The sequence below is a fragment of the Candidatus Poriferisodalis multihospitum genome (genome assembly GCF_028283155.1).
GTDB lineage: Bacteria > Actinomycetota > Acidimicrobiia > Acidimicrobiales > Poriferisodalaceae > Poriferisodalis > Poriferisodalis multihospitum.
On the sequence record NZ_JAPYOK010000087.1, the window covers coordinates 1 to 57,068 of the forward strand.

At 68.1% G+C, this 57,068-nt stretch carries 53 protein-coding genes, 1 tRNA gene and 1 pseudogene (1 of these 55 running past the window's edge); 29 read left to right on the plus strand and 26 right to left on the minus strand.

The window, feature by feature from the left end:
• Window positions 1-2,262 (minus strand): CoA transferase (locus VI480_RS08405; RefSeq protein ID WP_323672381.1); only part of this gene is annotated, 2,262 nt, incomplete at its 3' end.
• A gap of 66 nt (window positions 2,263-2,328) precedes the next feature.
• Here VI480_RS08405 and VI480_RS08410 point away from each other — a divergent pair.
• Together VI480_RS08410 and hisC are read left to right on the plus strand one after the other, a co-directional pair.
• On the plus strand, window positions 2,329-3,216 hold the full coding sequence (locus VI480_RS08410; protein ID WP_323672382.1) for a polysaccharide deacetylase: 888 nt from the start codon (window positions 2,329-2,331) through the stop codon (window positions 3,214-3,216).
• A 73-nt stretch (window positions 3,217-3,289) separates the two neighbouring features.
• On the plus strand, window positions 3,290-4,381 hold the full coding sequence (hisC, locus tag VI480_RS08415) for a histidinol-phosphate transaminase (protein ID WP_416246664.1): 1,092 nt from the start codon (window positions 3,290-3,292) through the stop codon (window positions 4,379-4,381).
• Between the two features lie 66 nt (window positions 4,382-4,447).
• Here the strand turns inward: hisC and VI480_RS08420 are convergent, their stop codons facing one another.
• The gene (locus tag VI480_RS08420) at window positions 4,448-5,908 is read right to left on the minus strand and encodes a pyridoxal-dependent decarboxylase (protein WP_323672384.1); all 1,461 of its coding nucleotides are present in this window, start codon (window positions 5,906-5,908) and stop codon (window positions 4,448-4,450) included.
• A gap of 86 nt (window positions 5,909-5,994) precedes the next feature.
• On the opposite strand from VI480_RS08420, the gene VI480_RS08425 reads away from it, so the two are divergent.
• Complete coding sequence (locus tag VI480_RS08425; protein WP_323672385.1) at window positions 5,995-7,053, plus strand: phosphotransferase family protein; 1,059 nt, start codon at window positions 5,995-5,997, stop codon at window positions 7,051-7,053.
• Between the two features lie 20 nt (window positions 7,054-7,073).
• Window positions 7,074-7,739: a uracil-DNA glycosylase gene (gene ung, locus VI480_RS08430; RefSeq protein ID WP_323672386.1), complete on the plus strand. Its 666-nt coding sequence runs from the start codon at window positions 7,074-7,076 to the stop codon at window positions 7,737-7,739.
• A 26-nt stretch (window positions 7,740-7,765) separates the two neighbouring features.
• On the opposite strand, the gene VI480_RS08435 is transcribed toward ung, so the two are convergent.
• The 3 genes and pseudogenes from VI480_RS08435 to VI480_RS08445 form a co-directional block, all read right to left on the minus strand.
• Window positions 7,766-8,389 (minus strand): VOC family protein, encoded by a 624-nt coding sequence (locus VI480_RS08435; protein ID WP_323672387.1) that lies wholly within the window; start codon window positions 8,387-8,389, stop codon window positions 7,766-7,768.
• 45 nt (window positions 8,390-8,434) lie between these two features.
• Window positions 8,435-9,187 carry a CoA transferase gene (locus VI480_RS08440; protein ID WP_323672388.1) on the minus strand — a complete coding sequence of 251 codons (753 nt, stop codon included), beginning with the start codon at window positions 9,185-9,187 and terminating at the stop codon, window positions 8,435-8,437.
• Window positions 9,109-10,854, minus strand: a pseudogene (locus VI480_RS08445) (CoA transferase); the annotation flags it as partial. The pseudogene VI480_RS08445 and the gene VI480_RS08440, both read right to left, overlap by 79 nt.
• On the opposite strand from VI480_RS08445, the gene VI480_RS08450 reads away from it, so the two are divergent.
• Together VI480_RS08450 and VI480_RS08455 are read left to right on the plus strand one after the other, a co-directional pair.
• Window positions 10,747-12,765: a molybdopterin-containing oxidoreductase family protein gene (locus VI480_RS08450; protein WP_323672389.1), complete on the plus strand. Its 2,019-nt coding sequence runs from the start codon at window positions 10,747-10,749 to the stop codon at window positions 12,763-12,765. The pseudogene VI480_RS08445 and the gene VI480_RS08450 overlap by 108 nt on opposite strands.
• Before the next feature lie 26 nt (window positions 12,766-12,791).
• The gene (locus VI480_RS08455; protein ID WP_323672390.1) at window positions 12,792-13,358 is read left to right on the plus strand and encodes a TMEM165/GDT1 family protein; all 567 of its coding nucleotides are present in this window, start codon (window positions 12,792-12,794) and stop codon (window positions 13,356-13,358) included.
• On the opposite strand, the gene VI480_RS08460 is transcribed toward VI480_RS08455, so the two are convergent.
• Window positions 13,272-15,089 carry a cation:proton antiporter gene (locus VI480_RS08460; RefSeq protein WP_323672391.1) on the minus strand — a complete coding sequence of 606 codons (1,818 nt, stop codon included), beginning with the start codon at window positions 15,087-15,089 and terminating at the stop codon, window positions 13,272-13,274. The two genes, VI480_RS08455 and VI480_RS08460, sit on opposite strands and share 87 nt — an antisense overlap.
• Before the next feature lie 306 nt (window positions 15,090-15,395).
• Between VI480_RS08460 and VI480_RS08465 the strand changes: the two genes are divergently transcribed.
• On the plus strand, window positions 15,396-15,983 hold the full coding sequence (locus VI480_RS08465; RefSeq protein WP_323672392.1) for a Uma2 family endonuclease: 588 nt from the start codon (window positions 15,396-15,398) through the stop codon (window positions 15,981-15,983).
• A 206-nt stretch (window positions 15,984-16,189) separates the two neighbouring features.
• Here the strand turns inward: VI480_RS08465 and VI480_RS08470 are convergent, their stop codons facing one another.
• Window positions 16,190-17,641, minus strand: a complete 1,452-nt coding sequence (locus tag VI480_RS08470) for an NAD(P)/FAD-dependent oxidoreductase (RefSeq protein ID WP_323672393.1) — start codon at window positions 17,639-17,641, stop codon at window positions 16,190-16,192.
• 111 nt (window positions 17,642-17,752) lie between these two features.
• Here VI480_RS08470 and VI480_RS08475 point away from each other — a divergent pair, with 111 nt between their 5' ends.
• On the plus strand, window positions 17,753-18,958 hold the full coding sequence (locus tag VI480_RS08475; RefSeq protein WP_323672394.1) for an acyl-CoA dehydrogenase family protein: 1,206 nt from the start codon (window positions 17,753-17,755) through the stop codon (window positions 18,956-18,958).
• A 9-nt stretch (window positions 18,959-18,967) separates the two neighbouring features.
• The gene (locus VI480_RS08480) at window positions 18,968-19,441 is read left to right on the plus strand and encodes a nuclear transport factor 2 family protein (RefSeq protein WP_323672395.1); all 474 of its coding nucleotides are present in this window, start codon (window positions 18,968-18,970) and stop codon (window positions 19,439-19,441) included.
• Between the two features lie 36 nt (window positions 19,442-19,477).
• On the opposite strand, the gene VI480_RS08485 is transcribed toward VI480_RS08480, so the two are convergent.
• The 3 genes from VI480_RS08485 to VI480_RS08495 form a co-directional block, all read right to left on the minus strand.
• A complete protein-coding gene (locus VI480_RS08485) occupies window positions 19,478-20,701 on the minus strand; it encodes a CaiB/BaiF CoA-transferase family protein (RefSeq protein ID WP_323672396.1) in 1,224 nt (407 codons plus the stop codon).
• Complete coding sequence (locus tag VI480_RS08490) at window positions 20,698-21,459, minus strand: enoyl-CoA hydratase/isomerase family protein (RefSeq protein WP_323672397.1); 762 nt, start codon at window positions 21,457-21,459, stop codon at window positions 20,698-20,700. The genes VI480_RS08485 and VI480_RS08490 overlap by 4 nt, the downstream gene beginning before the upstream one ends.
• A gap of 65 nt (window positions 21,460-21,524) precedes the next feature.
• Window positions 21,525-21,597, minus strand: a tRNA-Ala gene (locus VI480_RS08495).
• A gap of 100 nt (window positions 21,598-21,697) precedes the next feature.
• Between VI480_RS08495 and VI480_RS08500 the strand changes: the two genes are divergently transcribed.
• Window positions 21,698-22,084 carry a hypothetical protein gene (locus VI480_RS08500; protein WP_323672398.1) on the plus strand — a complete coding sequence of 129 codons (387 nt, stop codon included), beginning with the start codon at window positions 21,698-21,700 and terminating at the stop codon, window positions 22,082-22,084.
• Between the two features lie 11 nt (window positions 22,085-22,095).
• Here VI480_RS08500 and VI480_RS08505 read toward each other — a convergent pair whose 3' ends face one another.
• The gene (locus VI480_RS08505) at window positions 22,096-22,923 is read right to left on the minus strand and encodes a TIGR03617 family F420-dependent LLM class oxidoreductase (protein WP_323672399.1); all 828 of its coding nucleotides are present in this window, start codon (window positions 22,921-22,923) and stop codon (window positions 22,096-22,098) included.
• Between the two features lie 17 nt (window positions 22,924-22,940).
• Entirely contained in the window at window positions 22,941-23,987 is a 1,047-nt protein-coding gene (locus VI480_RS08510; RefSeq protein ID WP_323672400.1) for a phosphotransferase family protein, read from the minus strand.
• A gap of 91 nt (window positions 23,988-24,078) precedes the next feature.
• On the opposite strand from VI480_RS08510, the gene VI480_RS08515 reads away from it, so the two are divergent.
• Genes VI480_RS08515 through holA form a run of 4 tightly spaced genes read left to right on the plus strand, consistent with a single transcriptional unit; the run spans window position 24,079 to window position 28,708 of the window.
• On the plus strand, window positions 24,079-25,236 hold the full coding sequence (locus VI480_RS08515; protein ID WP_323672401.1) for an MFS transporter: 1,158 nt from the start codon (window positions 24,079-24,081) through the stop codon (window positions 25,234-25,236).
• 10 nt (window positions 25,237-25,246) lie between these two features.
• Complete coding sequence (locus VI480_RS08520) at window positions 25,247-25,906, plus strand: helix-hairpin-helix domain-containing protein (RefSeq protein WP_323672402.1); 660 nt, start codon at window positions 25,247-25,249, stop codon at window positions 25,904-25,906.
• A complete protein-coding gene (locus tag VI480_RS08525; protein ID WP_323672403.1) occupies window positions 25,893-27,761 on the plus strand; it encodes a ComEC/Rec2 family competence protein in 1,869 nt (622 codons plus the stop codon). Before VI480_RS08520 ends, VI480_RS08525 begins: the two co-directional genes overlap by 14 nt.
• A complete protein-coding gene (gene holA, locus VI480_RS08530) occupies window positions 27,737-28,708 on the plus strand; it encodes a DNA polymerase III subunit delta (protein ID WP_323672404.1) in 972 nt (323 codons plus the stop codon). Before VI480_RS08525 ends, holA begins: the two co-directional genes overlap by 25 nt.
• Window positions 28,709-28,786: 78 nt before the next feature.
• Here the strand turns inward: holA and rpsT are convergent, their stop codons facing one another.
• A complete protein-coding gene (gene rpsT / locus VI480_RS08535) occupies window positions 28,787-29,044 on the minus strand; it encodes a 30S ribosomal protein S20 (protein ID WP_323672405.1) in 258 nt (85 codons plus the stop codon).
• A 54-nt stretch (window positions 29,045-29,098) separates the two neighbouring features.
• Here rpsT and lepA point away from each other — a divergent pair, with 54 nt between their 5' ends.
• The 5 genes from lepA (at window position 29,099) to hemW (ending at window position 34,690) form a co-directional block, all read left to right on the plus strand.
• On the plus strand, window positions 29,099-30,925 hold the full coding sequence (gene lepA / locus VI480_RS08540) for a translation elongation factor 4 (RefSeq protein WP_323672406.1): 1,827 nt from the start codon (window positions 29,099-29,101) through the stop codon (window positions 30,923-30,925).
• 75 nt (window positions 30,926-31,000) lie between these two features.
• On the plus strand, window positions 31,001-32,083 hold the full coding sequence (gene hrcA / locus VI480_RS08545; protein ID WP_323672407.1) for a heat-inducible transcriptional repressor HrcA: 1,083 nt from the start codon (window positions 31,001-31,003) through the stop codon (window positions 32,081-32,083).
• An 11-nt stretch (window positions 32,084-32,094) separates the two neighbouring features.
• Window positions 32,095-33,300, plus strand: coding sequence for a molecular chaperone DnaJ (dnaJ, locus tag VI480_RS08550; protein ID WP_323672408.1), 1,206 nt, complete (start codon window positions 32,095-32,097; stop codon window positions 33,298-33,300).
• Between the two features lies 1 nt (window position 33,301).
• Entirely contained in the window at window positions 33,302-33,592 is a 291-nt protein-coding gene (locus tag VI480_RS08555) for a helix-turn-helix transcriptional regulator (RefSeq protein WP_323672409.1), read from the plus strand.
• Between the two features lie 6 nt (window positions 33,593-33,598).
• Complete coding sequence (hemW, locus tag VI480_RS08560) at window positions 33,599-34,690, plus strand: radical SAM family heme chaperone HemW (RefSeq protein ID WP_323672410.1); 1,092 nt, start codon at window positions 33,599-33,601, stop codon at window positions 34,688-34,690.
• A 5-nt stretch (window positions 34,691-34,695) separates the two neighbouring features.
• On the opposite strand, the gene VI480_RS08565 is transcribed toward hemW, so the two are convergent.
• Genes VI480_RS08565 through VI480_RS08600 form a run of 8 tightly spaced genes read right to left on the minus strand, consistent with a single transcriptional unit; the run spans window position 34,696 to window position 39,774 of the window.
• Window positions 34,696-35,163, minus strand: coding sequence for a hypothetical protein (locus VI480_RS08565; protein ID WP_323672411.1), 468 nt, complete (start codon window positions 35,161-35,163; stop codon window positions 34,696-34,698).
• Complete coding sequence (locus tag VI480_RS08570; protein WP_323672412.1) at window positions 35,129-35,593, minus strand: hypothetical protein; 465 nt, start codon at window positions 35,591-35,593, stop codon at window positions 35,129-35,131. The genes VI480_RS08565 and VI480_RS08570 overlap by 35 nt, the downstream gene beginning before the upstream one ends.
• Window positions 35,590-36,006 carry a hypothetical protein gene (locus tag VI480_RS08575; protein WP_323672413.1) on the minus strand — a complete coding sequence of 139 codons (417 nt, stop codon included), beginning with the start codon at window positions 36,004-36,006 and terminating at the stop codon, window positions 35,590-35,592. The genes VI480_RS08570 and VI480_RS08575 overlap by 4 nt, the downstream gene beginning before the upstream one ends.
• Window positions 36,003-36,293, minus strand: a complete 291-nt coding sequence (locus VI480_RS08580; protein ID WP_323672414.1) for a hypothetical protein — start codon at window positions 36,291-36,293, stop codon at window positions 36,003-36,005. Before VI480_RS08580 ends, VI480_RS08575 begins: the two co-directional genes overlap by 4 nt.
• Window positions 36,294-36,300: 7 nt before the next feature.
• Window positions 36,301-37,026: a type II secretion system F family protein gene (locus VI480_RS08585; RefSeq protein ID WP_323672415.1), complete on the minus strand. Its 726-nt coding sequence runs from the start codon at window positions 37,024-37,026 to the stop codon at window positions 36,301-36,303.
• On the minus strand, window positions 37,023-37,880 hold the full coding sequence (locus tag VI480_RS08590; RefSeq protein ID WP_323672416.1) for a hypothetical protein: 858 nt from the start codon (window positions 37,878-37,880) through the stop codon (window positions 37,023-37,025). Before VI480_RS08590 ends, VI480_RS08585 begins: the two co-directional genes overlap by 4 nt.
• Window positions 37,877-39,169, minus strand: a complete 1,293-nt coding sequence (locus VI480_RS08595) for a CpaF family protein (RefSeq protein WP_323672417.1) — start codon at window positions 39,167-39,169, stop codon at window positions 37,877-37,879. Before VI480_RS08595 ends, VI480_RS08590 begins: the two co-directional genes overlap by 4 nt.
• Entirely contained in the window at window positions 39,166-39,774 is a 609-nt protein-coding gene (locus tag VI480_RS08600) for an RcpC/CpaB family pilus assembly protein (RefSeq protein ID WP_323672418.1), read from the minus strand. Before VI480_RS08600 ends, VI480_RS08595 begins: the two co-directional genes overlap by 4 nt.
• A gap of 336 nt (window positions 39,775-40,110) precedes the next feature.
• Between VI480_RS08600 and VI480_RS08605 the strand changes: the two genes are divergently transcribed.
• From VI480_RS08605 to cysS, 3 genes are all read left to right on the plus strand, one after another.
• Window positions 40,111-40,416, plus strand: coding sequence for a helix-turn-helix domain-containing protein (locus tag VI480_RS08605; RefSeq protein ID WP_323672419.1), 306 nt, complete (start codon window positions 40,111-40,113; stop codon window positions 40,414-40,416).
• A gap of 11 nt (window positions 40,417-40,427) precedes the next feature.
• Complete coding sequence (locus tag VI480_RS08610; RefSeq protein ID WP_323672420.1) at window positions 40,428-41,219, plus strand: hypothetical protein; 792 nt, start codon at window positions 40,428-40,430, stop codon at window positions 41,217-41,219.
• 68 nt (window positions 41,220-41,287) lie between these two features.
• The gene (cysS, locus tag VI480_RS08615) at window positions 41,288-42,727 is read left to right on the plus strand and encodes a cysteine--tRNA ligase (RefSeq protein WP_323672421.1); all 1,440 of its coding nucleotides are present in this window, start codon (window positions 41,288-41,290) and stop codon (window positions 42,725-42,727) included.
• On the opposite strand, the gene nudC is transcribed toward cysS, so the two are convergent.
• The 3 genes from nudC to VI480_RS08630 all read right to left on the minus strand — a co-directional run bounded on the left by nudC (window position 42,728) and on the right by VI480_RS08630 (window position 45,160).
• Window positions 42,728-43,549, minus strand: coding sequence for an NAD(+) diphosphatase (gene nudC / locus VI480_RS08620; protein ID WP_323672422.1), 822 nt, complete (start codon window positions 43,547-43,549; stop codon window positions 42,728-42,730).
• Window positions 43,550-43,634: 85 nt separating this feature from the next.
• Window positions 43,635-44,291: a transcriptional repressor LexA gene (lexA, locus tag VI480_RS08625; protein ID WP_323672423.1), complete on the minus strand. Its 657-nt coding sequence runs from the start codon at window positions 44,289-44,291 to the stop codon at window positions 43,635-43,637.
• 140 nt (window positions 44,292-44,431) lie between these two features.
• Window positions 44,432-45,160, minus strand: coding sequence for a dihydrofolate reductase family protein (locus tag VI480_RS08630; protein ID WP_323672424.1), 729 nt, complete (start codon window positions 45,158-45,160; stop codon window positions 44,432-44,434).
• Between the two features lie 235 nt (window positions 45,161-45,395).
• On the opposite strand from VI480_RS08630, the gene VI480_RS08635 reads away from it, so the two are divergent.
• A complete protein-coding gene (locus tag VI480_RS08635; RefSeq protein WP_323672436.1) occupies window positions 45,396-48,230 on the plus strand; it encodes a vitamin B12-dependent ribonucleotide reductase in 2,835 nt (944 codons plus the stop codon).
• Between the two features lie 22 nt (window positions 48,231-48,252).
• Here VI480_RS08635 and hemH read toward each other — a convergent pair whose 3' ends face one another.
• Window positions 48,253-50,550 (minus strand): ferrochelatase, encoded by a 2,298-nt coding sequence (gene hemH, locus VI480_RS08640; RefSeq protein WP_323672425.1) that lies wholly within the window; start codon window positions 50,548-50,550, stop codon window positions 48,253-48,255.
• Window positions 50,551-50,696: 146 nt separating this feature from the next.
• On the opposite strand from hemH, the gene VI480_RS08645 reads away from it, so the two are divergent.
• The 5 genes from VI480_RS08645 (at window position 50,697) to era (ending at window position 54,851) form a co-directional block, all read left to right on the plus strand.
• Window positions 50,697-51,011: a DUF3039 domain-containing protein gene (locus VI480_RS08645; RefSeq protein ID WP_323672426.1), complete on the plus strand. Its 315-nt coding sequence runs from the start codon at window positions 50,697-50,699 to the stop codon at window positions 51,009-51,011.
• A gap of 145 nt (window positions 51,012-51,156) precedes the next feature.
• A complete protein-coding gene (locus VI480_RS08650) occupies window positions 51,157-52,119 on the plus strand; it encodes a PhoH family protein (protein ID WP_323672427.1) in 963 nt (320 codons plus the stop codon).
• 4 nt (window positions 52,120-52,123) lie between these two features.
• On the plus strand, window positions 52,124-52,624 hold the full coding sequence (gene ybeY, locus VI480_RS08655; RefSeq protein WP_323672428.1) for an rRNA maturation RNase YbeY: 501 nt from the start codon (window positions 52,124-52,126) through the stop codon (window positions 52,622-52,624).
• Entirely contained in the window at window positions 52,621-53,955 is a 1,335-nt protein-coding gene (locus tag VI480_RS08660; RefSeq protein WP_323672429.1) for a hemolysin family protein, read from the plus strand. The genes ybeY and VI480_RS08660 overlap by 4 nt, the downstream gene beginning before the upstream one ends.
• Window positions 53,956-53,969: 14 nt before the next feature.
• Complete coding sequence (gene era, locus VI480_RS08665) at window positions 53,970-54,851, plus strand: GTPase Era (RefSeq protein ID WP_323672430.1); 882 nt, start codon at window positions 53,970-53,972, stop codon at window positions 54,849-54,851.
• Between the two features lie 13 nt (window positions 54,852-54,864).
• On the opposite strand, the gene VI480_RS08670 is transcribed toward era, so the two are convergent.
• Window positions 54,865-56,808 (minus strand): ATP-dependent DNA helicase, encoded by a 1,944-nt coding sequence (locus VI480_RS08670; protein ID WP_323672431.1) that lies wholly within the window; start codon window positions 56,806-56,808, stop codon window positions 54,865-54,867.
• A gap of 63 nt (window positions 56,809-56,871) precedes the next feature.
• Here VI480_RS08670 and uppS point away from each other — a divergent pair, with 63 nt between their 5' ends.
• A protein-coding gene (uppS, locus tag VI480_RS08675; protein ID WP_323672432.1) for a polyprenyl diphosphate synthase crosses the window boundary here: on the plus strand, window positions 56,872-57,068 show its start. 526 nt of this gene lie beyond the right edge of the window; 197 of the gene's 723 nt are visible here — the first part of the coding sequence; its start codon is at window positions 56,872-56,874; its stop codon lies off the right edge, out of view.

A 57,068-nucleotide genomic window follows, 5' to 3' on the forward strand; every position in this document is an offset into this window, starting at 1 on the left:
GGGCCCAGCTTGGGAGGGGCGGGTCCCGTCGAGCGCGAAGGGGCTGGCTATGTGCCGCCTCGCGCCGGTGACCGGGTGCTCGACCACTTCGATGTGGCTGGCCAGCGGTTCGTGCGCCGGGGCTGTCCACGGGTCCCAGCAGAACTCTGTGCGGCAACCTGCGGCATGCAACGCCGTCCGCAGGTCGGCCCGGGTTCGGGTGGGTGTGCCGCCGTTCGTCTCGATTTCGTCGAGGAAGTTGCGGATCACGTCGACGGGGTCATCTCCAGAGGACGGATCGTGCGGGTCGCCCTCGGAGACAACTGCCAGCCAGCCGTCGGTTCCCTGCACGAAGCCGCTCCACGCCGCGCCGGGCTCGCGGTTGCCCATGCGGCCGATGTCGCGGCCGGCCGTCGACGCCAGCACGATGGCCTCGCCGCTGAACTGCCAGGTGCCTTCCTGCTGCGAGACGTCCATCTCGATGCCCTGCCCGGTGCGCTCGGCATGGTGCAGCCCGCTGAGCAAGGCGAAGCCGGCCGTGATGCCTGCGATCGGGTCGGGGAAGTAGATGTTGGAAATGCGCGCGCCCTCGTGCTCGTAGCCCTGGCGGTGGCCCAGTCCGCCCATGGCCTCGATGATCGAGCCATAGCCCACCGCGTCGGCGTACGGGCCGTCCACGCCGAACGCCGGCATTCGCACCAGCACGATCTGCGGGTTGACCTCGGTCAGCGTCGCGAAGTCGAGCCCCAGTTGGGGCAGCACATGGGCCGAGAAATTGGCGACGAGAGCATCGCAGTTGCGCACCAGCTCCATGAAGGCGGCCTTGCCCTCGGGTGTCGCAAGCGTGACCACGCAGTCGCGTTTGCCCTTGTTGACGGCGTTGAAGTGGCCGCCTGCCTCGTAGAAGCGGTTGTCGGCGACGAGATGCTCGAGGCCCGGTGCCATGCCATGGTCGTAGGGCCGCTGGGTGCGGAAACCGTCGAACGGGTTCTGAGCCTCGATCTTGATGACGTCGATGCCGAGCGGGGTCAGCAGGTTGCCGATGTACGGCCCGGCCCAGGCGATGGTCATCTCGATGACACGCAGGCGGCGCGCCTGGCGCAGCACTGGTTCCGGTGTCTTGGGGGCGGCGCCGACACTGCGGCCGGCATCTGCAACGGTCGGGAAGGGGTCGGCGCCTGGGTCGCTGAGCCGCTGGCCGGGCACCGGCAGGCCGGGTGCGTTGAACGGCCGGATGGGTGAAGCGGCGGTGCCGGCAGGGGTCGCGACCTCGCCCAAGAAGCCTCTCGAAACAAGGTGCTCGTCGGCCAGCACGTCGAGCGGGGTCATCACCATGCCGACGGCCCAAGGCGTATCGAGCGCGTACTGGAGCAGCTCCCGCTTGGTGCGTTGCGCGTACCACGGCTCGATGACCTCTCGGATCTTGTCGATGTGGCGGGCCCGGCGGTGGCGGTGGCTCAGCTCAGGATCGTCGATCCACTCGGGCACGCCGATGTGCAGGCACTGCATCTCCCAATCGTCCCGGCGAAGGGAACCGGGGCACACGTAGCCGTCAGCGCAGCGGATGGCACCAGACGGGTACGCCGTGGGCGGGTGCGGCCCCACCAGCGGCCGTGGCCGCTCGCAGTGCAGCGCGTCGCAGTAGCAGAGCTCGACGGCGGTGAGCAGCGCCCCCAGCCACGAGACATCCATATGCGCCTCGGGCCGTCGCAGTATCAGATGTGCGGCCCAGGCGGTGAGCCCGCCCGCCGTGTACTGGGCCTGCCAACCGGGCAGCCGCAGCGGCTCGGCGCCCTCGTCACCGTTGAAGCCCAGGAAGCCCGTGGCGGTCTGCACCAGCAGCTCGTCGGCGATCACGCCCGGATCGTTGGCCTCCGCCCCCCACGCCGTGACGGTCACGAGCTTCGGCACTCGTTCGCCAGCTTCGCTGCGGTCGGTCAGTCGCTGTGGATCCCAGGGGCCGCCGGCGAGACCCGACACGGTGTCGCTGGCGATCACCACCTCGGGCCACGACGGGTCGATGTCGTCGGCGGAGCAGTTGAGCTTGCCCGCATTCAGGTGCACATACAGCGGGCTCAGCTCGCCAGGCTGCAGCGGCACATCGTCCACCGGCTGACGCCGCGCCGGGTCACCACCGGGCGGCTCTGCTTTGGCCACTGTCGCGCCCGCGCCAGCCAGCAGCCGTCCGGCGAACGGCCCGGCGATGCCGGTCGCCACCTCCAGCACCCGCATCCCTGCCAGCGGCGGCGCCGAAGCAGCTGGCGTATCGGCCGGATCGGGCATCGGGCCACGGTATCGCCCCGCCATCGGGCGTGGCAGTGCCAAGCAGGGCTTCGGTAGGGTCCGCAGATGAGCGCTGCACAACCATCCAACGGCCACGAATCCGGCGTCACGGTGTGCTTGAGTTTCGATTTCGATGCCATCTCGATCTGGACGGGACCGCGAGGCTCAAGGTCACCGAACCTGACCGCCAGGGGAGAGTTCTCTTCGATCGGGGCGCACCGGCTGCTCGACTTGCTCGACGAGCGCAGCACCCCGTCCACCTGGTTCATCCCGGGCCACACCATCGACACGTTCGGCGACGTGTGCGCCCGTGTGGTCTCCGAAGGGCACGAGGTGGGCTATCACGGCTACTGCCATGAAGCCCCGTCGTCGAAGCGGGACGAGGCCGACGAGCGAGCCATCCTGACCAGGTCCATGGACTGCCTGGAGCGGTTGTCGGGCAAGGCCCCGGTCGGGCACCGGGTGCCGGGAGGCAACTGCGGCGACCGTTGGATCAGCCTGCTCATCGAGCATGGCTTCTCCTACGACTCCTCGATGGCGCGCCACGACTATGCGCCCACCTGGTGCCGCCTCGGCGACGTGCCCACCACCGACGGGCCGCACCAGTTCGGCGACGAGGTGGACCTGGTGCAGTTGCCCTTCGAGTACGTCTTGGACGACTGGCCGTACTTCAGCTACGACGGCCCGACGGTGCAGGGCTTGCGCACGCCCGATCACGTCTACGACGTGTGGTCAGCCGAGTTCGACTACCTCTACGAGCGGGTCGGCAGCGGGGTGTTCGTGCTCACCATGCATCCCCAGTGCATCGGGCGAGGCAGCCGCATGCTGATGCTCGAGCGCCTGATCGATCACATGGCATCCCGGCCGGGTGTGACGTTCGCCACGATGGAGCAGGTCGCGGACGATTTCCGGGCAGCGGCCGTCCCGGGAGATCAGTCGAACCGTCGGCTCTGAAGGGCGATAGCTTGCCGCCGGACACGAGGCGGTGCTGGTGCTGCCGCACCAGGAGAACGGGGAGAACCAGCGCATGATCGGACGACCCAGGGCGGCCGTGGAGGGCCTGCCGCAGTACAAGCCGGGGCGCTCGGCGGCGCAGGCAGAGGCCGAGCACAACCTGGCCGAGGCGATCAAGCTGGCATCCAACGAGAACGCCAACGACCCGCTGCCCTCGGTGGCCAAGGCAGTGTCCGAGGCCGCACTGGGAATGAACCGCTACCCAGACCATCGCTGCATGGAGGTGCGCGAGGCGCTGGCCGACCGGCACGGCGTCGGACTGGACGAGGTCACGGTCGGCTCAGGCTCGGTGGGCGTGCTGCAGCAGCTGTTCGCTGCCTATGTCGACCCGGGTGACGAGGTGGTGTACCCGTGGCGCTCGTTCGAGGTGCATCCGGTGTTCTGCGCGATCTCAGGGGCCCAGCCCGTCACCGTGCCGCTGGTCGGCCATGCGTTCGATCTCGACGGTGTCGCCGCGGCGGTCACCGATCGCACCAAGATCGTCGTGCTGTCCACCCCCAACAACCCGACCGGCACGGTGTGCACGACGGCAGAGCTGCAGCGCCTCCTGGCAGCAGTGCCCCCTGACGTGATCGTGGTGATCGACGAGGCCTACCGGGAATTCGTCACCGACCCCGACGTGGCCGACCCGATCGAGGCCATCGTGCCGGAACACCCCAATGCTTTGGTGCTGCGGACCTTCTCCAAGGCGTACGGCTTGGCCAACCTGCGTGTCGGTTACGGCGTCGGGCATCCGGATGTCATCGGGGCACTCGACAAGGTGGCGCTGCCCTTCATCGTCAGCGGGCTCGCGCAGACCGCCGCGCTCGCCTCGCTGGCGCCGCCAGCCAGCACCGAGCTGGACGAAAGGGTCGCCGGCATCCTGGCCGAGCGGGAACGCGTGAGCGCCGCCATGGTGTCGGGGGGCTGGCCCGTGGTGCCCTCGCAGGCCAACTTCGTGTACCTGCCAGTCGGCGACAGTGCGATGGACCTCTTCGTCCGTCTGGAGAAGCAGGGCCTGGTGACGCGCCCGTTCGAGAGCGAGGGCGTGCGGATCAGCTTGGGCACTCCCGCACAGAACGATCGGCTGTTGGCTGCGCTGGGCGACATCGACCCCACCGGTTGAGTTGCGCCGACCGAGCTGGCCAGGCTGAGTCGGGCCGGCTGACGGGGCTGGTCGAGCTGGCCGCAGCTAGACGGCGGCCTCGCTGATCAGCTTCCACAGCAGATCCATCTGAGAGCGGTCTGTGCGCGACTGGCCCACGGCAACGCGGATGATGCTGCGCCCGTCCAGTTTCGACGGGGTCAGGTACGCCCGGCTGCTGTCGTTGACCGCCGCAGCCAAGGCGTCGGTGGCGCGGTCGGCCCGCTCGGCTGCTTCTTCGCTGGCGTCGGCGGCACGAACTCTGAAGCACACGAGCGAGAACGGGTGCGGCGCCACGATCTCGAACCGGGAGTCTTCGTTGAGGCGCTGTGCAAACTCCTGGGCCATGGCCACGTGATGGCGCACCATCTGGCGGATTCCCGCAGCCCCGTAGCTGCGCAGCACCCACCACAGCTTGAGGGCCCGGAAGCGCCGGCCCAGCGGCACCTGCCAGTTGCGGTAGTCGATCACGTTGCCGGCGTCGCTCTGGGTGTTGCGCAGGTAGGGCGGGTCGATCGACAGAGCGTCGGTGAGCGCTGCCTTGTCGGCGACGTAGAACGCCGAGCAGTCGAAGTTCACCATCATCCACTTGTGCGGGTTGAAGACGTAGCTGTCGACCAGCTCGATGCCCTCGTTGTGGTGGCGGAACTCGGGGCAGATCATTGCGGTGCCGGCATACGCAGCGTCGACGTGGTGCCACAGGCTGTGCTCGATTGCGATCGCCGAGATTGCCCGTACGGGATCGACCGCTGTGGTGCCGGTGGTGCCGACCGTCGAGCCGACGAATGTCGGCACCAGTCCGGCAGAGATGTCGGCTTCTACCGAGGCGGCCAAAGCGTCAGGTCGCATGGCCTGGTGCTCGTCGACCTCGACCAGCCGGACTTGGCCGAAGCCCGCGATGTTGGCGCCCTTCTCCACCGAGCTGTGCGCCTGTGCCGACGTGTAGGCGACCATCTGTTCTGCGGGCTGGCCGCTGCGAGCGCTGACACGGTGACGGGCGGCGACCAGCGCGACATGGGTGGCATCCGAAGCGCTGCCCTGCAGCACTCCGCCGCCCTCCGAGGTCGTCTTCCAGTGTTCCGGCAGGGCACACAGGTCCACCAGCCAGTCGAGCATGTGGCTCTCGATCTCGGTCAACGCTGGAGAAGCTGACCACAGCAGCCCGATCAAGCCCAGCCCAGACGACACAGCGTCTGCCAGCACCGACGGCGGGGAGTTGTTGGCGGGAAAGTAGGCGAACCAGCCGGGATGCTGCCAATGGGTGACCCCGGGCACGACCACCCGATCCAAGTCGGCCAGCAGGTGCTCGAAGGGTTCGGGCTGCTCGGGGGCGGAGTCTGGCAGCAGTGCCCGGATGTCGCCGGGCTGGACGGCGGATGCCACCGGCAGCGACTCGATGCGCTCCCAGTAGTCGGCGATCCAGTCGATCACCTCACGACCGTGGCGCCGGAATTCCTCCGGCGTCATGTGTGCAGGCGGCGAGGTGACTTCTGGATCGATCTCATCCACGGCGCCGACGCTACTTGCGGCCCATCTCCGAGCCGCCGCCGGTGGTTGCCGTAGTGTGTGCCCGCTGAGCGAGAACGGGAGGCGAGATGACGAACGGCGCTGCGGCTTCGGACATTCTCGGTTATGACGTTCCTGCGGTGGAAGCGTGGATCGACGCCAACGTCGACGGACTCGAGCCGCCGTTCGAATGGAGCCAGCTCGAGGGCGGCCACAGCAATCTGACCTACAAGCTGACAACCGCCGACGGCATCACCGCCGTGGTGCGCCGCCCGCCGATGGGGGAGTTGCTACCCAAGGCGCACGACATGGGCCGCGAGTTCACGATCATCAGCGGTCTCGGGTCCACCGACGTGCCGGTGGCCAAGGCCTACGGCTACTGCGAGAGCCCTGACGTGACCGGGGCGCACTTCTACGTGATGAGCTACGTGGAGGGGAAGCCCCTATTCGAGTCGGCCGATGCCCGCGAGCACCTCACCGCCGAGGGCCGGGCACACGTGGGCATGTCGTTCATGGACGTGCTCTCGGCGCTGCACTCGGTGGATCCCAACGATGTCGGCTTGGGCGAACTTGGCCGCAAGGACGACTACGTCGGGCGGCAGATCCGCACGTGGTACAGGTCTTGGACGGCCTCGGCAGAGTCGGCGAGCTACGACACGCCGGTCGTGCACGAGTTGCACGACTTCTTGCAGGAACGCAAGCCTGAGCAGGGCCCGGCCCGGGTGGTGCACGGCGACTATGGGCTGCACAACTGCCTGTTCAATCCCGCAGGCGAGCTGCAGGCCGTGCTGGACTGGGAGATCTCCACGCTCGGCGACCCGCTGGCCGATTTCGCTTACGCGCTCAATAGCTGGACCGAGCCGAGCGACGAGATCCTGGAGGGCTCCGACCCGCCGACGCTGGTGGACGGCTTCGTCGGCCGTGCTGACCTCGTTGAGCGCTACGAGCAGCAAACCGGCGCCGATCTGTCGGACCTGGCGTACTACGTCAGCTTCAACCACTGGAAGTCGGCGTGCATCATCCACGGCGTGTACGCCCGCTACATGCGCGGCCAGAAGCCCGCCGACGATGTCGACCTCGACCTCTACCGGGCTCGCATCGGGCGCGGCATCGAGCTGTCCGCGGCCGCCGCCGAGACGATCTCGTAGCGTCGAGGTCCTTGCGGGGCATGCCGCGCACCGACTGGAACCCGATCCTGCGGGACGAGTTCGACAAGCCCTATTGGCCGATCCTGCAGCAGTTCGTGGCCGACGAGCGAGCGCAGGGTGCCGTGTACCCGCCGCACGACCAGGTGTTCGCGGCCCTGCACCTGACGCCGTATGCCGATGTCAAGGTGCTGATTTTGGGCCAGGATCCCTACCACGGCCCGCGGCAGGCGCACGGGCTGTGCTTCTCAGTGCCTCACGGGATTCCTCAGCCGCCGTCGCTGCAGAACATCTTCGCCGAGCTGCGCGATGACCTGGGGATCGAGCCGCCGTCCCACGGCAATCTCGAGGGATGGGGGAGTCAGGGGGTGCTGCTGCTCAACGCGTTCCTGACGGTTCGTGCCCGCCAGGCCGCGTCGCATCGCTCGGCGGGCTGGGAGACTTTCACCGATGAGGTGATCCGGGCGGTCAGTGCGAAGCCCGACCGGGTGGTGTTCATTATGTGGGGCGGCTTTGCGCGCCGAAAGAAGTCGCTGGTGGACCTGACCCGGCACGTCGTCATCGAGTCGGCCCACCCGTCGCCACTCAGCGCCCACAACGGTTTCTTCGGCAGCAAGCCCTTCAGCCGTGCGAACGCTGCGTTGGCTGCCGGCGGCCGCGAGCCGGTCGACTGGCGCCTGGCCGACTGATTCAGCGCGGCCGTCGGCTGGCAGCCTCAGAGCAGCGTGACGCGCCCGTTCGGGGTGTCGAGCGTTGCCGCAAAGGTGACCGTATCGCCTGCGGTTACGTCCACTTCGATGCCGATGGCGCTGTGGAGCGCCCTGATGTGGTCGGGGTCGGGGTGCGTGCCGCTGAGCGAGACGAGCGTGCAGCCGGTCGGGGTGACCGTCGCCGGATGGGTGGTGTTGCCCCACTCGATGACAAACGGGACGAGTCCCGGGCCGGCCGACATGGTGAGTGACCAGTGGATTTCCTCGCCGTCGGGCTTCACCCGGCTCATAGCGGAGATCGGGCCGGGATCCTCGCCGCAGGCGGCCATGGCGGCGGTCACATCTTCGATGGTCTCGCCGTCGGATGCGTGTATGGCGAACGTGATGAGCCGGCCTTCGTTCATGGCGTCGATGTCGAACGGGCGGCCGTTCGGCGGATCGGGCTGTTCGGGGTCGGGCGCGATGATCTCCAGGTAGACGTCGTCGCCGAGCGACATGAGCGTGTTGCGGGTGCCCATGCCCGGATGCGGCCCGCCTGGCGCGGCCGACATGCCGACCAGTGCCTCGACGGCTGCGGTCCCGGCCGCGAGATTGGGCGCTGCGTACACGATGTGATCGATAGCTGCCATGCGGGCACGTTAGCCACGGGTGCCAGGCCCGCAGCACCGGCGGTGCTAGTCGAAGGCCTCCGCTGCGGCCAGCTCGGCGACTTTGTCGGCGTCGTAGCCCAGGTGCTCGGTGAGCACCTCGTACAGGTGCTCGCCGAGTGCGGGTGCAGCCCGTTCGGGCCACACCCGGCTGCGTGACATCGTGAACCTCGGCGCCTCGATGATTGTGGTGCCGTGGGTGGAGTGGGGAACGCCAACCCAGTGGCCTCGGTGCTCAAGCTGGGGATCGACAGCCAGCTCAGGGCTGTTCTGCACCCGGTGCGCTGCGATGCCCGCTGCTTGGCACCGCTCTTCGACGTCGGCTTCTTCGAGCCGGCTGGTCCACGCCGACACTGCAGCTTCGAGTTCCTCCCGGCGGGCGAGGCGATCGGCCAGCGGCAGTACCGCAAGACTCGGGTGGCCGATCAGCCCAGCCAGTTCAGTCCATGCTCTGTCGTCCTGGGCTACGACGGCCACCCAGCGGTCATCGCCGGCGGCCGGGAACACGCCGTGGGGGCAGTGGTGCTCGCTGTGGTTGCCGCGCCCATCCACGACGGTGCCATTGCGCAGGTACTCCAGCACTGCCGGGGCGATGAAGTGCACCGACGCCTCGGCCTGGGAGAAGTCGAGGTAGCGGCCCTCGCCGGTGCGCCGCCGATGATCGATGGCGGCGAGCAGGCTCGCTGGCTCGACAGCATGACCACCGAAGGGTTGATCTCGCGCACGCTGTCGTAGTCGAGTCTCCACGAGCGCATGATGCGCGGCGTGTACGACTCGCATACGACGTCGGCCCAGCGCACGAGGTCGTGCGCGACCTCACGGCCGGCGTCGGTTGCGGGATTCAGCGTGATGCCGAGCTTGCCGGCGTTCAGGTTGTTGAACGTGGCGCCGTTCTCGGGCCCGGGGTCGTTGTCGATGAAGGGCAGGAACGTGCGGACGGCGTCGAGCTTGACCGACGACTCCACCCGGATCACCGTGGCGCCGGCGTCAGCCAGCAGGCGGGACACGGTCGGCCCGGCAACCGCCCACATGAAATCGAGCACCTTGAGCCCGTCGAGCGGGCGTTCGGGGGCCACAGGGATCGCTGGGGCGAAGACTGCGGGCGTCCGTTCGCCGGCCAGCACCTCAGCGCTGTGCTCGCCGACGGTTGGCACCCGGTCGGCCGAGCCGTTGCCCGGTTCCGGCTTCATCCAGTGGCCCGGGTAGCGCTCACCATCGACGATGTCCCAGTAGTCGCGGGAGGCGAGCTGTTCGGATGCCGTCAGGTCGGCTGTCGTCGCCACCGGGGCAAGCAGCAGGCGGCGCTCGAGTGCGAGGGCGAACAGCTCGTCCTTGGTCCGCGATGCGGTGAAGTTGGCGACGCATTCCTTGATTCGCTCGAATTCCTCCAGCGACTCGCTGCCATCGCTGAGCGCCATTGCGTACTGCACCCAGTCCTTGCTGGCCGTGGCCTCGTCGCAGAAGCCGGCCTCGTGCACCAGTGCCATCATCCGGCCCGTTGCTGGCCCGATGGCCGCCCCGAAGACATGCGTGAATGACACGAAGCCGTCCTTGGCCGGATAGACGACACGCAGCCGGATGGGTCCGCTGCGAATGCCGCCACCGCCCCGCAGCGTCAGCGGGGCGTTGACCAGCGAGCACAACACCGACGACATGGTTGAGTTCATGGCCACGGCCTGGGCCGACACGTCGATGTGCTGGCCGAGCCCGGACTGGTTGCGTTCGACGAGAGCGAGCACCGTCGCTGAGGCGGCTTGGCCTGCTGCGTGCAGGAACGCCTGCGGCACGCCGACGCTCAGCGGTGCCCGGTCCTCGTCACCGCACATGTGCATGGGGCCACCCGACGCCCACACGGTGAGATCGGTCGCTGCCCAATGGGCCTTGGGGCCCGTCTGGCCGAACGACGAGATCGAGGTGACGACGAGCGCAGGATTGATCTCAGCAAGGGCGTCGGGCCCGAGGCCGAGCGATGCCATATGGCCTGGCAGGGCTGACTCGATGAGCACGTCAGCGCCAGCCGCGAGCTGCCGCAGCGCATCGGCGCCGTCCTTAGCGGCGATGTCGAGCTCGACCGACCTCTTGCCGCGTGCGTAGGAGGCGTGGGTGAGCGAGGCGCCGCTCGCATCGAACGGTGCGAGCCGCCGAACGGGGGAGCCTCCCGGCGGCTCGATAGCGATCACCTCGGCGCCGAGCCGCGCCAGGATGAACCCGGCCATGTGCCCCCGGTCGTCGGTCAGATCGAGCACCCGGTACGGCGACAGCAGCGTCATGGTGACGCGGAAACTAGTTCCGGATTCCGCTCGCCAACGGCTGTGGTCTAATGAGCGGCGAGGTGCGGCATGACCGAGCTGCGAACGAATTGCCCCCGTGACTGCTACGACAATTGCGGGATCGTCGTGCGTCCGGGGAAGAACGGCCGGGTCATCGTGCGCGGCGACCCGGAACATCCGATCAACCGGGGAACGCTGTGCACCAAGTGCGCAACTGCCTACAACGGCGTGTGGCAGGACCCCAGCGAGCGCCTGTCCACACCGCTCCGTCGCGTCGGGCCGAAGGGTGAGGGGGCGTTTGAGGCCATCAGCTGGGACACAGCGCTGAGCGAGGTCGCGGCACGCACCCAGCAGGTCATCGACGAACGCGGGCCTCAGGCCGTGGTTCACACCCACTACTCGGGGACGCTGTCGATGCTGGCGTTCATGTTCCCGATGCGGTTCTTCAACCGGTTGGGCGCTACCGAGGTCGAGCCGGACTCGATCTGCAATCTGGCAGGGCACATCGCCTGGTCGGCGATGTTCGGCATCTCGGTCGCCGGCTTCGACCCCCGGACCGCTGCAGACTCGTCGTGCATTGTGGTGTGGGGCGCGAATCCGTCCCACAGCGGTCCTCACATGGACGAGCACTGGCTGGGCGACTTCGACGGAGCGGTGGTGGTTGTCGACCCGATCCGCACCGACACGGCCCTGCGGGCCGATCTGCACCTCCAGCCGTTCCCGGGCACCGATGCTGCGCTGGCCTTCTCCATGGCGCACGAGCTCAGGGCCCTCGGGGCGTTCGACGACGAGTTCATCGCAGCACATGTCCATGGCGCCCCCGATGTGCTCCCGACCATCGAGGCGTGCTCGCCAATCTGGGGCGAGGCGCAAACCGGTGTCCCGGCTGAACAGATCCGGCGAGCAGCGCAGCTCTATGCGTCCGGCCCCGCGCTGCTGTGGGCGGGACAGGGGCTGCAGCGCCAGCCCACCGGCGCCAACGTGATGCGAGCGATCGGCCTGCTGCCCGCGCTCACCGGCAACATCGGCAAGCCAGGGGCCGGGATCTGCTACCTCAACGTCGCAGCAGCGCTGCTCGGAGCCGACTTCGACGAGCTCGCCGGAGCGTCGCTCGTGGAGGGCGAGGCCCGCCAGATGAACCACATCGGTCTCGCCGGCGCGCTCGAAGATCCCGATCGCTTCGGCGCCATGTTCAGCTGGAACACCAACCCGCTGGCCTCGGCCGCTGAACAGCTCAGGCTCCGGGAGGCGTTCCGCCGTGAGGACCTGTTCACGGTGGTCGTCGACTGTTTCCCCACCGACACCGTCGACTATGCCGACATCGTCCTGCCGGCGGCCAGCTTCCTGGAGTTCGATGATCTCACCTTCAGCTACATGAACCCCATCGTGGGAGCCCAGCGCAAGGTCCGCGAGCCCATTGGAGACTCGCTGCCCAACCAGGAGATCTTCCGCCGGCTCGCCGCAGCGATGGGATACGACGAACCCGAGCTGTACGAGAGCGATGAAATGCTCATCGAGCGGCTCCTGGACGGGCTCGACCTGGGGCTCTCGCACTCCGATCTGGCTGAGCGTGGTCACGTCTATCTCACCGAGGAGCCGTTCGATTACTTCGCGGCTCGAAGGTTCCGCACGCCTTCGGGGCGGATTGAGATCGCTTCGGCATCGTTGACAGAGGTCGGCCTCGACCCGGTGCCGACGCCGGCAACCGATCCCGCCCAGCCGGAGGGCCTGTTCCGGCTGCTGACGCCGGCATCTCGCTGGCGTCTCAACGACTCGCATGCGAATGACCGGACGATCGGTCGGCGGTCAGGGCCGGCGACCGTCACCGTTCACCCCGCCGACGCGGCCGATCTCGGCATCACCGACGGCGACCTGGTGCAGCTCCGCAATGGCGCCGGGGAGATCACGCTCGCGACGGCCATCGGCGACATCGCACCTCGCGGCGTGCTCGTGGCCTACAAGGGGCGATGGCCCAAGCTCGAGCCGGGCGGATGCAATGTCAATGCGCTGCACGAGGGCAACTCGGCCGACATCGAGGGCTGCAGTGCCGTGCACGGCACCCTCGTGAGCCTCGAACCGGCCCGGTGAATTGACGCTCGACGTAGGGCGCCGCGGTGGCTGACGTCGGCGTTGCGTTCGGCATCGTGTTCCTGGCGGAAATCGGCGACAAGACCCAGCTGGCCGCACTGACAACCGCGGGACGTCACGGCGCCGTCAAGACCCTCGCGGCATTCGCCGCCGCCATCGCGCTCTTGCAGACCATTTCGGTCGCTGCAGGATCGGCAGTCGGATCGATCTTCGGGGGCCGGGCTGCCACGGCAGTCGTCGGTGGGTTGTTCGTCGTGCTGGGACTGTGGACGTGGTGGTCGGCGGACGGGGATGAGGAGGAGATGCCCAAGGGATTGGGCCGGGCGAGCCTGCTCGGCGCGACCGGGTTGTTCCTGCTCGCCGAGCTCGGCGACAAGACCATGATCGCGACCGCTGCACTTGCCGCTGAGCGCTCGGCAGTCTTCGTGTGGCTGGGTTCGTTCGCTGCCATGGTCGCGGCGACCGGGCTCGCTGTCGTGGTCGGTCAGCAGCTTGTCGAGCGCCTGTCAGGTCCGCGACTTGCCCGGATCGGCGCCGTCGTCTTCGTGGCGGTAGGCGTCATCACCATCGTCAATGCCATCGTCGGCGGTTGAGTCGGGACCGAGTTCGGTGTGGAGGACGGCATGGGTGACCGCTTCGGTGTCGGGCTCGGGCAGCTCGAAGTGGCCGAGTGCATGGGCAATGAGCGCGTCATGGGCGGCTTGGCGCTCCGCGACGACGTGATCGACGAGCCCGTCGCGTTCGAGGTCGGCGGCATCAGCGGGATCGGCGGCCCAGGCCAGCACGGCGATGTCGGGGTTGTGCTCGCGGGCGATACGGGCGAACTGCTCGACCGCTGAGGGCGGACTGTCGACCGCGAGCGCGATCCGGGCGTCGCGCAGGCCGGCGCGCTCGGCGATCACGTGACGGGACACGTCGCCCACGAGCACTCTCCGTCCTGTGGATGCGGCCCATCGCTGCGCTTCGGGGTCAAGCGACACGATGGTGTAGGGGATGTGCGCCAGTTCGAGCGCGGAGACGATACGGCGTGCCCGCGGGCCGAAGCCATTCACGACGGCGTGATCGACCAGCGTTTCGTGCTCGCTGGGATCGAATTGAGGGGCATCGCCGTCGTGCGGGTGAGCGCGCTGGCGGGCGCGGCGGTCGGCGTCGGATCGTGCGGCGAGCGACTGGCCCCAGCGAGCGCCGAAGGGACTGAATGCCATCAGCAGCACGGTCACGGCGATGAACGCGTCGGTGCCGTCGGCGAGTCCCGCCGGGACGAGCCCGACTTCCTCTCCGGCTCGTTCGAGCACGAAGGAGAACTCGCCGATCTGTGCCAGCACCAGCGCCCCCGAGAGCGCCACCGCCCGCGGCTGGCGCACCAGCAGCGCCGCAGCAGTGGTCGTCAGCATCTTGACGACCACCACCGCCAGGGCCAAGCCGACCACCAGCGGCAGGTTGCGCGCGAGGTAGCCGACGTCGAGCAGCATGCCGATCGAAACGAAGAACGTCGCCGAGAACAGGATCTGCAGCGGCATCACCTCGCCGAGCGCCCGCGCGGCCACACGGCTCTCGCTGACCATCAGGCCCGCAAGGAACGCCCCGAGCGAGATGGAGACGTCGAGCAGGCTGGTCGCGTACGCCGTCCCGAAGCAGATGGCCAGCACGGTCAGCAGGAACACCTCGCCCGACTGGATGCGCGAGACGTACTGCAGCACTGCCGGCACCAGCGTCCGCGCCACCACGATCACTGCCACGACGATGCCGGCCGCCTTGGCGAAGGCGATCAGCACGTCGGCGGGGCCGGTGATCTGGCCGCCCAGCAGCGGCACCGCCAGCACCATGGCGACGATCGCCAAGTCCTGGAAGATGAGCAGCGCGACCGAGACGTTGCCGACAGGCGACGTGGTGGCTCGCCGCTCGGCGAGCACTTTCAGCACGATTGCCGTGCTGCTGAGCGAGACGAGCAGACCCGTGAAGACTGCTGTTCGCCATTCGACGCCGAAGGCGGCGACAACCCCGGCGACGATGCCGGTGGTGAGGCCCACCTGCACCGTCCCGCCGATCAGGAACAGCGACGCCAGCCGCCGGACCCGTTCGAGGCTGAACTCGATGCCGAGCGTGAACAGCAGCAGCATCACACCGATGTCTGCCGACTGGTTGACCAGGTCGATGTCGCTGATGAGGCCGACGCCGCTAGGCCCGATGACCGTGCCCGCCGCGAGGAACCCGACGATCGGCACCACCCCGAGACGCGATGACACGAAGGCGATCAGCGTCCCCGCAACCAGCAGGATCGCCAGCTCAGTGAACAACGGCGGTGCCGACGCAGCCAACAGCACTTGCCGACGAGGCTATTGGTGCAGTCTGGTGTGGCATCACCGATGGAGGAGCAACGATGAGCGGCGACCGCTGGACGTCCGCTCCGCGCTGACGCGCAGCGCGGAATCTGGGCCGACGGTTGCCGGAGCACCTCAGGGGACGATCAGGATCTTGGCGTGCTCGACGGGGCTGGCGAGGTCGTCGAGAAATCGCTTCTCCCGATGGCTCGCCAAATGAGACAATGCTGAGGCCGCAGGCTGTCCGCCGTCCGCCAACATTCGCGGCGCAGAACCGTTGCCTGAAACTATGAAAGACTTCGAAATTAAATGAAGACTGCCACAGAATTCTCTCCGACTACGTTGCTCACCGCGGAGGAACTGCTGCGCCTCGACGCTCAGGGAGTGCGCGGCGAGCTGGTCAGGGGAGTGTTCTGCGAGGTCATGTCTGCCGGCTACCGACACGGGATGATCGTGGTGAGGCTGGCGGGCAGGCTCGTCGACTACGCCGACGAGCGGCGCTGCGGCACCGTGGTGGCTTCAGATACCGGCATCCTGCTCGAACGCGACCCGGACACCGTCCGAGAGCCCGACATCGCCTTCACCTCGGCAGACCGCCTGTCGCCCAGTGCCGCACCCACCGGCTACTCCGATGTCGTTCCCGATCTGGTGGTGGAAGTGGCATCGCCCAGCGACCGCCCTGGCGAGCTTGCCGAGCGCGCCGAGATGTGGCTGGGCTTCGGCGTGCGGCTGTTGTGGGTGGTTCATCCCGACTCGATGACCGTCGAAGTCCACAGTGCCGATGCCCAACCGGCCGGCGTGCCACTTCCCGAGACGCTCACCCTCGACGACGAACTCGACGGCGGCTCAGTGCTGCCGGGGTTCTCCTTCCCGCTCCGCCGGCTCTTCTCAGACTGAACACGCCTGCGCCGCGTCAACCGGATCCGCTTCGCTCGGCCTGGGGGCTCCGCTCCCATCGGCGAAGACTCACTGACGCAGAGCCGGCAGCGACGGTCGCACGGTGGAGCTCAGGGGAACGGATAGGCACTGGTCAGAGCCAGATTCTGATTCTGGTTCCCGAGAAGTTCCCTTTGAAAACTGGACGATCGCCGTCCGAGCCGGTGTCAGTGCACCTCGAACGCATCGAGGTGAAGCTCGCGCATCTCGCGACGGAAGCGGGTCCAGCTGCCGGGGAAGAACGGCAGGATGCGACCGTTGCGGTCGCGGTACCAGCCCCCGCAGTCGCCCGCCCAGCTCATCTCCTGCAGCTCCGCTTGGGTGGCTTCGGCCCATTCGTGGGTGGCGTCTCGGCGAGCCTCGACGGTGTTCGCGTCGCGGGCGAGCAGGTGATGGATCCAGCGGCCGATGTAGTTGGTGGCCACCTCGGCCGTCATGAACACAGGAGCATGGCCTGGGGATCCGTTGACACCAGCGACGGTGAACCAATTCGGGAAGCCCGGGATGGCGACGCCCCGGAATGATTCGGGCACCCGACCGAAGGCTGTCCGCAGGTCGAGGCCGTCGCGCCCGTAGATCTCCAGCGCAGGCCCGCCATCGGCCCGGCCACCCAGCTTGTACCCGGTGCAGAAGATGACGACGTCGACATCGACCTCGGTGCCGTCGGCGCTGACCACGCCGCTCGGGGTCAGCGCGGTGACGCCGTGCGGAACGAGCGTCACGTGATCCAGCGCTAGGGCGGGGTAGTAGTCGTCGGAGACCAGGATGCGTTTGCATCCCGGCTCGAACGAGGGTGTCAGTGCGGCGATCGTGTCCGGATCGGAGATTGCGGCGCGCATCTGGTCCATGACCTCAGCGCGCAGCTCCTCGATGGCGTCGGTCTTCTTCTCGAACGCCCGTTGCCACAGCATGCTGTCGCGGTACTGCTGGCGCCGAGCGCGGTGCCAACCCTCGTCGGTGGCCAGCTCCGCCTTCTCCTCATCGGTGTAGAAGCGGTTGCGGCGAGGGCGAACCCAGTTGGGCGTGCGCGAGTACACGAAGACCTCGGCCGCGTCCTTCGCCACCTCGGGAACGACCTGGACCGCGGCCGCTGCGCTGCCCACCACCGCGACCCGACGTCCGGCGAGCTCGACGTCGTGGCGCCACGACCCGGCGTGCCACACCAGGCCTTCGAAGGAGTCGAAGCCGTCGAGGGTGGGGTAGTGGGGTTCGGTGAGGCCGCCAGTGGCTGAGACGACGAAGCGGTGGCGGAGCCGTTCGCCCTCTGCCAACTCGAGTTCCCAGCAGGTGTCGTGAGGCTGCCACGATGCCCGGTCGACGGTGGTGTTGAGCCGGATGTGGTCGGCGATGCCGTACTTCTCGGCGCACGACCTGATGTAGGCCTGGATCTCGGAATGGCCGGAGAACACCATCGAGAAGTCGGGGTTGGGCTCGAAGCTGTAGCAGTAGATGTGCGACGGGATGTCGCAGTGCAGTCCGGGATAGGTGTTGCGCAGCCACGTCCCGCCGACATCGGACTGCTTCTCGTAGACGACGAAGTCGTCGATGCCCAGACGCTTGAGCTGGATGCCCATCACCACGCCGCTGAGGCCCGCGCCCAAGATCCCAACCAACGCCATGGCACTAGTGTCTCAGCGGAGGCCGCGGGGACGGCAATCGAGGGACGAGGGTCCGATGAGCAGCTCTGCGCAGGCTCGCCTCAACGTCGATCTCGGCGGACAGGCTCGAACATGACGGTCTACGACGAGGCGCACGAGTGGTACTCGACGCACTGGGATGCCGAGATGCCCGTCGGGGACTGGTGGCGGCTCATCTCTGAGTCCGGATGGGGCTATCCGTTCTGGCCGGCTGATCGGTTCGGTCGCGGCCTCAGCCACGTCGAAGCCACCGAAGCCGATCGCGCCCGAGATGACGTCGGGGCGTTCGGGCCTCCGAACGGGGTGGCGGTGACGCTGGTGGCGCCCACACTGTTTGAGCACGGTCCCGACCTGCTCCTCGATCGCTACCTGCCGAAGATCGCCACAGGTGAAGAGCTCTGGTGTCAGCTCTTCTCCGAGCCCGGCGCCGGATCGGACCTGGCAGGGCTGCGGACCACCGCCGAGCGAGACGGCGACGAGTGGATCATCAACGGTCAGAAGGTCTGGACCACTGCTGCTCACACGGCCGATCGGGCCGTCGTGATGGCGCGCACCGACCCCGACGCGACCAAGCACCAGGGCATCTCGTTCTTCTGCATCGACATGGGCCAGCCCGGCGTCGAGGTTCGCCCCTTGCGGGACATGACCGGTGATTGCGAGTTCAACGAGGTCTTCATGGACAACGCCCGCGTGCGTCACGACGATGCGATCTGCGGGCTGAACAACGGCTGGCGGGCGGCCATGACGATGCTGGCCGTCGAGCGCGAGCTCGATGCGGTGGGCCACGACGGCGGCGGCGACGTCGTCAACGACGTCGATCTCTCGGCGCCTGTCGGCGTGGTCCAGCATTCCCAGGCCACCAGCAGCGGCATCTCGGGCTTCAGCTACACCACAGGCGCCATGAAAGACCAGGTCGTCCGATCGTTGCTCGATGACGAAGATCGAACCGATCCGCTGCTGCGACAGGCGTTGGCCAACGCACACATCGAGCGAGCTGTCCTGGACTGGAACGGCGCGAGACAGGTGAATCCGTCGCTCGGCAAGCTCGGCAACTCGCTGTTGTGCCGCACCCTGCGCGATCTGGGCTTCTCCGGCAAGGGCATGCCCGCACAGCTCGGCCGCGACGATCAGCCCGACGGCGGCCACTTCCTGAAGACGGCACTGTTCGCCCAGGGCATGGCCATCGCCGGCGGCACCGACGAGATCCAGCGCAACCTCATCGGCGAGCGCGAGCTCGGTCTTCCCAAAGAGCCTGATCCGACTCGGGGTCTGGCGTTCAGCGAACTCCCCGACCCCTAGGAGAAGCCCATGCCCTACACCGCACAACAACTGTCGGACCTGCAGGACATCCGCGACGTCCTGCACGCTTACTGCCGCGCCATCGATGACAACCGTCCCGACGACGTGGTCGAGCTGTTCACCGATGACTGCGAGTACGACTACGGCGGCGAACTCGGGACGTTCAACGACAAGGCGTACGCGTACAAATTCTTCCGGGCCGGGACCGACAAGATCTACAAGCGGTCTGCGCACTACGTGAGCAACATCGAGGTCAGCTTCAACGGCGAGGACTCGGCCGAGACGGTGACCTATCTCGACGCGTGGCACGAGTTCCACGAGGACATCGACAACGCCTGGGTCTTCGGACGCTACGTCGACTCGTTCGTGCGCACCGACGCCGGCTGGAGGATCTGCAAGCGCCAAGTGCTCACGATGGGTCAGGAAGCGTGGCCTCGCGAGGTCGACTACATGGCGCGCCACGTGTTGCCGCCTCGTCGCTGAGGTTCGCCACGCCGTTGCTGGCAGTCGCCTCGCCGGTCAGCTGGCGCCCGACGGCACGCCGTCGATCATCACGCCGGTGTCGTGCAACTTGTCGATCTGTTCGTCGGACAGCCCCAACTCCGCCAGGACCTCGCGGTTGTGCTCGCCCTGGAACGGTGCCAAGCCTGTCTCGGGAAGCTCGCCCGCGCTGAACTTCCAGGGCGGCGATGGGACACGAGCGGTGCCCCCGGCACGGTCGTCGACCTCGCGGATGGCCCCACGCTCCTCGGCCCACGCGGACTCGGCGATCTCCGACACCGTGCGGATGGTGCCCACCGCTAGCCCAGCCTCGCTGACCTGGGCCTCGAGCTCTTCGATGGTGCGGAACGTCAGCACCCAATCGCGGATCTCGGCATGCAGCTCGGCCCAGTTCTCGCGCCGGAATTGGGGGGTGATGAACCGGATGTCGAGCAGCAGATCGTTGCGGCGCATCATGGCGCAATAGCGCTGGAACACGAACGTCGCGACGGGGCTGGCCGCAATGGTGATGAGCTGGCCGTCGGGGAGCTCGAACACCGGCGATTCAGGCGCGCTGAGAGCCAGCGGTTCGCCTTCGACGTCGATGTCGGACAACTCGTAGCTCACGCGGTCGTTGACAGCGAGCATCGAGTGCACCATGGCCACGTCGACGTGTTGCCCTTCGCCGGTGCGGTCGCGGTGCGCCAGCGCAGCCAGCGTGGCAATCACGCCCTGGAGGCCGGTGTAGACGTCGGCGTGGTTGTACGCGTCGTTCTCGACCGAGGTCAGCGTGTCGCCATAGTGGCGCGAGATGATCTCTGTGAACCCCGACTCGGCCTGCACCGTTGGGGCGAACGCCGGCCGGTTGCGCCACGGACCGGTCTGGCCGTATCCGCTGATCGACACCATGATCAGCGTCGGGTTGACGGCGAGAAGTTCCTGGTATCCGAGGCCAAAGCCGTCGAGCGTGCCGGGCCGGAAGTTCTCCACCACGATGTCGGCCTCGGCCACCAGCTGGCGCACGATGTCCTGGGCTTCGACGAAGTTGAGGTCGAGGCTGATGGCGCGCTTGCCGCTGTTCTGCTGGGCGAAGTAGAGCGACATCGGTCCGACGTGGGGCTGGCCGCTTCGGCCCGTGTCCGGTGCGGGGGGTTCGATCTTGACCACCGATGCACCTAGGTCGCGTAGTTGCTTGGTGCAATGGGGGCCGGCGAGCACCCGGGTGAAGTCGATGATTCTGACGTCGTCCAGCGGGGCGGTCATCGGCCCTGGAAGATCGCGGTGCCGGGACCGGTCTCGGCGTAGGCGGTCATACCGACCTGGAGGTCTTCTGAGGCCCACACGGGCTTCGCGGCCTCGTCCTGGAGCGCATCAGCGGCTCGCACACCGTCGCTGGTGGTGATAGCAGCCAGGCGCTTGATGGCGGCGTAGGAGACGTTCGGGCCCGTCGCCAACTGGCGGGCCCACGACAGTGCCGCATTCTCGAGTTCGTCGTCGTCCACCACGACGTTCACGATGCCCCACTTCTCGAGCAGCACAGGATCGTGGCGGCGAGCGAACATTGCGATCTCTTTGCCGCGGCTCGCGCCGGCTCGATCCACGACGCGTTGCACTCCGCCGAGCAACGGCATCAGGCCCAGGGTGGCTTCCACGAGCCCGAGCCGGGCCGAGGCCCCACAGATGATGAAGTCGCAGGCCAAGGCGACCTCGAATCCGCCACCGAGCGCGAGGCCGTGGACGGCGGCGATGGTGGGAAGTGGCACGCCCTCGAGTCGTTCGAGGACGGCGGCCGCGTCCTGGGAGCGGCCTTCTTCCGATCCGAACCCGTCGACGTCGGCTCCGGCCGAGAAGTGTTTCATGTCGCTGCGGAGCAGGATCGCGCGGCCACCGGCGTCTGCTGCGCTCTCGAAGGCCTGGATCAGCTGGTCGATGAAGGCGCCGTTGAGCAGGTTGTGCGGTGGCTTGGCCATCGTGACCACGGCGACGGCGCCGTCTATCTCGAGCCGGACATGGTCGGGCATGAGCCAAGTCTGCCCGACGCTGGCCGACCCTCGCAGAACTGGGAATTCTTGGCAAGTCCGTCGGGTGGAGCTAAGGGGAATTGAACCCCTGACCTCTTCCATGCCATGGAAGCGCTCTACCAACTGAGCTATAGCCCCGAGGCTCCACGACGATACCAGCGCGCTGCTCAGAACTGAGAGTGGATCGGAGGGGCGATCCGGCGCGCAAGCGGTGCACTGCGGGCATATCGTCGGGCACATGAGCATCCCCGTGGAGCCCGGCGACATCGGCAAACAGATGGAGCAGTTCGGCAACGCTGCATACGTGCTGACGGTGCGCGACGACGCGACGCCGCACATCGCCCACTTGGCGATGCGGCTCGACGGTGACGTGCTGCGGTGTGGTGCCAGCCGTTCGGCGGCGGCCAATGTGGCGCAGCGGCCGACGATCTCGGTGCTGTGGGCGCCGTTCGAGCCGGGCGGCTACTCGATGATCGTGGATGCGGTCGCGCACACGGTCGACGGGGCCGACGGGCTTGAACTGGAGTTGCGGCCGACGTCGGGCGTACTGCACCGGCCTGCGACGCCGGCCACGCCGGCTACGAACCCCAACTGCGGTTCAGACTGCGCTCCGCTCAGCACCTGAGCCAGCGGGGGCTAGCTCTTCAGGTCGTTGAAGATCGTCTCCCAGCGGGAGCGGTCGCCCTGGTAGGGGGCGTAGAAGCTGACCCGGTCCACCACGTCGTCGACGTAGAACGCCACCTGCTGCTTGGTCGCCTGGCGCGCCTTCTCCATGGCCTCTTCGGAATTGCCGGTCACGATGAACGACGGGCCCGAGATGGTGATCTCGCTGGGATCACGGCCGGCCCGCTCCGCACCCCGCTCGATCGCCGGGATCGTCTCCTCACGCAGGTATTTCTCGGTGGTGAAGCCGTGGCACAGGAAGATGTCACAGGTCTCGCCGGCCACCTCGGTCATGAGCGGGCCCACGCCGGCCAGCGCCAGCCGGGGCGCGCCGTACGGGTTCTCGCCGGGGTCGAAGAACGGTGTCATCAAGGTGTGCTCGTAGAAGTCGCCCCGGAAGTTCAGCTTCTCGCCGTTATTCCAGCAGTCCCAGATGGCCTTGATCGCCATGATCATCTCGCGCATGCGCGCAGCCGGCTTGGACCACTCCATCGAGAACCGCCGGGTGATGTGCGGGCGGATCTGGCTGCCGAGCCCCAGGATGAACCTGCCCTCCGACAGCAGCTGGATGTCGTTGGCGCTGTAGGCCAGCGACATCGGGTTACGGGCGAAACCCACCACGATGCTCGTGCCCAGCTCCACCGTGGAAGTGGCATGCGCCATGAGGGGCAGCATGGTGAAGGGGTCGTGGCTGGTTTCTGGCACCCACAGACCGTCGTACCCCAACGCTTCCTGATCCCGACTCGATTCGATGATCCCATCGAATCCGCTAGTGACTCCGAGGCCGCCGTCTACCTTCATGGCGGGGACGATAGTGGCTAGAGGTTTGCCAGCACCGACTCGGCCCGCTCGGCCAGCGACACGATGCTCTGCGGGAACTCGTGTACCTCAGGGGGAATCTCGGGGATCGCGCCGCCCACATAACGCGCATGGACGCCTTCGAGAATGCACGCCAGGCGCCAGCTCGCGAAGGCGAAGTGCCATTCGATGTTGCTGACGTCGCGGCCGGTCATCTCCGCGTAGGCATGGGTGAGCTGGTCGCGGGTCCAGAAGCCGTCGGCAGCGGTGGCGTCGTGCCCGAGCGGGTTGAAGCCGTCGTCGGGCTCGACCCAGTAGCCGAGCAGGAACCCCAGCTCTGCAACGGGGTCGCCCAGCGTGGAGATCTCCCAATCCAGCACGGCCGCCAGGTCTCCGTCGGTGGTTGAGAGGCAGTTGTCGAGGCGGTAGTCGCCGTGGACCAGCGTGGCTTCGGTCTGCGGCGGGATTGAGGCCACCAGCACGTCGTGGACGCGTTCGATGATCGGCAGGTCTCGCGAGGTCATGGCGTTGAACTGGCGGCGCCAAACGTGGAGCTGCCGAGCCACGTAGTCCTCCGGCCGGCCGAGGGTGGCGAGCCCGGTCGCCTCCAAGTCGGTGCTGTGGATGGCGGCGAGCACCCCTACCATCCGCCGGCTCAGCTCCCCACGGGCCTCGGGGGTCAGCGCCTCGGCATCGTCAAGCGAGCGCAACACGGTGCCGTCGACAAAGTCGGTCACATAGAAGTCGGCGCCGTTCACCTCGTCGTCGGTGCACAGGCCCACGACCGGGGGCGTGGGCACCTCGGTGGGCTCCAGCGATGACAGCAGGCGGTGCTCGCGCACCATGTCGTGCGCCCCGGCCAGCAGGTGCGCCAGCGGCGGGCGGCGCAGCACCCACCGGCGGCCGGCGGCGTCGCTGACGCGGTAGGTGAGGTTGGAGTGGCCGCCGGCGATGATCTCGAACTGCAACGGCGGGTTGAGCTCGACCCGTTCGGCCATCCACGCCGTGACCGGCAGCGGATCGATGCCGGCGACCGGACCGCTGGCATCGGAGGCTGCATCAGACACCGTCGTTCCCTCCTCTTGTCGACCCCACAGCGCTCCATCATGGCCGCGGCGATGCAGCGGTGCCCACCGCCAGCGCCAATACGCTTCGCCGGTGCTGTTCGTGACGATCTACACCACGCAGTTCCTCGTCACGGCCTCGATGGGCGTCATCTTCGCCTACCTGGCGGATCTGCAAGATCGATACGGCCTCTCCCACCTGGAGCTGGGCATGGTGGCCGCCGCCGGCTTCGTTGCCGGTTTGTTGGCGCAGTTGCTGCTCTCGCCGCTGGTCGACCGGGGCCATCACCGTCTCGTGGCATGGATCTCGGTGACGGCAGCGGTGTTCGGCGCTTTCGGCTTCGTGTTCGCAGAGGAAACATGGTCGCTCGTGACGAGCCGGGCCCTGGCCGGCCTGTCGTTCGGACTGTTCGGCCTAGTGGCTCGCAAGGCGCTGATTGGCCGCGACATCAGTGGCAGCGGCGCCAAGGTGGGCGGCCTGCTGTCGTGCGCAGTGGCCGGGTTCATCAGCGGTCCAGCGATCGGGGCGGCGCTCAGCGGCATCTCGTTCGAGGCCCCGTTCCTCCTCACCGGCACGCTGATGCTGTTGCTCGGACCGGTCGCAGCGGTGCTGATCTCGAAGTCGCCGATCGCTGCGGCTTCGGTGGATTACTCGGATCTCGGCAACCTGCTCCGCCGCCCTCGGGTTCAGGCGGCCATCTGCGTGCACGTCGGCATCTGGGGCCTGATCGGCATCTTTGACGCGACCGTCGACCGTTACCTCACCGACGTGGGATTGTCGTCGGGAGAGCTGGCTGTTGGGCTGCTCATCATCGGCATCCCGCTGATGGCGTTGCCGCCGTACACCGGTGCCCTGGCTGAACGCCTCGGCGGAGGTCGCGTCGGTGTCCCCGCGCTGCTGCTCTTCGTTCCGGCAGTGCTGCTGTATGGCTGGATCGGCGGACTGGCGAGCTTCATCGCCGTCGGCCTCGCCGAAGCGGTCACCGAGTCATATGGCGTGATGGGTGCCCAAGTGCTGGTGCTCGAGGCCACTGGTGCTGAGCAGGCGGCGATGGGGACCGGAGTGTTGGAAGCTGTCGGTCTGCTTGTCGCGGCCGGTGCTGCATTCGGCGGCCCGCCGCTGTACGGCCAGCTCGGGCCGCGTTGGCTGTTCGGCGGCTGGGCGGTGGCCTGCCTGATCCTCGCAGTGATTGCGATGCTGAGACTGAAAGCAGTGAAAATTCCACCAAAGGTAATCACACAGTCTCACTAGGGTCGCATTCATGCGGGCGCCGGGTCCAGGGCCCTCAGCACATGGGCGCTCCACCGATTGGCGTTCGGTCGCGGCAGAGGCAGCGGGTTTCGCACGGCGGGTCGGCGTGGTGCCGGTCTTGGCGCTGTTCGGCGCTGTCGGCGCGGTGGTCGCCGCAGGATTCCTGGTGGGGGTCCACCATGGCTCGCCCGAGCCCATCGAGCTGCCGCTCGCTGCGGACGAAGCACCGCTTCCTGTAGCGACGACGCAGCCGTCGCTGCTGAAGGTGCACCTTGCCGGCGCGGTGCGGCAGCCGGGGCTCTACGACGTCCCTGCCGGGTCGCGGGTTGGCGACCTGGTCGACACAGCTGGCGGGCTCCGAGCCGCCGCCGATGACGCAGCGGTCAACTTGGCAGAACGGCTGAGCGACGGGCAGCAGATCTACGTGCCGGTGGAGGGAGAGGTGCCTGCGGGCGACAGGTCGGGCTCAGATTCCGCCGGTCCGATCGACGTCAACACCGCCACGGCATCGCAGCTCGACGAGCTGCCGGGCATCGGCCCGTCACTGGCGGCGGCGATCATCGCCTACAGGACCGAGCACGGTCCGTTCGCGACCCTGGATGCACTCGAGCAGGTGCCCGGGATCGGGCCCTCCAAGCTGTCCCGGCTGCGACCCCATGCGACAGTCTGAGCTTCCGGCGCCGCGCCGGTTCGGAGGTCTCAGCGCTGTTGCCGACCGGTGGCTGGTCGCAGGTGCCATCGCCACCGCGGCCGGCGCGCTCTCGGCGCCCCCGGTGTCGTGGCGGGGGACGTGGTGGTGGGGTGCTGCTCTGGGTATCGGACTCGGTGCCGTGGGCATAGCGAGCCGTGCACGGGTGCTCATCCCGGCTGGCCTGGTGTTGCTTGCCGCAGCGGCCATGGGAGCGCAACTCTCCCAGCTCAGCGCGGTGACGGGAGGCGATTTCGAAGGCGAAGTGCAACTGGTCGGCGATCCCCGCTGGCGCTCCGGTGCCCTGGTTGTGCTGTTCAGCGCGACGATTGACGGCGCCCAACATCGGTGGGAGGGCAGGGCGCGGGGCCCCGCTGCATGGCAGCTGGAGGACGCGGCGATGGGGGAGCGCTGGCGCCTCGGCGTGACCGTCGAACCGGCTGAGCCCGCCGACCGTCCCTTCCTGTGGCCCCGGCATCTTGCCGGGACTGCCCAGATCCGTACGGCATATCGCGTCGACGGCGGTAGCGCGCCGTTCCGCATAGCGAACTCGTTGCGCGGGCTCGTGGAGGCGTCGGGCGAATCGCTGTCGCAGCGGGATGCTGCGCTGCTCGCCGGGTTCGTATACGGCGACGATCGGGGGCAGCTGCCGGAAGTCGTGCACGACTTCCGGGCGACATCGCTCACCCACCTGCTCGCCGTGTCGGGATCGAACGTGGCATTCGTGCTGCTGCTGTTCGCGCCCTTGCTGGCCGGGCTTCGACCTTGGGCCCGGCTGGTTGCCGTGGCCGCGCTGCTTGTTCAGTTCGCCGTGCTGACCAGGGGTGAGCCCTCGGTGCTGCGGGCGTGCGTGCTCGCAGCTCTGGCTGTCGGCGCGCACGCCGTCGGCAGGCGGGCATCGGCGACGCGGCTGCTGGCGTTGGCGATCATCGTGCTGCTGCTGGTCGACCCGCTGCTCGTCCGCTCGGTCGGCTTCCAGCTGTCGGTTGCCGCGACCGCCGCCATCGTGATTGGGGCCCGCCCCATTTCCCGCCTGCTGTGGGGGCCGCCATGGCTGCGCCTGGCGCTCGCCGCCACCCTGAGCGCCCAAGCGGGGGTGCTGCCTGTGCAGCTCGCGGTCTTCGGTTCGTTGCCGCTCGTGAGCATTCCCGCCAACGTGCTGGCAGGCCCGGTCGCAGGCCCGGCCATGGTCTGGGGCCTCGTCGGCGGCCTCACGGGCGGCCTCACCGGCGACGCAGTCGCATCGGTGCTGCACCTGCCGACCAAGCTGATGATGGGGTGGGTGGCGGGGGTAGCGCAATGGGGCGCATCGCTGGGCTGGCCGCAGATCGAGGTCGCTGAACTGACTGCTGGAGCTGCGGTTGTCGGATGCTGCGTGGCGGGGGGTTTCCTGCTGCGCAATCTCGGCGCGGTGGCTGGCAGCGCGGCGGTGGTGGCAGCCGGTGTCGGTGTCTGGATAGTGGCTGGCAGCCACCAGCAGCCGCTGCCCTTGGGGCCGCACCTCGCCGTGCCGCGCATCGATCCCGTGATCGTCGTGGTGGATCGCCCGGACCCGTCTCGCGCTCTGGGCCAGCTGGCAGCGGCAGGAATCGATCGCATCGACGTGCTCGTAGCGCGCTCGGCAAGCCGCTCAGGCCGCGAAGCAGTACGTGCAGTGCATGCCCGTCACGACATAGGTCAGGTCCTCGCGCCGGCGGGCCTCGGCGGCCGGGTCACCTATGAGGCCGTGACCGAGCCCGTCCGCGTCGCCGGCCTCACCGTCGAGCCCGCGGCAGATCGCTTGCATGTCTCGACCGAAGTAGCGTCGAACGAGTGGCAGGCGGCACGGTTCGGCTGATCAGCGGGGCCGACGAGATACTCACCGCCGAAGCGGTGCTGGCTGCTGTGGCCGAGCTCGTGGGCGATGCCGACCGGGCAGAGGTGCTCGACGAGTTCTCGGGCGACGAGTACGTGCTGGCCGATGTCGTCATCTCGGCTTCGACGCCGCCGATGCTGGCAACCCATCGGGTGGTGGTGGCCCGTGGGCTCAGCCGATTCGGCACCGCCGACGTGGCTGTGCTGATCGCATGGCTGGACGATCCCTGCCCGACCACCGACCTCGTGCTCGAGTGGGACTCGGGCCGAGTGCCTCGCCAGCTTGCCGAGGCCGTCGAGACCGCCGGGGGCCACCGGGTCGCATCCGACGTGCCCGGCGGGGCGCGCAATCGCCGGACATGGCTCGAAGAACGTCTCGCGGAGGCGCCGGTCCAGCTCGATGCGCGCGCCCGCGCCAGCGTCGCCGATCACTTCGGCAACGAGCTCAGCCGTCTCGGCGCAGTGCTCGAAACCCTTGGGGCCGTCTTCGGCGAAGGGGCACGGCTGAGCTTCGACGACGTGCAGCCCTACTTGGGCGCCGAGGGCGACGTTCCGCCGTGGGAGCTGACTGATGCCATCGACAAGGGAAACGTCGGTGCCGCCCTCGCGGTGCTGCAGCGCATGTGGGGTGCGGGCCGGCACCCCTTGGCCGTGACGGCCACGGTCGCCAACCACATCACTCGGATGGCCCGCCTGGACGGCGCCGGTGCCGCGAATGAGAAGGAAGCCGCTGCCGTGCTCGGCCTGCGCGGCTCCACGTTTCCGGCCCGCAAGGCAATGGATGGATGCCGACGGCGGGGCAGCGACGGGATTGCCCGAGCTGTCGAGCTGCTCGCAGCGGCCGACATGGACATGCGCGGACGGTCCGGACTCGACGCTCGCTGCGTTGCCGAGATCCTCTGTGCGCGGCTCGCCGCCGGTGCCCGCTGACTGCCGGCTCAGCCGCTTGCTTCCCGCTCTTGTTCGCTGCGCTCACGGGCCGCTCGGGCCACGGCTTCGCCTGCCGGCTCAGCCTCTGGATGCCGAGCGAGTGATCAGACGCGACTTGCGCCGGCCCGCCTCGTTCCGGTGGATGACACCTTTGGCAGCGGCCTTGTCGAGCCGCTTCTGAGCGAGACGGATGAGCTCGTCGGTGGGCTCGCCCGCCTCGGCCGCTGCCATCACCGCCTTCTCGCGCGTCCGCAGTTCTGAGCGCACGGCACGATTGCGCACCCGCCGCGCCTCGTTCTGACGATTGCGCTTGATCTGGCTCTTGATGTTGGCCACGAAGGCATGCTCTCCGTCTCGAAACCGGCCTCGCAGGGTACCGTGCGGCCTGCGATGCCCCACGTGCAACAACGGGAAGGCTCACCCATCGGCGGCGCCGGAACCGGATCGATTCGGAACTTCTCGATCATCGCCCACATCGACCACGGGAAGTCCACGCTGTCGGACCGGATCCTGGAGTTGACCGGTGCTGTGGAAGAGCGCTCGATGCGCGCCCAGTACCTCGATTCGATGGAGCTCGAGCGCGAGCGCGGCATCACCATCAAGGCCCAGAACGTCCGGGTGAGCTGGCGGGGCCACACCTTGCATCTCATCGACACGCCTGGACATGTCGACTTCGGCTACGAGGTCAGCCGGTCGCTCGCGGCATGCGAAGGCGTGGTGCTGCTCGTCGATGCAGCGCAGGGCATTGAGGCGCAGACGCTGGCGAACTGCTACCTGGCCCTCGAGTCGGATCTCGCCATCGTCCCGGTGCTCAACAAGATCGATCTTCCCGCGGCTGAGCCAGACCTGTACGCATCGGAGATCGAGCGGGTGCTGGGCATCGACTCGAGCGAGGTGCTGGCTATCTCGGCCAAGACCGGCGAGGGCGTAGAAGCGCTGCTCGATGCGATCATCGAGCGGATCCCCCCGCCGGGCGGCGATCCGCACGCCTCGCTCCAGGCGCTGATCTTCGATTCCCACTTCGACCAGTACCGCGGCGTCGTCTCCTCGGTCCGAGTCATGAACGGCCGGCTGTGCGCCGGCGACCGGTTGAGCTTCATGCACGCCGGCGGCCTGCACCTGTCTGAAGAGGTGGGCCTGCGCCTGCCTGCGGTGACGCCGACCGACGCGCTGGGCCCCGGCGAGGTGGGGTATCTCATCGCCGGCATCAAGGACGTGGCAGAAGCTCGCTCGGGCGAGACGGTGACCTCGGCGGCTGCCCCGGCGGATGCACCGCTGGCCGGCTACGACGACCCGAAGCCGATGGTCTTCTGCGGCCTGTACCCCGTCGACGGCGACGAGTACCCCGATCTGCGTGAGGCACTGGCGAAGCTGAGGCTCAACGACGCCTCGGTGACGTTCGAGCCCGAGACATCAGGTGCGCTGGGGTTCGGTTTCCGCTGCGGCTTTCTCGGCCTGCTGCACATGGAGATCGTTCGTGAGCGGCTCGAGCGCGAGTTCGGGCTCTCGCTGATCGCGACCGCGCCCTCTGTGGCCTACCGGGTGCGCACCGACGACGATGAGGAGCTGCAGGTCGACAACCCGTCTGACCTGCCGCCGGCCGGTCAGATCGCCGAGATCTCAGAGCCGATGCTCACGGTGTCGGTGCTGACGCCGAGCACCTACACAGGAGCTGTCATGGACTTGTGCCAGTCGCGCCGGGGCACGATGACCTCCATGGACTACCTGTCGCCCGAACGCGTGGAGCTGCGCTACGAGCTGCCGCTGGCAGAGGTCGTGACCGACTTCTTCGACCAGCTCAAGAGCCGTACCCAGGGATACGCCAGCCTTGACTACGACCACGCGGGCTACCGCGCCGAGCGCCTGGTGCGGGTGGACATCTTGCTCAATAGCGAACCGGTGGATGCGTTCTCGGCTATCTGCCACCGTGACGGCGCCTATCCCTACGGCAAGGCCATTACGGCGAAGCTGGCCGAGCTCATCCCGCGCCAGCTCTTCGACGTGCCGATCCAGGCCGCCATCGGTGGGCGCATCATCGCCCGCGAGACGGTCAAGGCCAAGCGGAAGGATGTGCTGTCGAAGTGCTACGGCGGTGACATAACCCGCAAGCGCAAGCTGCTGGAGCGTCAGAAGGAAGGCAAGAAGCGGATGAAGGCGATCGGGCGTGTCGAGGTGCCTAACGAGGCGTTCGTTTCCGCGCTGCGCCTCGACCAGTGAGTTGCGCCGGCCCGAAGCTGGCCTGAAGGGGGTCGGTAGCATCGGGTTATTGCGGGTACGGCCTGCGGAGGAGTGATGGACGAGCGCAGAGCCACGGTGCTGCAGGCGGTAGTCGAGAACTTCATCGAGAGCGCGCAGCCGGTCGGATCGGCCGCGGTGCTCGAGTTGACCCGTCTTGATGTGTCGCCCGCGACCGTCCGCAATGATCTCGCAGCGCTGGAGGCCGGCGGCTACTTGATGCAGCCGCACACCAGCGCAGGTCGGGTACCGACTGAGGCGGGCTACCGGTACTTCGTGGACGGTCTAGGGCCGGGCTCGCTCGACAACACCGAGGTCCGGCAGGTGCGGGCGTTCTTCGCTCACGCCCAGGGGCAGATCGAGGAGCTGCTCGCCGACACGAGCCGGCTGCTGTCGGACCTGACCGAGTACGCGGCGATGGTGGTCGCCCCCCGGCACGATCGAGACAGCATCCGGTCTGCCCAGCTGGTGGACCTCGGAGGCGGCCGGCTGCTCGTGGTGCTGGTGATGTCGTCGGGCGTCGTGGAGCGCACTTACGTCGACGTGTACAACAACCGGGAACTGGCCGACGCAGCTCAAGGGCCGACCGCAGGAGCAGCCTCCGCGATCCTGGCCGAAGCGCTCGTAGGGCGCACCCGATCGCAGCCGCCGACCGTCCCCGAGACCGGCGATGCAGCGACCGATGCGCTGGTGGCGGCGGCGCTGGCCGCGCTGGCCGACGACCAATCGCACCCCGGCGAGCTCTATGTGGGCGGGACGGCCAAGATCACCGAGCAGTTCGAGGCCGTGTCGTCGCTTCGTTCGGTGCTGTCGGTGCTGGAGGAGCAGCTGATGGTGGTGACGCTGCTGCGCAGCCTTGTCGACCGCGGCCTCAGCGTGGCCATCGGGTCCGAGACGGGGATGAAGCCGCTGGCGGACTGCTCGGTGGTGGTCGCGCCCTACGAGGTCGACGGCCGCACGGTCGGCAGCGTGGGGCTGCTGGGCCCGACCCGGATGGACTATTCGAAGGCGCTGGCGGCGGTGCACACGGTGAGCCGGCGGCTGTCGGCCTCGCTCGGCGACGGCGACGTCGCGCATGCTCTCGGCGACGGCGACGTCGCGCAGGCACCCGTGGGCATCTCGCCATCGGTCCCGCAATAGACCTGCCACAGATGCCTGCCGACTACTACGAGCTGCTTGAGGTGAGCCGTGATGTCAGCGAGGGCGACCTCAAGCGCGCCTACCGGCAAAAGGCTCGGGAGCACCACCCTGATGCGAACCCGGGCGACGGCGAGGCCGAGGCCCGCTTCAAGGAGATCAGCGAGGCGTATGCCGTGCTCTCCGACCCTGAAGCACGGGCCCGCTACGACCGCTTCGGGCATGAGGGCTTGCGTGGCGGGATGGGCGGCCCGGCATTCGACTTCGATCTCAGCGACATCTTCGAGTCGTTCTTCGGGGGGAACCCCTTCGGCGGCGGTCGATCCCGCCGAGCTTCGGGCCCGCCGCGCGGCGACGATCACGAGACGGTGGTCGATCTCGATTTTGCCGAGGCCGTCTTCGGCGTCGACCGGCCGATCGACGTGCGGACGCTGGTGTCGTGTGACGACTGCGGCGGTTCGGGTGCCGCGGAGGGCACGTCGCCGACGGTGTGCAGCGTCTGCGGGGGCGCGGGGCAGGTTCGCCAGGTGCGCCAGAGCCTGCTGGGCCAGATGGTCACCACTGCGCCGTGCGGCCAGTGCCGCGGGACCGGCATGGAGATTATTGACCCGTGCGGATCCTGCCGGGGGGAAGGCCGCCGAGCCGAGCATGTCTCGCTCGTCGTGCGGGTGCCGCCCGGCGTCGACTCCGGTGCCACGCTTCGCCTGAGCGGCCGAGGATCGGTGGGACCCCGCGGCGGGCCCGCAGGCGATCTGTACGTGCACCTGCGCGTCGCCGAATCCGATGTATTCGTACGGCAGGGCGAGAGCCTCGTGGCCGAGCTGCCGGTGACGATGCTGCAAGCTGCCCTGGGGGCAAAGGTGACGTTCGAGACGCTGGACGGACCACGGGAACTGGCGGTGAGAGCCGGCACCCAGCCGAACGACACCATCCGGTTGAACGGGCTCGGCGTGCCGCGCGCCAACGGGCGTGGGCGCGGTGACCTGCATGTGGTGGTCCGTGTGGACATCCCGAAGAAGCTCTCGAAATCCGAGGTTGCCAAGCTGAGAGAAGTCGCCAGCGAACGTGGCGAACAGGTGGACGGGATCGTTGTTGATCGGCCCGCGACGGCCGAGTCGCACGATCGTGAACATGCACGTGACGAAGCTCGCGCTGAGCGATCCAAGGCTCGGGGCGGCACTGAAGCCCGGCAACGGCGCATGCGTCGCAGCAAGGGCTGAGATGCCCGCCGACAGCGCTTCTCTCAACGCACTGGTGGGGGAGCGGCTGCGGGCGGTGCGCAAACGGCGGCGCATGACGCTGGCGCAGGTCGAGGAGGCCTCCGGCGGTGAATTTCGAACGTCGGTGCTGGGGGCCTATGAGCGTGGCGAGCGGGGGTTGGCCGCGCATCGGCTGCTGCGCTTGGCGGAGCTCTACCGCGTGTCGCCCGCCGAGCTGCTGCCTGACGGCGATCAGAACAGCGACCGGGACCATGCGGTATCGCAGCGCTACCCGCCCGATTCAGTGTTGTGACCGGTTGTGACTGACAAAGGCAGCGCATCGCGCGCATTCGGCGTCTATTGCCATATCCCGTTCTGCACGCACCGCTGCGATTACTGCGCGTTTGCCACTTGGACCGATCGCAGCCACCTCATCGGCGACTACATGGCGAGCTGCCGCCGGCAGGCCCAGGAGCTGGCGGCCGGCATGCCACCAGTGACTTCGGTGTTCTTCGGCGGAGGCACGCCGAACTTGGTGCAGCCTTCGTTGCTCGGTGATGTGCTGGAGGAGCTGCCCCTGGCACAGGACGCTGAGATCACAGTGGAGTGCAACCCGGACCTCGTCACGCCAGAACAGATGCAGGCATACCAGGCCTTCGGCGTGAACCGCATCAGCCTCGGCGTGCAGTCTGCAGTTCCCCATGTGCTCGACGCGCTGGGCCGTCGCCATGACCCGCCGATGGTGGCTGCGGGGGTAGACGCAGTCCGCGATGCCGGCATCGGGCAGCTCAACCTGGACCTGATCTACGGCTCGCTGGCCGAATCGCTTCCCGACTGGAAGCAGACGCTGGTTGAAGCCGTCGATCTCGAGCCCGACCACCTGAGCGTGTACGGCCTGACACCCGAGCCTGGAACGCCGCTCGGCGACGACCCATCGCGACATCCCGACGAAGACGAGATGGCCGACAAGTACCTGCTCGCCGATGAGCTGCTTGCCCAAGCGGGCTACGAGATCTACGAGATCTCCAACTGGGCTCGGCCCGGTGCGCAATGCCGGCACAACCTGCTGTATTGGCGGCAAGGCTCCTACGCGGGTATCGGCTGCGCCGCGCACAGCCATCGCGACGGCCGCCGCTACTGGAGCGTCCGCACGCCCGAGCGGTTCATTGCGGCGATCTCAGCCGGCACCTCACCCATGGCAGGCAGCGAGAAGCTGGGGCCCGACGAGCGCCGCGTCGAGGCATTGCAGCTTGCGCTGCGCACGTCGGCCGGTGTTCCTGCCGACGCAGTGCCTGGCGACGTGAAGCACTTGCTGGAACCTGGCGCCGGGGGCCGGCTCAAGCTGACCGCGCGAGGGCGTCTGCTCGCCAACGAAGTGGCCGTGCGGCTCGGTCTGCCCTCCGAGCATTAGCGGACCTAGCCGGAGAGCCGGACACGACCGACCGCCTCCGCGGCGACGGGCCGGCTCGCTTGCCCACTGACGTTCCCGATCAAGCCGATGACTCGCCGTGCCGAGCCTTTCACCGACACCCGTACGGCCGCCGGGCCAGCGGCGCTGATTGCCACCGATATGGATCCGGGCTCGAACACCGCCGACAACCGCTCCTGCGCCGTCCGCTGGCTCCACAGCTCCAACCGTCGGAGCCGGGAGGGCGAGAGGCGGTAGGACCCGTGATGGCGAAGCGAGGACTCGTCGAGGGCAAGCGAGACGAGGTCGTTCGCGAGCGAGGATGCTGCTGCTTGTGCCTCGCGCTGCGCCAGGAAGGCGGCAGTGCTGTCGACGGCGACGCTCGCCAGCAGTGCCACGATCAGCACACCGGCGGGAACGAGCAGCAGCGCCGAGCCGCGTTCACTGCCCACAGAGAGCGCGACCACTGAGGCCATGCCGGAAGGGATCGACGAACTCGCTGGCGCGGGCGCTGGCAGTCACCGGCGACCACCGGCCGCCGAGCAGCGCCAAGCGAGGTACCTCCCGGGTGGCCTCGAAGGTCACCCGCTCGCAGCGGCGCAACCGGACGGCGCCGACCGGCTGAACCGATGCCGAGCCACTCGGCCGGTAGCCCGACATTGCCTGCATGCCAGCGACGACGGAGGCGTCGGCGGCATCGCCGAAGCGAGGCCCGCGATGCTCGACGAATGTCCGGGCTGCCTCCCGCGCGCCGGCGACAGCAGCGATCTTGGCATCCAGCGCTGCCCAAGCCTGCGCGAACACCAGCGTGCCCCCGACGAAAACCAGTATGACGAACGGCAGCACTTCGGCCCCGACGACGCCCGACGCGTCACGGCGGATGCGTCTGGCGGCGACGCGCCTCACGACGAGCCGGCGAAGCGAGCCAGCTCGCGCCGCACCTCGAACCGGCGCTCGACAGTCTGCAGGCCGATCAGCGCAGAGGCATCGATGAGCACCGACGGCGGCCTCGCCGTCAACTCGAGCGCGACGACTTCATCGGTGGAGCTCCAGCGGAGCCGCTCGATGTCCACTGCAGGACCGACGGCCGAGCGCAGCCATCGCTCAGCATCGGCGATTGCCGCCGGGCTGCCACCGCCGAACGCTGCCCGGCGTGTTGCATCGTGGCCGACTGCCGTGAGAACCGAGGTGCTGTAGAAGTACACGGCAGCTTGGACAGCCAGCGTGAGAAAGATCAGGAACGCCAAAACGGCCCACGGCAGAGCGACGAGGCCGGCACCGCGATCATCGCGGCACGGCTTCGCGTGCAGAGGGGTCACTTGCCGATCTTCGCGATCTCAGAATTCGTCGTTTCCTCGGCGTTCTCCCAGAGCGTCTTGAAGCCGACCCACATGAGGGCGCCAAGCGAGGCGATGATCAGCACGGCGATCGCCGCCGAGATCACTCCCTCGCCGCGCTCATTGCGTCTGGGCTCGTTGTGTCGTCCCTGCCGTGGCCCCTTCTGGGCCGTACCTGCAGCGGCAAGCGCGGCGGCACACGCCGCGCTGAGCGCAGCCGCTATCGGAGCGGTGTACATGAGGCTGTCGTACATGGGTTGTCCTTTCATTGCCGGCTCATAGCGCCGCATACCCGCTGAGGGCATCGCTGAACGGGATCGCGAGCAGGACGCACCCGGGCACCAGCGCCGCGACGGTGACGGGAATCCACACCTGCTCGCTTCGACGCTCGATGCGGGCGATGAGGCGCCGGTGCGCCTCCATGCGCGCCGAACGGGCCTCGTCTGACACCAGCGCAGCGACATCGGTCGCGTCCTCGTGCAGGGTGAGCACGCCGACGAATCTGCGGATCTCCGCCGAACCGGCATCGTCCGCCCACTCGGCCAGCGCCACCTCGACTGCAGCGCCACCGGCGACGCGGGCGCCGACACGTTCCAGTCCCTCGGCGCAGATGCCGTGCCCGCGCCGGGCAACGGCATCCAGTGCGCTGGTGAGCGACATGCCGCTCGCGAGCAGCATGCCGGTCTGCTCGGCGACGATCGGCAGCTCTTCGGTGATCTGCGTTTGCCGCGATGCCATCGACCTCCCGAGAAGATGCTCGGATGCGCCGTAGACGGCGGCAGCCACTCCAAGCGCCCCGGCCAGTCCAAGCAGCGGTCGTGCGCCGATGGCAGCGAGCGCTGTGCCCGAAGCGGCGAGGGCTGTGATTGCGCCGCCGATCTGCCGTGAGCGGAACTCGAATGGGGACCGGGCAATGCCCGCTGCGCGCAGCCGGACAGCGAGTTCGGCATCGGCATTCGCCAGCGAGGCGATGCGCTGCACGAGCGAGGCTGCAGTGATCACCGCGGGAATACCCGCTGCCGCACAGGGATCGCCATGATCCGCCCAGCCCATAGCCAGCAGGCGGCTACAGCGAGCACGCTGAACGCCACGAGCAGCTGACCGTCAGCCGACTCGTAGGCCTGCCGACCGCGCCCGATGCTCAGGCCGATCAGGGCCATGAACGCGGGTACCGACGCGACGAAGCTGCGTGCGAACCGGGCCCCGGCCTGCTTGGCCCGGGCATCGGAGCGAGCGGCAGCCTCGGCTTGGGCCGCCTCGGCCAGCGCCCGCAGTCGAGCATCGATCCGCACCCCGCCGACCTGGTGTGCGGCCAGCAGCGTCTCGCAGATCGCGTCTGCGGTCGGATCCGCGAGCGACGCCTTGAGAACCCGCAGCGCAGCCTCGAAATCCGTGCCCAATGACCACGTGCGCGCCGCCTCGGAGAACGCCGGCCGCATGCAGTCGGGAGCGTGCTTGCCCGCGGCGAACAGTGCGGCCGGGATCGACTGACCCTGGTGAGCCACCAGCACCCGGATCTCCGCTAGCAGTCGAGGCCACGCTCGCCAGGAGTCCGCAGCGCGGCGACGGCGGCGTTGTGTCGCTGCGCACGGGGGAATCGCTGCAGCGAGCAAGGCGACGAGCGCGGGTGCTGCCACGCCGCCGAACAGCGTCCAGGCGCCGATCCATCCGACGACGGCCGCGCCAACGCCGGCCGGCACGCTGTGCAGCAGGGGTACCGAAGTCGGGGGAGCTGTCGATGCTGACCGATGCGCTGATGCACGTCGCCACGCGGCGCTGGTGGCCGAGTCGCCGCCGGGGGTTGACAACAGCCACACGCCCGCAGCGCCGGCGGCAATGAATGCCAAGGCGGTCACGCCGGCGCACCCACCCCACCCTCGCAGGGCGGGGGCATCTCCATTCCGGCGGCGGCGAGCCGTGACGTCACCCGCCGGGAGACGTGAGCGGTTCGTTCCGGCGGCTGGCCGTGGCGTGCCGGCGCGTAGAGCGGCGTGGTGTCGAACGAGATGCTGCCGTCGCCTTCGGGCTCCTCGACCGCTACGACCTCAGTGACCTCCACACCGGCCGGACCGCGCCAGAGGTGCACCACGATGTCGATCGATTCGGTCACGAGCTGGCTGATCGCCGCCGCGGGCATCTCACCCACATCAGGAGCGAGCTGGCACATGAGCCGCAGCCGGCCGAGCGCCTGGCGTGCGGATCCTGCGTGGATGGTGGCGTAGCCGGTGACCCCACTGGAGAGCGTCAGCAGCAAGGGCACCGCCTCGCGGTCTCGCACCTCGCCCACGATGGCCACATCCGGCGCCATTCTCAGGAAGCCGGCCACCAGGCGCCGCAAGTCCACGGGAGCTCGCTCGGTCCGGCCCGGCCGGGTCTGCATTCCGGCGACGTTGGGTAGTGGGATGTCGAGTTCGAACACTTCCTCGGCGGTGACCACCCGCAGGCGCGGGTCGAGTTCGGCAGCGCAGCATCCCAACAGCGTCGTCTTGCCGCTGCCAGGTGCGCCTGCGATCAGAATCGACAGGCGGGCACGCACAGCACAGCGCAGGAACTCGGCGATCTCGCCGGTCAGCGTCCCGACCGCCGTCAGCTCGCTCAGGCTTGAGAATGCGATCCCGGTGAACTTGCGGATGTTGAAGATGAGGTGACCGCCGCGGCCGATGTCGGGATGGACGATGTGCAGGCGGGCGCCATTGTCGAGCTGCGCGTCCTGCAGTCCCTCGCTGGGATCCAGCTTGCGGTGGGATGCCGTCGCGTCGTCGATGATTCTCGTCAGCGTGCGCCGGACGTGCTCGTCATCGTGGAACGACTCGTCGTGCTGACCGCTCGGACCGTGGTGGCGCTTGACGAAGATCTCATGCGGCGCATTGACCATGAGCTCCCAGACATCGGCATCGGCCAGCGGCGCTTCAAGCGGTCCGTAACCGAGCAGGTTGCGCACGACCCGGTCGGCAAGGGCGTCGGCGTCGTCGATCGCATGGCTGTGAACGCCGCTCTTGAAGTCGAGGTTCCAGCGACGGATCTCCTCGTGGGCGAGCCCGGTGACTGCCCGATCCGCGCCTGGCGCACGCGGGTCCAGGCCGCTGTGACGGGCGCGCTCCGAAACCGACCGTTCGATCTCGGCGAGGGTTGCCGGATCGGTCATGTCGCCGCCTTTGGAGAAGTCCCCCAGGGCCGGATCAATGTGATGGCACCCGCATCGGCGGCTGCGGCAACCGAGACGGCGGCCGAGCGGTCGTGCACCTGCAGGGTGACGGTGACTGTGCCCGACGGTTGTTCTGTACCGGCGTCGTCGTCGACGTCGAGCACGAGGGCGTCGGCCGCTACTAGACCGGGCGTGTCCGGATCGGCACCATCGGCGAGGTTGCGATCGGTGACGGCGACGTCGACTCGTTCGCCGGCCGCGATCAGCCCGTTGAGGGCTGCGGGGCGATCGAGCTCGACCGCGACGGCATAGCCCGCGTCTCGACCAGCAGTTGATCGGCGCGAGCCGATGTCACCCCGCGTCAGCAGTTCCCCGGCATGAACGGCTTCGAGCACCACGCTGCCCACCACGTCGCTGCCGTCGCCCTCGCCGAAGACCGTCGCTTCGATCTCGGCCGGCAAGCGGATGGAGACCAAGGCAACATCTGCCGCTTCGATCACCTTGCCCGGAGCGAGCCGCGCCCGAGCGACCACGTAACTGGTCTCGGGCGCAGCCGCTGAGTGCTCGAACGCCCACCACAATCCCAGCGCTGCAGCACTGCACAAGATCCCACCCGCGATGACGCGTGGGCGAAGCGATGACCGGCCAGCACCGCTGGGGCGCCTTGCTGCAGATGCAGGCGGCGGAGCCCGATGATCGGTTGGCGACAGCGGATCTACGGGCACGCCGCAGACTTAATCATGTATGCGTGAAGTCACCAAATAATTATCAAAATTTCAGCAAACTGACTCAGTAGGTCGCATAAATACGGCGGTACAGCGCGTAATATCAATGATTGATGTTGAGATGCACGTTGGCCGCCGGCTCGCGCACTAGCGTTTGCCTGCAGGGATCGATCACATCCCTCGAGCGCCAACAGCCGACCGACTGCGAGGTGCGAGATGGCTGAGGAGCCGACCGAATCAGGCGACGACGGTGCAGCAGGCGAAGAACAGCACCAGGTTCCCTACGAAGAGATCATCTGGCTGTCCACGCTGAGGGCCGCAGACCGCATGGGCATCACCACCCGCACGCTGTACCGCTTCATCGACCGGGGTGACCTGCCGGCGTACCGGTTCGGGCGTGTCATCCGGTTGCGACTGAGCGATGTGGACACATTCATCGAGGAATGCAGGGTCGAGCCGGGGAGCCTCGAGCATCTCTATCCCGAAGCCCGCCCAGACGATCCCGACGAAGAAGCCGGGTAGGTCGACGGCGCTTGAACGACGAGGGCACTTCACCCGCTGACGCCGGCGCGCCAGGGGGCCTGTGGAGCACCGTCAGCCCGGGCTTCGGCGCGTACCCCGATTGGCGCGCCGCCGCGAATCGGCGGCACTGGCCCGGGGGCCTCGCCCTGCTGTTCGTTCTCGGGCTTGGCGGCGCGCTCGCGTTGCTCGCGGTGTCCCAGCTTGCGGCGAGAACCGGCTATGAGCACACACTGCCGAACGAACTGCTCGAACTGCCCGTCGTCAGGCAATTCCTTGTCGTCGCGCTGCAGGCCCCCGTGGTCGAGGAGCTTGTTTTCCGGCTGTCGCTGACCGCCCGCCTGCACCTAGGAGCGCTCGCGATCGGCGGGGCACTCGGACTCCTGTTCTTTACGGGAGGCGACGGTCCTGTCATGGTCGTCACAGCCCTCTTCGCTCTCATCGTGTTGCTGTCAGGTGCCCTGTGGATCCAATCGCTCGTCGCCGGGGTGGCGCGGCCCGAAGCCGGCGCCGAGTCCGGGGCGGGGCTCTCGACATGGCGCGACCGCGTTGCTCGATGGTGGGCGGCCCACCCGCGCTGGCCGGTGTGGTGCTCGATCGCCGCGTTCGGCATCGTGCACCTTGCCAACTACGACGTGACCTGGTCCTTCGCGACGGTTGTCGTGGCACCCCTGGTGGTGAGCCCACAGATCTGGTTGGGGCTCATGTTCACCATCGCGCGGGTGCGGTACGGCTGGTGGGCGGGCCTGGTGCTGCATGCATTCCACAACCTCGCGATCTGGAGCGTGACCAGCGCCGTTAGCTGAACGGAAAACCCCAAGGCCACCGCGCGGCTCATCGGTACCCTTGCAGCCCGAGCGGGATTCCGGCATCAGTGAGCTTGCAGATCTTCGACACGATGACGCGGCGCAAGACCGCCTTCGTCCCGCGAACGCCGGGCGCGATCTCGATGTACGTCTGCGGACCGACGGTGTATGACGTGCCCCACCTCGGCCACGGCCGCACTGCGCTGACCTACGACGTCATCCGGCGCTACCTGGAGTGGTCTGGATATGAGGTGACGGTGGCATCGAACGTCACCGACATCGACGACAAGATCGTGGAGCGCGCCCGGCGCGATCAGCGCTCCGAGGCCGATGTCGCTGCCGAGTTCACAGCCGCATACGACGAGCAGATGGATCGGCTCGGCGTGCTGCCGCCTCACACGCGACCCCATGCCACGCACTTCATCTCGCAGATGATCGACGTGATCGCTGAGCTGCTCTCGCTCGGTGCCGCGTACGCCGTGCCGGGCAAGGGCGTGTACTTCGCAGTCGACGCTGCACCCGGATACGGCGCGTTGGCGGGCCGGAGCTTGGAACAGCTCAACGCAGATGCCGGTGCTCGGGTTGACGTCGACCCCGACAAGCGCTCGCCGCTGGATTTCGCGCTCTGGAAGGCCGCTCAGCCGGGCGAGCCGTGCTGGGAAACGCCGTGGGGGGAGGGCCGGCCCGGCTGGCACACCGAGTGCGTGGCGATGTCGCTCAGCGCGCTCGGGCCCGGCTTCGACATCCACGGCGGGGGAGACGACCTGATCTTTCCCCACCACCAGAACGAGTGCGCCCAGGTGACCGCCATGGGCGAAGCGTTTGCCCGCTACTGGGTGCACAGCGCCATGGTGAACGTCGGCAGCCAGAAGATGGCCAAGTCGTTGGGCAACTACACGCAGCTCGCCGACGCGATCGACGCAGTCGGCCCCCGCGCTGTGCGCTTGCTGGTGCTGCAGACCCACTACCGGCGCACCATGGAGATGGGGTCCGACTCGCTTGAAGCGGCCCGCAGCGCTGTCGGCCGGCTCGATGCCTTCGCCCGCCGGCTCGCCGCTGCGGGCATCCTCGCAGGCACCGACGCTGCAGTGCGGCGGCCTGACATCGAACGCGGGACGGTTCCCGACGTGGATGTCGAAGCCGTGGTGGCGTTCGCAGCGGCCATGGACGACGATTTCTCCACGCCCACAGCGCTCGACGTGATCTTCCGCCTTGTGCGCCGGGCGAATGCCTCACTCGACGGAGCAGCGCCGGCCGAGGCTTCCCGATCGGCGCGCACGGCACTGCACCTGCTCGGTGTGGTGGGGCTCACCTGCGGTGATGACGGCGGCGAAGATCATCGCGACGACGGGCTCGCCGATGCCGAGGTGGACGCACTGCTGGCACAGCGGGCCGCGGCGCGATCAGCTCGCGACTTCGACACCGCCGACCGCATCCGGGACGATCTGACCGCAGCAGGCATCGTCGTCTCCGACGGACCCGCGGGCGCTACCTGGCACCGCGCATGATCAGCCGGCTGCGGTTCGCTTCAGCCAGTCGTCGATGAGCCAGCCGGCGATTGACATCCCGCCGCGCGGGCACGGGGGCAGGCTGTCTGCGGTGTACCAGCCGGCTTCGACGATCTCTTCGGGGTCAATCTCGATCTCGCCGGCTAGCCATTCGCAGGTAAAGCCGCACATCAGCGAGTGTGGGAACGGCCACGGCTGGCTTCCGAAATAGCGGACGTTGCCAACCGTGATCTGGACTTCCTCGTAGACCTCCCGGGCCACGGCGTCCTCGAGGCTCTCACCGGGTTCGACAAAGCCGGCGAGGGCGCTGTAGAAGCGGCCGGGGAACTGCCGGCCCCAGGCGAGCAACACCTCGGGGCCGCGTTCGACGAGAACGATCATCGCGGGGCTGAGCCTCGGAAACGCCATGTGACCGCAGTTGCTGCAGACTCTCGCCCGATCTGATGCGTTGGTGTTCGTTGGGTTTCCGCAGCGTCCGCAATAGCGATGGGTTCGCTCGAACTCCACGATCTGTGCGGCGCGGCCAGCGATCTGCCAGTGCTCGTCGGGAATGCGGCCATAGAGCTTGCGCAGCGGCACGGGCTCCAGATCGCCCTCGTCCAGCGACGGCCCCTCGGCGGGATCCATGTCGACAGCCCAGACGCCGAGACCGTCGAGCACGCCGAGGAATGAGGCTGGCGGCGAACCGTCCCCGACGGGTGCCGTGGAGCTTGCGCACAGGCCGCTGCCCGGCTCAGTGAAGACCGTGCCTGAGCGGACGGGTATCCACACCCGCGATGTGTCGTCGAGGTCGTCAGGCGGCTGGGTCAGAACCGTGAACACTGGTCAAGTTGACCACACGGCGCCCACAGGCGCTGTGCTTGACGGTCCGGCGGCTAGAGCCGCCGCTGTCTTTGATCGTCCGCCGCTACAGGCGGCGGATCACCGTCACGACTTTGCCGTAGATGGTGACTTCGTCGGCGGGGCGGATGATCGGACTGTGGCTTTGATTTGCCGGTTCGAGGACGACGTTGTCGCCTTCGCGCCGGTAGCGCTTGACGGTGCCTTCGCCGCCATCGATGCCAGCGACGACGATGTCGCCGACTTCCGCTTCGGGCTGGTGGCGCGCCACCACGTAGTCGCGATCCCAGATGCCGACATCGATCATCGAATCGCCCCGCACTCGCAGCATGAAGAGCTCGCCGCTGCCCGTGAAGTCGGCTGGCAGCGGCAGCAGTTCCTCGACGTTCTGCTGAGCGAGCACGTCGGTGCCTGCCGCGACCTCTCCGATGAGCGCCACGTGACGGGCCGGTCGCCGCTCGCCTTTCACTCCTGTCTGCCAGTCGCAGTTGATGATGAGCGCCCTGGGCCGCGATGGGTCGCGCCGGATCCATCCGTCGGCTTCGAGCGTTCGCAGGTGGCGGTGCACGGTCGCAGGCGAGTTGAGGTTGACCTCGTTGCCGATCTCGCGCACGGACGGGGGGTAGCCGCGCTCGCGCTGCATCACGTCGATGAACTCGAGCATGGCGCGCTGGCGCTCATTGAGATGTGCTACCCGCTGGTCTGCGGCGCTGATTGTTGGCATGGTGAACCTCTCAGGTCGATCTCAGCATTCCCGGCATCTGTTGCCGTCCTGCCCTGGTGATCCCGTCGATGGAAGGAACTCTCGTTCCGGCCAGTACACTAACAACAAATGTTCCAAACAGCGCGCATTTGTTCGAATCGTCAGCTTCTCGAGCGCACCCAGCGCACGAAGAGCACATCATCGTGGGCGATCACCTGCTCTAGAGCGAATGCGCGGGGCGGAGCTGCCGGCGAACCCCCGATAGGCGCGGAGGCGATACGTGGGGCGTCGGTTCCTACAGCCAGCGGCGCGTGTGTCAAGTTCACCTCGTCCACGAGGTCGGCCGCCAGCAGACTGGCGTTGAGCGCCGGTCCTCCCTCGCAGAGCACGACGCGAGCTCCGAGCGATTCCAGGTGCCTCAAGGACGCATGCAGATCCACCGATTCGGCGCCCGCGCGTACAAGCTCCGCGCGGTCTGCTAGCCGCTCTGCGGCGTCGCAGTCTGCGCCGACGGTAGTCACCACCAGTGGCAACGGTGCTGACGGTGGATCCGGCGGCTGGCTGAACAGCGGCAAATCTGGGTCAACGCTGAGCGATCCGCTGACCACGGCAATGCGGGCCCCAGATCGCCGCGCCGGGCGGTATCGCTCGGCGTTTGCCGTGCGCGCACCGACCAGGATCGTGTCGGCCTGGGCGCGCAGCGCCCCAAACATCGTCTTGTCAGATTCGCTCGAGAGTCCCCCCGACAAGCCGTCGATCGCTGCGGCACCGTCAATGCTCGCAATCATGTTGAGCATCACCCAAGGACGATCGGCGTGCGGTGCGCGCTGCCGACCGGCGGCGTGCGCAGCGTTGATGGGCTCGGCGGGCAGCGGGTACAGCCGGTGCACGCGGCGAGTCTGCCACCCGTTGCCCCCAGCGAGCGTTGCCGTCGGCGATTATCCACAGCATCCGGCAGTTGTGCACAGGCAAGTCCCCATGAAGGCCTGTTCGTTGCCCCTTTCGTTCCACAGGGGAGCGGTCGTAGCGTGCGCCTGTCGCCGGCGGCGGCAAGGCTCGCAGGCGCGTCCCAGCGGGTCGACTGCGGTTTGCGACACTGGTGCAGGAGGTCAGCGGTAAGTGGCGATGACCGAGGAGCAGCGGGTGCGGGACGAGGGCTCCGAGCACCGGTCTGCTGGCGCGCCGTTGCGCCTGCAGCGGCATTTCACCGCTGACGGCGCTCATCCCTATGACACCGCGCGGTGGGAGCGCTTCGATGCGTCCATCACGAACGCGGTCGACGGGTCCGTTGCGTTCGCGCAGCCCGACGTCGAATTCCCCGCCGATTGGAGCCCCACGGCGGTCAACATCGTTGCTCAGAAGTACTTCCGCGGCCCCCTCGGCACGCCGGAGCGGGAGCAATCGCTGCGCCAAGTCATCGACCGCGTTGCGGGCACCATCACCCGGTGGGCGGCCAGCGACGGCTATTTCGCATCGCCGGACGAGGAAGCGACATTCTCCGCAGAGCTGGCCTGGCTGCTGATTCACCAGCGGGTGGCCTTCAACAGCCCGGTCTGGTTCAACATCGGCGTGAAGGATGTGCCCCAGCAGGCGTCGGCCTGCTTCATCCTTGCTGTCGACGACGAGATGGAATCGATCCTTGACTGGTACGTCACCGAGGGCCGGATCTTCAAGGGCGGCTCGGGCGCCGGAGTGAACCTGTCCACGCTGCGGGCATCGTGCGAGCTGCTGTCGGGCGGCGGCACGGCGAGCGGTCCGGTCAGCTTCATGCGTGGCGCCGACGCGTCGGCGGGCACGATCCGCAGCGGCGGCAAGACCCGGCGCGCCGCCAAGATGGTGCTGCTCGATGCCGATCATCCCGATGTCGAGGCCTTCGTGTGGTGCAAGGCACGGGAGGAGCGCAAGGCACGCGCCTTGGCGGCCGCCGGATTCGACATGGATGTCGACGGCGCCGACTCGTTCTCGGTGCAGTACCAGAATGCGAACAACTCGGTCCGGCTGTCCGACGAGTTCATGGAGGCGGTCGCGGCCGACGGCATTTGGAAGCTGCGGGCTCGCACGACCGGCGAGGTCACCACCGTCATGCGTGCACGGGATCTCCTCGGCCAGATTGCCCAAGCGGCCTGGGAATGCGCCGACCCTGGCGTGCAATTCTCCACCACCATCAACAGCTGGCACACGGCGCCCGCCCACGGCCCGATCAGCGCCAGCAACCCATGCAGTGAGTACGTCCACCTCGACAACTCGGCCTGCAACCTGGCGAGCGTGAACCTGCTGCCCTTTTTTGGGGACCATGCCGCCGGTCGTGATTTCGATATCGAGGGCTTCCGCCAGGCGGTGCGCATCACGTTCATCGCCCAGGACGTGCTGGTCAGCCACGCCGACTACCCGACGGAGCTGATCGGCGAGACATCACGGCGCTTCCGCCAGCTCGGGCTGGGCTTCACGAATCTGGGGGCGCTGCTGATGGCAGCGGGCGTTCCCTACGACTCTCCGCAGGCGAGGGCGCTCGCTGCATCGCTCACCGCGCTCATGTGCGGGGAGGCGTACGCCACGTCAACCGACCTGGCCGAACGGCTCGGGGCCTTCGATGGCTTCGGCGCGAACGCGGATGCGATGCACGGCGTTCTGGGCCGGCATAGCGACTTGCTGGACAGCATCGAAATGTGCCCAGACCCGGCCGGCGCCGTTGGGGGAATGGCGGTGCTGACCGACGACCTGCGTGCCGCTGCGCGTGCTCGCTGGCGCCATGCCATCTCGGGCTGCGAGTCTCATGGCGTTCGCAACTCTCAGGCCACGGTGATCGCCCCCACCGGAACGATCTCGTTCATGATGGACTGCGACACCACCGGGATCGAGCCCGATCTGGGCTTGGTGAAGCACAAGAAGCTGGTGGGCGGTGGCGATCTGCGCATCGTGAACTCGACGGTGCCTGTCGCCCTCAACCGGCTCGGCTACTCGCTCTCGGAGATCGCCGACATTGAGGCGCACATCCTCGCGACGGGCCACATCGCCGGCGCGCCGCACCTGGCGGATGCTCACCGGGCGGTATTCGCCTGCTCGATCGGCAGCGATGCCATCTCGCCGCAGGGCCACGTTGCGATGATGGCCGCCTGCCAGCCGTTCGTCTCGGGTGCGATCTCCAAGACCGTCAACCTGCCCGAGTCGGCATCCGCCGGCGACATCGAGGACCTCATCGTCGAATCGTGGCGGCTGGGGCTCAAGGCGGTGGCGATCTATCGCGATAACTGCAAGGTGAGCCAGCCCTTGTCGGTTGGGCCGGCGACGTCGTCGGCTGGTGCACCGGCCATGGACGCATCGGTCGAGGGGGTTGCGGCCTCCGCTGCCGTGCTGGGGGGAGCCGTGGTGCCGCCGCGCAACCGGCTGCCGCGCAGCCGCCGGTCACGCACGTTCTCGTTCCGGGTAACCGACTGCCACGGCTACATGACCGTCGGCGAGTACGACGACGGCCGGCCCGGCGAGATCTTCCTCACTGTGGCGAAGCAGGGTTCCACGCTGGCCGGGATCATGGACGCATTCGCCATCTCGGTCAGCCACGGCTTGCAGTACGGGGTGCCGCTGCGTTCCTACGTGGAGGCCTTCACCAACATGCGGTTCGAGCCTGCCGGGCTCACCGACGACCCAGAGCTCCGGATCGCCACCAGCATCGTCGACTACATCTTCCGCCGGCTGGCGCTCGAATACCTGTCGTTGGAAGAGCGCACAGAGCTTGGCGTGCTCAGCGTCGACGAGCGCACCGATCCGCCGTTGCCTGGGCTCGAGAGCGCATCGGTCGAGAGCGCGATCGGTGCCGAGCCCGCGCCAGATCCGCCGTCGCACCGCTCTGCGGTGTACGGGTACGCCGATGCGCCGCTGTGCATGACCTGCGGCGATCGGATGGTGCGCGCCGGCTCGTGCTTCGCCTGCCGCTCCTGCGGCGCAACCAGCGGCTGCGGCTGACGGTCGAGCTGGCGAGAGGCAGTCAGGCGCCTCGCTCGAGCGGGCAGCACCCCGGTGCGCAGCTGTCCGGGCGCGGCCCCAGCAGGCCGACCGCGGGCCGGTCGGCCCGCAGGCCTGCCGTCTCCTCCACGAGATCCACCAGTGCCTCCACGAACAATGGATGCGTGCCGACGGACCGAGCACGCACCATGGTGATGCCGGCGCGGGCGGCGGTGGCGCGCGCCTTGGTGTCGAGGTCGGCAAGCACTTCCATGTGGTCGGAGACGAAGCCGAGCGGCACGACAAGGGCGGTGCGGCAACCCGTCGAGCCGAGCTGGGCGAGACGGTCGCTGACGTCAGGTTCCAGCCAGGGCACGTGCGGCGGGCCGCTGCGCGACTGGTAGACGACCTCGATGTCACCGGTCAGTCCTGCCATGCCGGCGACGGCTTCGGCGGCGTCGCTGAGCTGTGCCTCGTAGTCGCACGACGCGGCCATCCGGTTCGGCACGCTGTGGGCCGTAAACAGGGTGCGCACATCGCTGGGCAGGCGAGCGCCGTCGAGTGCCTCCCGGATGCGCTCAGCGAGGGCGCCTGCGAATCCGGGGTGATTGCCATAGACGCGCACCCGCGAGAGGCGTGGCGCTCCGGGCACCTCGTCGGCAGCTCGTGCAAGGTCTTCGTGGTATTGGCGGCAGCCCGAATAGGAGCTGAATGCGGAGGTCACGATCACTGCCGCGTGGCGGCGGCCATCGCCGGCCATCTGACCGACGGTGTCACGCAGGAACGGGTGCCAGTTGCGATTGCCCCAGTAGCACGCCAATGGCGTACCCCGGCGAGCAAGTTCGCTCGACAGCGCCGCCAGCAATGAGCGATTCTGCTCGTTGATCGGGCTCACGCCGCCATGACGCAGGTACTGCTGGGAGACCTGAGCGAGCCGCTCTGCTGGAACGTCGCGTCCCCGAGTGACGTTCTGCAAGAACGGCATCACGTCGTCAGGACCTTCCGGCCCCCCGAACGACTGCAGCAGCACGGAGTCGATCGACTCGGGTCCGAGGGCTGCCTGGGCCGGTGCAGCCCGGAAGGACTGAACCGTCACCGGCCCGCGCTGTGCCGGCGTCGTGGCACGGGCGGCAGCCTCACCGGCGCCGACGGTGGCGAGGGGCACAGCGCGCGCACGCCCCGCAGCAACCAGCAGCGGCACCGACGACAACGCCACGGCCATCGCCACCACGATCGTGAATCGGTAGCCCACATCGTCGATCAGCAGCCCGGCCAACGGAGGTCCTGCGAGGCCGCCGATGCCCGCAGCGGTATACAGCGCGCCCAGCACGCCGCCGAGCCCGGCCAGCCCGAAGAGCTCCGCGGCGACGGCGGGAGACAGAGCGATGAATCCGCCGTAGCTGCTGCCCATCACCAGCGAGTAGATCACCAGCAGCGTGTAGTTGTCGCCGGCAAACAGCCAGATCAGGTAGCTGAACCCCATGACGGTGAACGAGATCTGGTACAGCCGCATGAGCGGCAGCACGGTGCCGAGTGCTCCGAGCGCCAGCCGTCCGAGCAGCGAGGCCAGCCCGATGATGCCGATGAGCCACTCACCGCCTGGCTTGCCCAGGTCTTCGAGGTAGTCCTTGATGAAGATGATCGGGACGAACAAGCTGGAACTCAGCAGCATCATCGACAGGTACAGCAGCGTGAAGCGCCGATTGTGCAGGAGCCGTCGGACTGAGGGCATCTCGCTCTGCGGTGCCTCCAGGGGTGGGCGCCGCGCGGCGAAGAGGGCCATCAGCAGCAGGCCCGTTGCCGCCACCGCGAGCACCTGATACGTGTCGCGCCAGCCGTAGCGTGCAATGAGCCATTGCGCTGTCGGCGCCCCCACGAACTGGCCGAGACCGATCCCCGCAACAGCCACGCCCAGTGCCGCGGCGCGATGCCGCTCGAACCACCCGCTCACAGCGGACACCATCGGCACATACGCGCACGCCACGGCGATTCCCACGCCCAGTGAGTACGTGGTGATCGCGAGCCAGAGCTCTTGGGCCAGACTGGTCGCCCACAACCCGGCACCGAGAGCCGCAGCGCCTGCGAGCAAGACACGACGGGGTCCGTAGCGATCGCCGAGCTGACCGGTGAGCACGCCGAGCACGAAGAATACGAAGGTCGGGATCGCGAAGAGCAGCGCGGCCAGGCCCGTCCCGATGCCGAACTCGATCCGGATGGAGTCGAGCACCACGCCGAAGCTGTACGAGACAGCGAACACGGCGAATGTCGCCAGTGCGGCCGACAGCGCGACGGCCCATCCGGCAGCGGAGTCCAGCCTCTGGCCTTCGACGGTTGGGCTCATCGCGCCGCTCCCGGCGGCTGGGAAGAAGTCCTGGCCATGGTGGGTTGGGGCTGCCCTTCCGCGCACGCATGCACCGCCAGTGCGGTCTCGGCGCGAGTGGGCACACTACTGCCGTACCGTTGCACCAGCAGGAGCCGACCCCACACGTGACCCAGAGCAGCGAGATGTTGACCCACACCGCCAACGTTCATGCCATCGGCGGCCGTGCCGTCAACGAACTGGTCGCCAGCGGTTCTGCCGCGGGCAGTCCCGACGTCATCGAGCGCCCCGAGACCCGTACGACCGAGGGCGATCACGACCGTTTCTCTCACTACGTCAACAAAACGGCGCTGACTCGCTCGGCCGTCAGCGGCGAAGCGGTCGTGGCGCTGTGCGGCAAGAAGTGGGTGCCGACGCGAGACGGCGAGCGCTACCCGGTGTGCCCGGCCTGCAAGGAGATCTATGCCGGCCTGCGTTCGTGACGCAAGAAATTGGACAATGGCAGATCGCGGGACGCGACTAGCCTTGCGACCATCGTGACCGAACCAACCGTCGGCAAGTCTGGTTGCCGTCTGCGCGCCGTCGACTCATGAGCGCTGCGCTGACGACTTACTGCGCCGGAGCCCAGTGACCGACACACAGGTCCGGATACACGTGCCGGGCAATCACCTCATGGTCGGGGTGCTGGGACATCGCGACGAGCACTTGCGGCTGGTGGCGGACCACTTCGCAGATGCCGACATTCATGTGCGCGGCAACGAGATCACCGTGGCGGGCCCCAGCGCAGCGCTCGTCGGGCAGGTCTTCGAGGAGATGGTGCACGTGCTCGAGGCCGGCCAGCGCATCGAACCCGAGACGCTCGACCGCGTCATCGACATGGTCGAGGCCGACGAGAGCCCGAGCGATGTGCTGTCCGCTCCGATCGTGCGTGCGCCCAACGGCAGGGTGGTACGGGCGAAGAGCGCCGGTCAGAAGCGCTACGTGGAGATGATCCGCTCCAACATCGTGACTTTCGCTGTCGGGCCGGCCGGCACCGGCAAGACATGGCTTGCGGTGGCGCTTGCCGTCGATGCACTGATGTCGAAGGCCGTGCGGCGCATCGTGCTCACCCGTCCGGCAGTGGAGGCGGGCGAACGGCTGGGCTTCCTGCCTGGGGATCTGATGGCCAAGATCGATCCGTACCTGGCCCCGCTGTATGACTCGCTGTACGACATGCTCGATGTGGAGACCGCCGCCAAACTGCTCGAGCGCAAGACGATCGACGTGGCGCCGCTGGCATTCATGCGCGGCCGCACGCTGAACGACAGCTTCATCATCCTCGACGAGGCGCAGAACACCACACCCGAGCAGATGAAGATGTTCCTGACCCGCATCGGCTTCGGCTCCAAGGTGGTCGTGACCGGCGACCGCACGCAGATCGACGTGCCCGGCGGCAAGAGCGGGCTGATCGACGTGGAACAGGCGCTGGACGGCATTGGGGGGCTTGCGTTCGCTCGCCTCGGCAGGCGGGATATCACCCGGCATCGCATTGTCGGCGACATCGTGGCGGCATATGACCGGCGTGACGCGAAACGCAACGGCAGCGAGTGAACGAGTGGCTGGTGGCTGCACCGGCACCGACGGCGTGCTGATCGCAGATCGTCAGAACGACGTGCAGATCGATACCCGGCGCTACCGCGTGCTGGTGCGGCAGCTGCTGGAGGCCGAAGGTGTGCCGCCGGGCACCGAAACCGCTGTGACGTTCGTGGGCCGCGACGAGATGGCCGCGCTGAATGAAGCTCACATGGGTCATGCCGGGCCGACCGACGTGCTTGCCTTCCCGCTGGATCTTGTGCCGGGCCCGCGGACGCCGGCCGAGGCCAGCATTCGGCTGGCCGGCGACATCGTCGTGTGCCCGGCGGTCGCTGCAGTGAACGCGGAGGCAGGCAAGGGGTCTCGCCCGGGTCACGACGGCAGCGTCACCGCGGAAATCGATTTGCTCGTCGTGCACGGCGTGCTGCACTTGCTCGGCATGGATCACGCGGAGCCCGCCGGAGCCGCTGCCATGCGCGCCCGCGAGACTGAGCACTTGCGCAGCTTGTGGAGCCGTTCATGAACTGGGTGCTGGGCGCTGTCGCAGCGGCGATCCTGCTCGCGGCGGCCATGTTCCTGCGACTGGTCGAGGCGACATTCGTGCGTCTGGGCCGAGCCCGCGCTTCAGGCTTGGATGAATCCAACGGAAACAGCGAGCGTCACAACGGCGACCGCGACAATGGGCACCTGAGCGCCCCGCCGAAGGCCTCGCTGGAAGAGCTCGTGGAGGACCGCGAGGTGGTGCTGGGTCCGGTCTCGCTGCTGCGCGTGCTGGCCCAGGTGACGCTGGTGGGTGGTGTCACCTGGGTTGTCGCGAGCCGAACGGGCGCAGCGGGCATCGTGGCCGCCATTGCCGTGACGGCCGTCGTGCTGTTCAGCGTGACCGAGGCGATGCCCCGGCGCTGGGGGGTCGAGGCCAACGACCGCATGGCGCGAGTGCTCGCTCCAGTTGCTCGGGTGCTGAGTCGCACCGGACCGCTCGCTTGGGTGGCTCGGCTGCTGGCATTCCCCGCGAGAGCGGTGGGTCCTGCGGCGACACAGGGCGACAGCGGCGAGGTCACCGAAGACGAGCTGGTGGCACTGGCATCGGCTGCGGCGCAGGCCAGCCTGATCGAGGACAGCGAGGCCGAGCTGATCGGCCAGATCATGGAGCTCGGCGACACCATCGTGCGGGAGGTGATGGTGCCTCGCCCGGACATGGTCACCGCGAGCCTCGATGACAGCGTCGCTGATGCGCTGGAGAAAGTCATCGCCTCGGGCTTCACACGCCTGCCGGTGACCGCAGCCAGCGTCGACGACCTCCGAGGAATCGTGCTGGCGAAAGATCTCGTTGCGGCCTACCTGCACGGCCCCGCAATGGAGCGGCCAGGCTCGGACGGCGTGGCAACGTGTGCACAGGTGCTGCGGCCGGCCACCTTCGTGCCGGAGACCAAGCGAGTCAGCGACCTGATGCGCGAGATGCAGGAGTCCAAGTCTCACCTGGCTATCGCCGTGGACGAGTACGGGGGCGTGGCAGGGCTGGTCACCCTCGAGGACATCATCGAAGAACTCGTCGGGGAGATCGCCGACGAGTACGACGCCGACGAGGCGCTCGTCCGGGAAGTGGACGACGGCGCGTTTATGTTCTCGGGGCGGCTGCCCGCGTCACGGCTAGCCGAGGTGCTGGAGCTTCGACTGCCCGAGGGCGACTGGGACACGGTCGGCGGCTTGGTGCTCGACCGCATGGGCCACGTGCCCGAGACGGGCGAGACCACGGAACTCGACGGCTGGTGCCTGTCTGCACTTGAGGTGGAAGGCCGGCGCATCAACCTCGTCGGCGCCCGGCGAGGTGCCGATCCGGCGGGTTCCGGCTAGGCCCGGAGCGGGCGGTGCGCTCAGGCTTTGTGACCCTCGTGGGGCGCCCGAATGCAGGCAAGTCCACGCTGCTGAACTGCCTGGTGGGCAGCAAGATCAGCATCACCTCCGCCAGGCCCCAGACCACTCGGCTGCGTGTCATGGGCGTGCGGCACCTACCCGACGCGCAGATCGTCTTCGTCGACACGCCCGGCATCGCCAAGCCGGTCACGCCGCTGGGGGAGCGGCTCAACGAGACCGCCCGCACCGCCGTCGCCGAGCTGGAGCCGGTGGACGCGATCTGCATGGTGCTCGACGCCACAGCGCCGCTGGGCCGCGGCGACCGGCTCATCTGGGAGTCACTGCCGCCGGGCATCTCCACGGTGGTCGCAGTCACGAAGTGCGACCGGGCATCGAGGGCCCAAGTGCTGGACCAGCTGTCCGCCGCGGCGAAGTTCGACGCCGATGCGTACTTCCCCGTGTCGGGAGTGAGCGGCGAAGGCACGGATGCCCTGATCAACCACTTGGCGGCCGGACTGGGCGAGGGTCCTGCGTACTTTCCACCCGAGAGCATCACCGATCTGCCCGACGCGTGGCGCATCTCCGAGGCGGTGCGTGAGCAGTTGCTGGCGCGGCTGGGTGACGAACTTCCCTACAGCATCGCGGTCCGTGTCACCGAGTGGGAGCCCGACCGCATCCGTTGCGACATTGCCGTGGAGCGGCCCTCGCAGAAGGGCATCGTGATCGGCAAGGACGGGCGGATGCTGCGAGAGGTAGGCACCGCGGCACGCCGCGAGCTGGGCCTCGACGGTGTCTATCTGGAGCTGCGGGTTCGTGTGGAGCCGGACTGGCAGCGCACCCCCGACGCGGTCGCGCGCATGCTCGCTCCCGAGGCCCCCACGGAGCCTCACCACTGACAACCAGCACACCTCAGGTGGCGTGCTGGTTGCGGATGGAGCAGAGGAACTCGATTGCTTCGGCCTGATCGACGCTGCGGCGCATGGGCGGCAGCGGATCGAGCAGGCGCGACCGGTAACCGGCAGTGGCGAGCCGCGAGTCGAGCACCGCCACCACCCCGCGATCAGCCGTGGTGCGGATCAGCCGGCCCACTCCCTGGGCCAGCATGTCTGCCGCATTCGGCACGTCGACAGTCATGAAGGCATCGTTGCCTGCCGCCTCGCGTCGGGCTGCCGCGAGCGGCTCGTTGGGCCGGGTGAACGGGAGACGGTCAATCGCCAGCAGCGACAGGGCCGGCCCGGCCACGTCCACGCCCTGCCAGAAGCTCATCGTGCCGCACACCACCGTGGCGGGATCGTCACCGAGCGCGTCGAGCAGAGCGGCGTTCGACAGCTCGCCTCCCTGGCGCAACACCCGGATGTCACTGAGATGTTCAGCGAGCGCATCAGCGGTGTCATTGAGTGCGCGCCAGCTTGTGAACAGCGCCAGCGTGCGCCCGCCGACTGCGGCGACGAGCTCTGCCAGCTCGTCGACGGCTGCTGCCCGGTACGCATCTCTGGTGGGGGCGGGCAGGTGGCGGGCGCAGTACAGCAGCGCATTCGCCCGGTAGTCGAACGGGCTGTCCACTGCGAGATACGCGTGGTCGGCTGTGGGCACGCCGAGTCGGCCGGCGAAGTGCGGGCCGAGCGTAGCGCTGGTGAGCACGCACGCTTGGCGGCCCCACAGCCGGCTTGCGAGCAGGTCTCCCACGTCGAGCGGTGCCAAGCGCAGCCGGCCGCGACCTTCCACCAGGATGACCGTTCCCTGCGGGGGGTCCAGCGCGGCGCGCAGCGCAGTGAGCGACTCCGCTGCGATCCGCCCGACGCGCAGCCGTTCCAGATCGGCTGCGTCGTCGCCACCGGCCGACCGCAGTTCGGCGGCGAGATCGGCGACGCGACTGTCGGCGACTTCGAGCAGGCTGGCCAAGTCGCCGGTGATGGCTCCCAAGCGTGTATCGCGCAATGGTCCGAGTTCGTCGGCCAGGCGGTTCGACACATCGGCGACCGCATCAGCAGCCGTTCCCGCAGCGCCCACTGCCCGCGCTTCGGTGGCCAGCCGCGTGAAGCCAGCCGGCGTGATCTCCAGTCCGGCCACTTGGGTGACGACCGGCTCGAGCTGGTGGGCCTCGTCGAACACGACGGCGTCGTGCGGCCCGAATAGGTAGCCGTCGCCGAACAGGTCGATGCAGTAGAGGTGCTGGTTGGTCACCACGATCCCGGCCCGCGCCGAGCGGGCCCGGGCTTCTTCGGCGAAACAGCGGTGGCCCTCGGGGCAACGCTCGGCGCCGATGCACTCGGTGCTGGTCACCGACACCGATGACCAGACGCGCGCGTCGGGCGCGGTCGCCAGCTCCGAACGGTCGCCGGTGCGCGTTCGGGGCACCCACTCCTGGATCTCGGACAGCTGCCGCTGCCGGGCCAGCTCGGCATGCGTGGCCGGGCCGTCACCCAGGTCGAACTGCTGCTGGGCGTGCTCGTCGAAGCGGTGACGGCAGAGGTAGTTGTTGCGCCCCTTGAGCACTTCCCACCGGACAGGGCGCCCGAGCCGCTCGGCCATCCCCGCGGCCACGAGCGGCAGGTCCTTGCCGACGAGCTGGTCCTGCAGCGCCAGGGTCGCGGTGGCGATCACGACTCGCTTGCCCGCCGCCGCAGCGAGTGCAGCAGGTATCAGGTAGGCGAGCGACTTGCCCACGCCGGTGCCGGCCTGGCACAGCAGCGTGCCCCCGCCTGCCATCGCGTCATGCACTGCGGCTGCCATCTCGGCTTGGCCGTCTCGCTGCTCGCCGCCGCCGGGAAGTCCTGCGATCACCTCGACGAGTGCCGCAGCGGCGTCGTCGACGCCGGTGGCAGGGGCAAGGTCCCATGGCTCGTCGGACATCTGCCTCCATTCTGGACGGCGGGCGCAACGATCTGCGGCGGCGAGGGTTCTACCCTGCGCAGTGTGAACCGAGGTGCGGGAATCGATGTGTCGCGCCTGCCGACTCACGTGGCCTGCGTGATGGACGGCAACGGACGCTGGGCCCAGGCGCGCGGGCTGCCGCGGACCGAAGGTCATGCTGCCGGCGAGGAGGCCCTGATCGACACCGTCGAGGGCGCGGCCGAGATAGGTCTGCAGTGGCTCACCGTGTACGCGTTCAG

Bases quoted from the DNA above. Each gene is read 5' to 3' on its own strand.
- VI480_RS08410 (WP_323672382.1), top strand. From the start codon at position 2,329: ATGAGCGCTGCACAACCATCCAACGGCCACGAATCCGGCGTCACGGTG.
- hisC (WP_416246664.1), top strand. From the start codon at position 3,290: ATGATCGGACGACCCAGGGCGGCCGTGGAGGGCCTGCCGCAGTACAAG.
- VI480_RS08425 (WP_323672385.1), top strand. From the start codon at position 5,995: ATGACGAACGGCGCTGCGGCTTCGGACATTCTCGGTTATGACGTTCCT.
- ung (WP_323672386.1), top strand. From the start codon at position 7,074: ATGCCGCGCACCGACTGGAACCCGATCCTGCGGGACGAGTTCGACAAG.
- VI480_RS08435 (WP_323672387.1), bottom strand. From the start codon at position 8,389: ATGGCAGCTATCGATCACATCGTGTACGCAGCGCCCAATCTCGCGGCC.
- VI480_RS08440 (WP_323672388.1), bottom strand. From the start codon at position 9,187: ATGCGAGTCGTACACGCCGCGCATCATGCGCTCGTGGAGACTCGACTA.
- VI480_RS08450 (WP_323672389.1), top strand. From the start codon at position 10,747: ATGACCGAGCTGCGAACGAATTGCCCCCGTGACTGCTACGACAATTGC.
- VI480_RS08465 (WP_323672392.1), top strand. From the start codon at position 15,396: ATGAAGACTGCCACAGAATTCTCTCCGACTACGTTGCTCACCGCGGAG.
- VI480_RS08470 (WP_323672393.1), bottom strand. From the start codon at position 17,641: ATGGCGTTGGTTGGGATCTTGGGCGCGGGCCTCAGCGGCGTGGTGATG.
- VI480_RS08475 (WP_323672394.1), top strand. From the start codon at position 17,753: ATGACGGTCTACGACGAGGCGCACGAGTGGTACTCGACGCACTGGGAT.
- VI480_RS08480 (WP_323672395.1), top strand. From the start codon at position 18,968: ATGCCCTACACCGCACAACAACTGTCGGACCTGCAGGACATCCGCGAC.
- VI480_RS08485 (WP_323672396.1), bottom strand. From the start codon at position 20,701: ATGACCGCCCCGCTGGACGACGTCAGAATCATCGACTTCACCCGGGTG.
- VI480_RS08490 (WP_323672397.1), bottom strand. From the start codon at position 21,459: ATGCCCGACCATGTCCGGCTCGAGATAGACGGCGCCGTCGCCGTGGTC.
- VI480_RS08500 (WP_323672398.1), top strand. From the start codon at position 21,698: ATGAGCATCCCCGTGGAGCCCGGCGACATCGGCAAACAGATGGAGCAG.
- VI480_RS08505 (WP_323672399.1), bottom strand. From the start codon at position 22,923: ATGAAGGTAGACGGCGGCCTCGGAGTCACTAGCGGATTCGATGGGATC.
- VI480_RS08520 (WP_323672402.1), top strand. From the start codon at position 25,247: ATGCGGGCGCCGGGTCCAGGGCCCTCAGCACATGGGCGCTCCACCGAT.
- VI480_RS08525 (WP_323672403.1), top strand. From the start codon at position 25,893: ATGCGACAGTCTGAGCTTCCGGCGCCGCGCCGGTTCGGAGGTCTCAGC.
- lepA (WP_323672406.1), top strand. From the start codon at position 29,099: ATGCCCCACGTGCAACAACGGGAAGGCTCACCCATCGGCGGCGCCGGA.
- hrcA (WP_323672407.1), top strand. From the start codon at position 31,001: ATGGACGAGCGCAGAGCCACGGTGCTGCAGGCGGTAGTCGAGAACTTC.
- dnaJ (WP_323672408.1), top strand. From the start codon at position 32,095: ATGCCTGCCGACTACTACGAGCTGCTTGAGGTGAGCCGTGATGTCAGC.
- VI480_RS08555 (WP_323672409.1), top strand. From the start codon at position 33,302: ATGCCCGCCGACAGCGCTTCTCTCAACGCACTGGTGGGGGAGCGGCTG.
- VI480_RS08565 (WP_323672411.1), bottom strand. From the start codon at position 35,163: ATGGCCTCAGTGGTCGCGCTCTCTGTGGGCAGTGAACGCGGCTCGGCG.
- VI480_RS08580 (WP_323672414.1), bottom strand. From the start codon at position 36,293: ATGAAAGGACAACCCATGTACGACAGCCTCATGTACACCGCTCCGATA.
- VI480_RS08595 (WP_323672417.1), bottom strand. From the start codon at position 39,169: ATGACCGATCCGGCAACCCTCGCCGAGATCGAACGGTCGGTTTCGGAG.
- VI480_RS08605 (WP_323672419.1), top strand. From the start codon at position 40,111: ATGGCTGAGGAGCCGACCGAATCAGGCGACGACGGTGCAGCAGGCGAA.
- lexA (WP_323672423.1), bottom strand. From the start codon at position 44,291: ATGCCAACAATCAGCGCCGCAGACCAGCGGGTAGCACATCTCAATGAG.
- VI480_RS08635 (WP_323672436.1), top strand. From the start codon at position 45,396: ATGACCGAGGAGCAGCGGGTGCGGGACGAGGGCTCCGAGCACCGGTCT.
- hemH (WP_323672425.1), bottom strand. From the start codon at position 50,550: ATGAGCCCAACCGTCGAAGGCCAGAGGCTGGACTCCGCTGCCGGATGG.
- VI480_RS08660 (WP_323672429.1), top strand. From the start codon at position 52,621: ATGAACTGGGTGCTGGGCGCTGTCGCAGCGGCGATCCTGCTCGCGGCG.
- VI480_RS08670 (WP_323672431.1), bottom strand. From the start codon at position 56,808: ATGTCCGACGAGCCATGGGACCTTGCCCCTGCCACCGGCGTCGACGAC.